Source organism: Shewanella sp. 10N.286.52.E4 (assembly GCF_041468785.1).
GTDB lineage: Bacteria > Pseudomonadota > Gammaproteobacteria > Enterobacterales > Shewanellaceae > Shewanella > Shewanella electrodiphila.
The window spans coordinates 57,672-109,921 of record NZ_JBFRJJ010000014.1; the positions used below are offsets into that span (position 1 = coordinate 57,672).

General features: G+C 40.0%; 43 protein-coding genes (1 of these 43 only partly in view). 29 read left to right on the forward strand and 14 right to left on the reverse strand.

Features of this window, described 5'->3' with window-relative positions; genetic code table 11:
* Positions 1–1,071 carry the 5' portion of an HD-GYP domain-containing protein gene (locus AB4153_RS07635; RefSeq protein ID WP_371996929.1) on the reverse strand. It extends 108 nt beyond the left edge of the window, so the window shows 1,071 of its 1,179 coding nt (coding positions 1–1,071); the start codon lies at positions 1,069–1,071; the stop codon falls past the left edge of the window.
* A gap of 348 nt (positions 1,072–1,419) precedes the next feature.
* On the opposite strand from AB4153_RS07635, the gene AB4153_RS07640 reads away from it, so the two are divergent.
* Both AB4153_RS07640 and AB4153_RS07645 read left to right on the forward strand, forming a co-directional pair.
* Positions 1,420–2,778, forward strand: a complete 1,359-nt coding sequence (locus AB4153_RS07640; RefSeq protein ID WP_371996931.1) for an isochorismate synthase MenF — start codon at positions 1,420–1,422, stop codon at positions 2,776–2,778.
* Positions 2,779–3,052: 274 nt separating this feature from the next.
* Entirely contained in the window at positions 3,053–3,736 is a 684-nt protein-coding gene (locus AB4153_RS07645; RefSeq protein ID WP_102527009.1) for a 7-cyano-7-deazaguanine/7-aminomethyl-7-deazaguanine transporter, read from the forward strand.
* Between the two features lie 11 nt (positions 3,737–3,747).
* Here AB4153_RS07645 and AB4153_RS07650 read toward each other — a convergent pair whose 3' ends face one another.
* Complete coding sequence (locus AB4153_RS07650) at positions 3,748–3,888, reverse strand: hypothetical protein (RefSeq protein WP_371996933.1); 141 nt, start codon at positions 3,886–3,888, stop codon at positions 3,748–3,750.
* A 64-nt stretch (positions 3,889–3,952) separates the two neighbouring features.
* On the opposite strand from AB4153_RS07650, the gene AB4153_RS07655 reads away from it, so the two are divergent.
* Complete coding sequence (locus AB4153_RS07655; RefSeq protein WP_371996935.1) at positions 3,953–4,408, forward strand: GNAT family N-acetyltransferase; 456 nt, start codon at positions 3,953–3,955, stop codon at positions 4,406–4,408.
* Positions 4,409–5,228: 820 nt separating this feature from the next.
* On the opposite strand, the gene AB4153_RS07660 is transcribed toward AB4153_RS07655, so the two are convergent.
* Together AB4153_RS07660 and AB4153_RS07665 are read right to left on the reverse strand one after the other, a co-directional pair.
* Positions 5,229–7,358 carry a cache domain-containing protein gene (locus tag AB4153_RS07660; RefSeq protein ID WP_371996937.1) on the reverse strand — a complete coding sequence of 710 codons (2,130 nt, stop codon included), beginning with the start codon at positions 7,356–7,358 and terminating at the stop codon, positions 5,229–5,231.
* Between the two features lie 3 nt (positions 7,359–7,361).
* Positions 7,362–8,744, reverse strand: a complete 1,383-nt coding sequence (locus AB4153_RS07665) for a sigma-54-dependent transcriptional regulator (protein ID WP_371996939.1) — start codon at positions 8,742–8,744, stop codon at positions 7,362–7,364.
* 301 nt (positions 8,745–9,045) lie between these two features.
* Between AB4153_RS07665 and AB4153_RS07670 the strand changes: the two genes are divergently transcribed.
* From AB4153_RS07670 to mutM, 8 genes are all read left to right on the forward strand, one after another.
* Positions 9,046–9,867, forward strand: a complete 822-nt coding sequence (locus AB4153_RS07670) for a substrate-binding domain-containing protein (protein ID WP_371996941.1) — start codon at positions 9,046–9,048, stop codon at positions 9,865–9,867.
* Positions 9,867–10,574, forward strand: coding sequence for an ABC transporter permease (locus AB4153_RS07675; protein ID WP_102527014.1), 708 nt, complete (start codon positions 9,867–9,869; stop codon positions 10,572–10,574). Before AB4153_RS07670 ends, AB4153_RS07675 begins: the two co-directional genes overlap by 1 nt.
* A complete protein-coding gene (locus AB4153_RS07680) occupies positions 10,571–11,281 on the forward strand; it encodes an ATP-binding cassette domain-containing protein (protein WP_229370601.1) in 711 nt (236 codons plus the stop codon). The genes AB4153_RS07675 and AB4153_RS07680 overlap by 4 nt, the downstream gene beginning before the upstream one ends.
* Positions 11,265–11,849, forward strand: a complete 585-nt coding sequence (gene mobA / locus AB4153_RS07685; protein ID WP_303516334.1) for a molybdenum cofactor guanylyltransferase MobA — start codon at positions 11,265–11,267, stop codon at positions 11,847–11,849. The genes AB4153_RS07680 and mobA overlap by 17 nt, the downstream gene beginning before the upstream one ends.
* A 39-nt stretch (positions 11,850–11,888) precedes the next feature.
* Positions 11,889–13,703, forward strand: a complete 1,815-nt coding sequence (locus AB4153_RS07690; protein ID WP_371996942.1) for a bifunctional molybdopterin-guanine dinucleotide biosynthesis adaptor protein MobB/molybdopterin molybdotransferase MoeA — start codon at positions 11,889–11,891, stop codon at positions 13,701–13,703.
* Between the two features lie 23 nt (positions 13,704–13,726).
* Positions 13,727–14,713: a GTP 3',8-cyclase MoaA gene (gene moaA / locus AB4153_RS07695; protein WP_102527018.1), complete on the forward strand. Its 987-nt coding sequence runs from the start codon at positions 13,727–13,729 to the stop codon at positions 14,711–14,713.
* 163 nt (positions 14,714–14,876) lie between these two features.
* Positions 14,877–15,332, forward strand: coding sequence for a hypothetical protein (locus AB4153_RS07700; RefSeq protein ID WP_371996943.1), 456 nt, complete (start codon positions 14,877–14,879; stop codon positions 15,330–15,332).
* 76 nt (positions 15,333–15,408) lie between these two features.
* Positions 15,409–16,224: a bifunctional DNA-formamidopyrimidine glycosylase/DNA-(apurinic or apyrimidinic site) lyase gene (gene mutM, locus AB4153_RS07705; RefSeq protein WP_303516328.1), complete on the forward strand. Its 816-nt coding sequence runs from the start codon at positions 15,409–15,411 to the stop codon at positions 16,222–16,224.
* A gap of 108 nt (positions 16,225–16,332) precedes the next feature.
* Here the strand turns inward: mutM and AB4153_RS07710 are convergent, their stop codons facing one another.
* The 3 genes from AB4153_RS07710 to AB4153_RS07720 all read right to left on the reverse strand — a co-directional run bounded on the left by AB4153_RS07710 (position 16,333) and on the right by AB4153_RS07720 (position 20,066).
* Positions 16,333–17,751 carry a capsule assembly Wzi family protein gene (locus AB4153_RS07710; protein WP_303516509.1) on the reverse strand — a complete coding sequence of 473 codons (1,419 nt, stop codon included), beginning with the start codon at positions 17,749–17,751 and terminating at the stop codon, positions 16,333–16,335.
* A gap of 169 nt (positions 17,752–17,920) precedes the next feature.
* On the reverse strand, positions 17,921–18,412 hold the full coding sequence (gene coaD / locus AB4153_RS07715; protein ID WP_303516325.1) for a pantetheine-phosphate adenylyltransferase: 492 nt from the start codon (positions 18,410–18,412) through the stop codon (positions 17,921–17,923).
* A 904-nt stretch (positions 18,413–19,316) separates the two neighbouring features.
* The gene (locus AB4153_RS07720) at positions 19,317–20,066 is read right to left on the reverse strand and encodes a glycosyltransferase family 25 protein (protein ID WP_303516323.1); all 750 of its coding nucleotides are present in this window, start codon (positions 20,064–20,066) and stop codon (positions 19,317–19,319) included.
* A 645-nt stretch (positions 20,067–20,711) separates the two neighbouring features.
* Between AB4153_RS07720 and AB4153_RS07725 the strand changes: the two genes are divergently transcribed.
* Positions 20,712–21,722, forward strand: a complete 1,011-nt coding sequence (locus tag AB4153_RS07725) for a glycosyltransferase family 9 protein (protein ID WP_303516321.1) — start codon at positions 20,712–20,714, stop codon at positions 21,720–21,722.
* Between the two features lie 46 nt (positions 21,723–21,768).
* On the opposite strand, the gene AB4153_RS07730 is transcribed toward AB4153_RS07725, so the two are convergent.
* Complete coding sequence (locus AB4153_RS07730; RefSeq protein ID WP_371996944.1) at positions 21,769–22,623, reverse strand: adenylyltransferase/cytidyltransferase family protein; 855 nt, start codon at positions 22,621–22,623, stop codon at positions 21,769–21,771.
* A 438-nt stretch (positions 22,624–23,061) separates the two neighbouring features.
* Here AB4153_RS07730 and AB4153_RS07735 point away from each other — a divergent pair, with 438 nt between their 5' ends.
* The 3 genes from AB4153_RS07735 (at position 23,062) to AB4153_RS07745 (ending at position 26,258) form a co-directional block, all read left to right on the forward strand.
* Positions 23,062–24,129: a CDP-glycerol glycerophosphotransferase family protein gene (locus AB4153_RS07735; protein ID WP_303516317.1), complete on the forward strand. Its 1,068-nt coding sequence runs from the start codon at positions 23,062–23,064 to the stop codon at positions 24,127–24,129.
* Positions 24,130–24,239: 110 nt separating this feature from the next.
* Positions 24,240–25,379, forward strand: coding sequence for a glycosyltransferase family 9 protein (locus AB4153_RS07740; protein ID WP_303516315.1), 1,140 nt, complete (start codon positions 24,240–24,242; stop codon positions 25,377–25,379).
* A 30-nt stretch (positions 25,380–25,409) separates the two neighbouring features.
* Entirely contained in the window at positions 25,410–26,258 is an 849-nt protein-coding gene (locus tag AB4153_RS07745; RefSeq protein WP_303516313.1) for a glycosyltransferase, read from the forward strand.
* A 20-nt stretch (positions 26,259–26,278) separates the two neighbouring features.
* Here AB4153_RS07745 and AB4153_RS07750 read toward each other — a convergent pair whose 3' ends face one another.
* Entirely contained in the window at positions 26,279–27,316 is a 1,038-nt protein-coding gene (locus tag AB4153_RS07750) for a glycosyltransferase family 9 protein (RefSeq protein WP_303516312.1), read from the reverse strand.
* Between the two features lie 92 nt (positions 27,317–27,408).
* On the opposite strand from AB4153_RS07750, the gene AB4153_RS07755 reads away from it, so the two are divergent.
* Positions 27,409–28,128 (forward strand): 3-deoxy-D-manno-octulosonic acid kinase, encoded by a 720-nt coding sequence (locus AB4153_RS07755; protein WP_371996945.1) that lies wholly within the window; start codon positions 27,409–27,411, stop codon positions 28,126–28,128.
* Positions 28,129–28,212: 84 nt separating this feature from the next.
* On the opposite strand, the gene waaA is transcribed toward AB4153_RS07755, so the two are convergent.
* Complete coding sequence (gene waaA / locus AB4153_RS07760; RefSeq protein ID WP_371996946.1) at positions 28,213–29,487, reverse strand: lipid IV(A) 3-deoxy-D-manno-octulosonic acid transferase; 1,275 nt, start codon at positions 29,485–29,487, stop codon at positions 28,213–28,215.
* A 323-nt stretch (positions 29,488–29,810) separates the two neighbouring features.
* Between waaA and AB4153_RS07765 the strand changes: the two genes are divergently transcribed.
* The 5 genes from AB4153_RS07765 to glpG all read left to right on the forward strand — a co-directional run bounded on the left by AB4153_RS07765 (position 29,811) and on the right by glpG (position 34,235).
* Positions 29,811–30,467 (forward strand): TetR/AcrR family transcriptional regulator, encoded by a 657-nt coding sequence (locus AB4153_RS07765; protein ID WP_102527029.1) that lies wholly within the window; start codon positions 29,811–29,813, stop codon positions 30,465–30,467.
* A 286-nt stretch (positions 30,468–30,753) separates the two neighbouring features.
* Positions 30,754–31,947 (forward strand): glycine C-acetyltransferase, encoded by a 1,194-nt coding sequence (locus AB4153_RS07770; RefSeq protein WP_371996947.1) that lies wholly within the window; start codon positions 30,754–30,756, stop codon positions 31,945–31,947.
* 10 nt (positions 31,948–31,957) lie between these two features.
* Positions 31,958–32,983: an L-threonine 3-dehydrogenase gene (gene tdh / locus AB4153_RS07775; protein ID WP_229370526.1), complete on the forward strand. Its 1,026-nt coding sequence runs from the start codon at positions 31,958–31,960 to the stop codon at positions 32,981–32,983.
* 107 nt (positions 32,984–33,090) lie between these two features.
* Positions 33,091–33,399, forward strand: a complete 309-nt coding sequence (gene glpE, locus AB4153_RS07780; RefSeq protein WP_102527032.1) for a thiosulfate sulfurtransferase GlpE — start codon at positions 33,091–33,093, stop codon at positions 33,397–33,399.
* Entirely contained in the window at positions 33,396–34,235 is an 840-nt protein-coding gene (gene glpG / locus AB4153_RS07785) for a rhomboid family intramembrane serine protease GlpG (protein ID WP_303516303.1), read from the forward strand. Before glpE ends, glpG begins: the two co-directional genes overlap by 4 nt.
* Before the next feature lie 259 nt (positions 34,236–34,494).
* Here the strand turns inward: glpG and elbB are convergent, their stop codons facing one another.
* Positions 34,495–35,148 (reverse strand): isoprenoid biosynthesis glyoxalase ElbB, encoded by a 654-nt coding sequence (elbB, locus tag AB4153_RS07790; RefSeq protein ID WP_371996948.1) that lies wholly within the window; start codon positions 35,146–35,148, stop codon positions 34,495–34,497.
* A 385-nt stretch (positions 35,149–35,533) separates the two neighbouring features.
* Between elbB and polA the strand changes: the two genes are divergently transcribed.
* Complete coding sequence (gene polA, locus AB4153_RS07795; protein ID WP_371996950.1) at positions 35,534–38,296, forward strand: DNA polymerase I; 2,763 nt, start codon at positions 35,534–35,536, stop codon at positions 38,294–38,296.
* Positions 38,297–38,922: 626 nt separating this feature from the next.
* Here the strand turns inward: polA and yihA are convergent.
* Positions 38,923–39,585, reverse strand: a complete 663-nt coding sequence (yihA, locus tag AB4153_RS07800; RefSeq protein WP_102527036.1) for a ribosome biogenesis GTP-binding protein YihA/YsxC — start codon at positions 39,583–39,585, stop codon at positions 38,923–38,925.
* 167 nt (positions 39,586–39,752) lie between these two features.
* Here yihA and AB4153_RS07805 point away from each other — a divergent pair, with 167 nt between their 5' ends.
* From AB4153_RS07805 to hemN, 5 genes are all read left to right on the forward strand, one after another.
* Entirely contained in the window at positions 39,753–40,373 is a 621-nt protein-coding gene (locus AB4153_RS07805; protein ID WP_102527037.1) for a cytochrome c, read from the forward strand.
* Positions 40,374–41,184: 811 nt separating this feature from the next.
* Positions 41,185–41,847 (forward strand): methyltransferase domain-containing protein, encoded by a 663-nt coding sequence (locus tag AB4153_RS07810; protein ID WP_371996952.1) that lies wholly within the window; start codon positions 41,185–41,187, stop codon positions 41,845–41,847.
* A gap of 56 nt (positions 41,848–41,903) precedes the next feature.
* Positions 41,904–42,458: a Der GTPase-activating protein YihI gene (gene yihI, locus AB4153_RS07815; RefSeq protein ID WP_248956764.1), complete on the forward strand. Its 555-nt coding sequence runs from the start codon at positions 41,904–41,906 to the stop codon at positions 42,456–42,458.
* A gap of 77 nt (positions 42,459–42,535) precedes the next feature.
* A complete protein-coding gene (locus AB4153_RS07820) occupies positions 42,536–42,997 on the forward strand; it encodes a DUF2489 domain-containing protein (protein WP_371996954.1) in 462 nt (153 codons plus the stop codon).
* A gap of 246 nt (positions 42,998–43,243) precedes the next feature.
* Positions 43,244–44,620 carry an oxygen-independent coproporphyrinogen III oxidase gene (hemN, locus tag AB4153_RS07825; protein ID WP_102527041.1) on the forward strand — a complete coding sequence of 459 codons (1,377 nt, stop codon included), beginning with the start codon at positions 43,244–43,246 and terminating at the stop codon, positions 44,618–44,620.
* A 97-nt stretch (positions 44,621–44,717) separates the two neighbouring features.
* On the opposite strand, the gene add is transcribed toward hemN, so the two are convergent.
* The gene (add, locus tag AB4153_RS07830; RefSeq protein ID WP_371996956.1) at positions 44,718–45,713 is read right to left on the reverse strand and encodes an adenosine deaminase; all 996 of its coding nucleotides are present in this window, start codon (positions 45,711–45,713) and stop codon (positions 44,718–44,720) included.
* A 237-nt stretch (positions 45,714–45,950) separates the two neighbouring features.
* Here add and AB4153_RS07835 point away from each other — a divergent pair, with 237 nt between their 5' ends.
* Together AB4153_RS07835 and AB4153_RS07840 are read left to right on the forward strand one after the other, a co-directional pair.
* The gene (locus tag AB4153_RS07835; protein ID WP_371996958.1) at positions 45,951–47,786 is read left to right on the forward strand and encodes a DUF885 family protein; all 1,836 of its coding nucleotides are present in this window, start codon (positions 45,951–45,953) and stop codon (positions 47,784–47,786) included.
* Between the two features lie 125 nt (positions 47,787–47,911).
* Entirely contained in the window at positions 47,912–48,895 is a 984-nt protein-coding gene (locus tag AB4153_RS07840) for an alpha/beta fold hydrolase (RefSeq protein ID WP_371996963.1), read from the forward strand.
* Between the two features lie 28 nt (positions 48,896–48,923).
* Here the strand turns inward: AB4153_RS07840 and AB4153_RS07845 are convergent, their stop codons facing one another.
* Complete coding sequence (locus AB4153_RS07845) at positions 48,924–51,425, reverse strand: EAL domain-containing protein (protein ID WP_371996959.1); 2,502 nt, start codon at positions 51,423–51,425, stop codon at positions 48,924–48,926.
* Between the last annotated feature and the right edge of the window lie 825 nt (positions 51,426–52,250).

Genomic DNA, 52,250 nt, shown 5'->3' on the forward strand with positions numbered 1-52,250 from the left:
ATGCTTTTGCGAATAAAAACACTTCACCACAGGGTTTAATGCATCACGTCCCTTTGATTCCCACACAATGCCGACTCTTTCATCAGATAATTGCACTAGTGAACCCACAGGGTAAACACCGACACAGCGGATGAACTCATAAACTAGTGTTTGATCAAGATGAAATGGGGTTAGCTTCATTAAGATTTTAAACGCAGCTGCAGGGCTCATTGCTTCTTTATAGCAACGAGTGGCTGTCAAGGCATCAAAGATATCAACAATACAGCTCATACGGCCATGTTGTGGTATTTCATCACCTTTAAGGCCATTGGGATAACCGTTACCATCTAGCTTTTCATGATGCATTAAGCAAACATCTTTACTCACTTGCGATAAACCAGTGGTTTCTTGCATGATATCTCTTGCGTACACCTGATGCATTTTGATTTCTTCAAACTCTTCATCAGTCAGTTTGCCTGGTTTGTGGAGGATCTTGTTATCCACTTGAACTTTACCAATATCATGCAAAATTCCTCCCACAGCCATTTCTTTCAATAATGCTTTATCGAGATTTAGATGCTTACCAAATGTCACCAGCAAAAATGCCACATTGACAGAATGCTCAAGTAAATAGGCATCTTTTGTTCTTAACGCTGAAACACACTTTAATGCATCGGCATCATCCATCACTGATTCAATCATTTTGTCTGCAATATCTTCAAAAGGCGCGACTTCAACCGCTTTACCTTCATAAGTTTCAGACAGCACTTTACGCACGAGGTTTTTCGCCTCAGAGAGGATTTTCTTCGCTTGAGTTTGCTTAGTTTCACGGGTAGCTACTGGTTTTCGTGCTAATTTAGCTGAATTCTTTTTCTTTAAGCCACAACTATCAGATGAACGCTCAACATCCACCCAAACAGCTTTGATACCTGCTTTATCCAGTTTCGCAATTGAGTCACGATGCTTAATTTGTCCCGCATTGCTAATGGCCACTTTGCTTTCTTTACGGTCAATCGCTACCACAAACATCCCTAAACCTAAGCGGCTTACTGGAATGCGAATGACATCTTTTGACTCATCAATCTGACTCATTAACGGGTAAATCTCCGAATACGGTAAAGAAGTAGTAGTGAATATTGCTAATACTTATGACTTAAAATGTTAAATATGTAAATTTAGTATCGTTATTTTATCCTGTCTCGACTAAATACTCCAAATAAAACGTACTAATCTTTAACAGTGTTCAAATTCAGGCAGTTAGCGGGATTGATTATCATTATCGCCCATTTTTATCGATTATATTAGCAATTAAGATCACAGCAATTGCGGCTTAAGATTGACAGTTTTTGAACCCTTCATTAACTTAAGGCATAATTTACATAAACCCATATTACTCTTCCTCATTTCATCAATTTGAGTTATCAACTATTGGAGTCTTTGTTGCCTAGCCACATTTTTTCTGAGCAATTTAGCCAGTTAATCGACAAGCTAAACGCTATGAAGTTGGCTCACGCCAAAGAACACATAGTGCAGATTTCTGTGGAAGCAAAGTCAATTCCATTACTGTCTTGGTTAGGTGCTCAAACACAGTATCCACGAATTTATTGGCATGGGCGTGATAAACAGGAAGAAGTTGCCGCTATTGGCGCCTGTAAAGACTTCAAACAAGAACAAGAAATTGATGATGAATTACTGTCATCGATTTACCAATCACAACGCGGTAAAAGCAGTAATCAAGATATTCGCTATTATGGCGGCGTCGCGTTTGATCGCACAGTAGAATGCTGGCCTGATTTTGGGCGCACACGCTTTGTGCTGCCACGTATCGAACTTCGACGTCATGGCAATATTGTCAAACTCTTGGTCAATCTTAATTTTGAAGATACAGATCAACAAACTGAATGCGATGCTGCAATAGAAGCAATAGAGCAATTAAAGCCAGCCAAACCGCTATCACCACCTAATAAACTACCATTGATGGGCCGTAGCGACTTACCTAATTATCAGCGTTGGAAAGAGCTGGTTGAACAGGTCACTCAACCAAAGTTCAATCAAACCACACCTAAAGTAGTGCTGTCTCGTCAAACTCAACTTGAAATTAATGATGTTGTCGACCCTTGGATGGTGCTGGCATGTTGGCAAGGCAGAAACCCAAATAGTTTCCAATTTGGCTTTCAGTTCAGCCCAGACAGAACCTTTATATCATGCTCGCCTGAGCGCTTATATTTGCGTAGACAAAAAGAATTGTTTACTGAAGCATTAGCTGGGACGACTGTGCGTGGGCTCAATCAGGAAGAAGATGAATTTTTAGCTAAACAGCTTTTAGAAGACTCAAAAAACAGCCATGAAAACCAATTGGTTAGACAAGAGATTGTTGATGTACTCACCCCTCTAAGCAATTATGTTGGTGCTGATGAATCAGCTAAAATCTTTAAACTCACCCATATTCAGCATTTACACCGCTCAATTCGCGCAGAGTTAAAAGCTGGCGTTAATGACTTTCAGTTACTTCAAGGCTTACACCCAACACCTGCGGTTGGCGGTTTACCAAAAGAATCGGCACTCAGTTTTATCCGCCAACGTGAAGGATATAATCGCGGTTGGTATGCCGGCGCTTGTGGTTATTTGAACAAATATGAAAGTGAATTTTCGGTTGCTATTCGCAGCGCCTTAATCGAACCGGGACGAATTAACTTGTTTGCAGGTGCTGGTATTGTTGCTGGTTCTGATCCACTTGCCGAATGGCAAGAGCTCGAAAATAAACTCACCACTATTTTATCCATATTGGTCGAGCTATAACGCTCTGCTAACTTAAGCCACTTTAACTTTAGCTACTTTAACTTTAGCTACTTAACTAGTGCTTAGGTTTAGCTGACTAAACACCAAAAAACACAATTGATAGTTGCATCTTAATTTTTGCTCTCTATAATGCGTCCTCCTTGGCGTAGCTGACGATTTTTAATCCAATTTGGATAAAGAGCAAAACGTTCGCGATAATCAATCAAATAACACTGCCAACCTCATTCAAATACGGGTTCCCTCACCCCGTCTAACCCAATAAAAAGGCTACAACATGTTAAAACTAACGCAGGCGCAATGTCGTCGAGCACTGATGTTTCTTGTCAGTTTTCATATCATTATTATTTGTGCCAGTAACTACTTGGTACAACTCCCTTTTCAGATATTTGGCTATCACACCACTTGGGGTGCTTTCAGCTTTCCGTTTGTATATTTAGCCACCGACTTAACGGTCAGAATATTTGGTCAAAAAGCAGCTCGAAGTATTATTTTTAAAGCTATGCTGCCAGCGCTTGTGATTTCCTATGTTATGGGGGTTATTTTCCATAATGGCGCTTTTCAAGGTACAGATTCATTAGCTCAATGGAACCAGTTTGTATTTCGTATCGCCTTCGCCAGCTTTGTCGCTTACTTAGTCGGTCAGTTAATGGATATCACTGTATTTGCCAAAATGCGTAAAGCAAAAGCATGGTGGATTGCCCCTGCGGCATCAACCTTATTTGGCAACCTCGTTGATACTATTGTCTTCTTCAGTGTGGCTTTCTATGCCTCTACAGATACCTTTATGGCTCAACACTGGCCTGAAATTGCCATGGTGGATTATGCATTTAAACTTATTGTCAGTTTAGGCTTGTTCCTGCCTGCTTACGGTGTATTGCTCAAAGTGCTCAGCGAAAAGCTGATTACTACCAGCGCAAACACGGAAGAGAATAACGGCGATAAACCAGCTATAACCTAGCTATATCGACACTATTTATCGCCTTCGTCTTGCTTAAGCTCAAAATGATTGGCGATAATTTGATCGATACTGCACTTTTTAATCACTACCACCACCCAACTGGTACGATGAGATATAATGCTTAGGTGTTTTTTACCGATTAAATTATCCATGCTAGATAGTTCAGAAAAGTTCTACTGTAAGCATGATAAGTTTATCGGCCTTGCGGAAGATTAAATGTTAAATATCCAAATCGAAGCTCATACAGAGCTGACAGCTGAGCTAGCTGAAAAAATTGCCTTATTAACCGCTCAAATTAGTGAATTAGATCGTGCTCAAACGATTGAATCTATTCAGCAAAGACTGAGTAACAAGACCAGCTTAATTTTACTGACTTATGTTGAAGGTGAGCTGGCTGGTTTTAAATTGGGGTACCAAATTGAAGCGCATTGCTTCTACAGTTGGTTAGGTGGTGTAGTGGCTGATTTCAGAAATATTGGTCTAGCAAAATCTATGCTTGAATACCAAGAGAAATGGGCTGCAGCACAGGGGTTTAGTCGTCTAGAAGTGAAAACCCGTAATCAATATAAAGCGATGCTGAATATGTTAGTGGCGAATCAATATCAGATCACACAGGTTGAAAGCCACAGCAATATTGCTAAAAATAAATTACATTTACAAAAGTCGCTTTAAATCATTAATTTAACGACTTTTATAAAATGAAAAATGAAGAGTGTTTTCAATTACGGTGCTTTTTTATAACAAAATTGAAAAATATTGAGCAATTAACTTGCAAACGCAAATGATAATGATTACTATTTGATTGCGTTCCAAAACTCAGTAATGTTAATAGCTTCATCTCCTATTAAACACGCTGAATTAGCACATCATTGCTCATACACTCTTTAAACGCCAGGCTCATCACCTGGCTTTTTTTCGCCTAAAATTTAGTGATTTAAAAACCTCTACTCGTGCCTTGTAGTCAGCTTTTAATTTCTGATTATTTCTTTTCTTATTATCGTTCAGTGAATAGCGCAGATTAAGCTCTTTCGTTAAACGCCCTCTCGTTATCTATTTCCCTTATCGGCTTTCCATTAATGAGCATGCAAACACCCACATTTGATCCCCTTGGATACGACATATATACAACTTATGTAACAGTTTGTTTTTGAATGGAAAAACTAAAAATAAGACTAAAAATCAATACAGCAGAGACTAAAAAGGTTGTAAAGAGAATGTAAAGTAGGTAATTAATTTGAATAAATGATTGCAAACGATAATGATAATGATTATTGTTTATGTGCGTTCCAAAGCTCAGTTAAGATAATAGCTTCATCTCCTATTACCCCTACTGAGTATGCAAGCACGACATTGCTCACACACTCTTTGTGGCCGGGTTCATCACCCGGCTTTTTTTTGCCTATAATTCGTGTTACGCCTTAGCTGTACCACATTTGTCACATCACACTTGCCACATAACATTTGTCGCATAAGATTAAATGACTCCCATAAATTAGCCATTCGTGTCATCTACCGCACCAAAATGTAAGCCATCATAAGGATTATCCGCTTGCTCTTCTTTGGCTTTATTATAAATACCAATAGAGAAAACAGTGCCCTTTCCTAATGTCGATTTAACTTCAATGGTGCCGCCAATGCGCTTAATAATACCGTAGCTCAACGATAGGCCTAAACCTGTTCCATCCTTGCGGGTGGTGTAAAATGGATCGAAGATTCGACTTAAGCGCTCTGGTGCAATCCCCACACCTTCATCTTCTACTTCTACTTTTACGCCCACCACGTTTCCATTTTCTCTCCAGTCATCAGCTCTAATCCAGATCTTGCCTTTACTCTCAATTGCATGAGCAGCATTGACCACTAAATTAATCAACACCTGAATAACCTGAGGGCGGTTAACTTGGACCTCTGCGGTTGTATTGACTTGCTGAATCAGTTCTACTTTTTGCTTTTCAATCGAATGTCGAACCAGAACTAACACTTCTTCAATCACTGACTGTACTTGATGCATCTCTAGTGGGGCATTAAATTCACCAGGACGGCTGTATTGCAACAAACTGCGAATAATCGTGCTTATCCTGCCAACCTGTTGGATCACTAACTCAATTTCTTCTTCGACCACATTTGCATTGGGGCCGAGTTCGTATTTCATCAACTCCATGTTACCCAAAATCACTGCCGTCGGATTATTAATCTCATGGGCAATACCAGCAGTTAACTCACCTAATGCTGTCAGCTTTTCATTGGTGACTAACTGTTGGCGAGTTTCATTGAGTAAGGCCACATTGCGTTGTAACTCTTCAGTTTTGTCTTGCAAGCTGCGAGTTCGTTCTTCTACTTTGACTTCAAGCTGCTCAGCAGCAGACTGTATCTGTAAGTTACGGCGCTGCAGTAAATCCAACATATGATCAAATTGTTCAGCAAGATTGGATAGCTCATTATCCCTATCTAATCCAAGCTCACCAATCCGCAAATCTCGGCCTGATTGCACCGCTTTTACCACATGGTGAATACGTTCGATTGGTTCAAGTAAGCTGTTTGCCCCTCGATACACCAGAAAGCCAGACACCAAGAGCACTAACATTAATATGGTGCCCAGTTCGATGATGTTTAAGATATAGGTGTGAATGAATGGCGCTTCAGAAAAGCCGGTGTAAATCATACCTATTCGTTTTCCACGAACATCTTCTAACGGTGAGTAACCAGAAATAAACCAATCATTCAATACGAAAGCACGATCAACCCATGGCGTGCCGTCAACCAACACCTTTTGACGAACTTCTTCGGATACTAATGTGCCTAACGCCCGTGATTGGAGATCTTTATTCGGAGAGAACATGTCCATAGGCACATTGGTACTAATCCGTGCGTTATCTAAAAAGATAGTCACGGTACCTATTGAGCGCTCAGGTAATGTACCTTTGTCGTAAACAAGATCCCGAATGTGGTCGACAATAACCGTATCTCGATTGAACAATGTTGCCCCATCCAGATACCAGCTTACTTGACCTGATTCATCAGCAATCGGCAGCAGTGTCCGGCTTAACATGCCCCGAGTTTCAGCAATCTTTGTAGGCTCTTCTGCACGCATAGTTGCAGACAATGGCACCCTTGCGAGTTTAGCTAAACTCGGATCTAACCTGTCTAATCGTTTAGCAGATAACACCATTAAACCTGATAAGGCTTTGTTTTCAACTCTAGGCAACATCTGACGTAAATCTGGATCGGCATTAGCTTCTTCGAGCCTGATTAATCGTAAGACATCTAACTGAAGAATATCTTTTTGCTGTTTGAGGTAACGATTGAGCGCGGCTAACTCACTTTGATTCCCTTTATCGACTTCTAGGAATGCATTTTGAAAATCCCAAGACTTACTAACATTAAGTAGTTGAATCTCTTGTTGCTTTTGAACCTGTTCTAAGGTGTTAGTTGCCACAGTTAAATCAGCTTTTACTTTCATAAACAGCTGCTTACCTGTGTAACTGATATTCCAGTAAATAGTGATGAAAACTAAACTGATCAAGGTAAGTAAAATCGGTAACAGAGTTAATATCAGGATGCGATAACGCACCTTGGCCTGCATTTGCTGCCAACTGACTCCAAAAAACTGACTAAAAACAGACACGATTTAGTCTTCCTTATCCGATTCGACTTCAAACCATTCTTTATATTTACGATCCAGTGTTTTACGCGAAACACCTAAATCTCTTGCTGCTGCAGACTTATTACCGCTATTAGCATCAACAACGCTCATGACATGTTGCTTTTCAACTTCCTTTAACGGCCAGCTCAACGGGTAGCCTGCTTGCGTTACCACTTCTGCTTGTTCATTTTTCTTCCAGTATTCTGCCGGTGGCTTACCCAATAAAATGCAGCGTTCAATCATATTACGCAGTTCACGGATATTACCTGGCCACTCATGTTGCTGCAGTACCTGCAAATCTTCATGACTCCATACGACTTCTTTAACTCCAAGCTCACGAGCAAGCTGCCAGGTAAAGTGATGGGTTAACTCAATCACATCTTCAGGGCGAGTACGCAGCGGTGGAATTAAAATATTTAAGACATTCAAACGATAGTACAAGTCACTACGGAAATTCCCTTCGGCAACTTCCTCAGACAAAGTACGGTTGGTTGCAGCTAATACCCTGACATCAATAGCGACTTCTTTCTCACTACCTACTGGTCTAATCGCTTTTTGCTCAAGTACTCGCAATAACGCAGTTTGCATTTTCATTGGCATCTCGCCAATTTCATCTAAAAAGATGGTGCCACCAGTCGCGAAATGAAATAACCCTTCTCGATTACCTTTTGCACCTGTAAATGCCCCTGCAGTATGCCCAAACAGTTCACTGCCTAATAGCTCTGGCGCTATGGCGCCGCAGTTGACTGGCACAAAAGGACCTGTACGACCACTCAGTTGATGTAATTGTCTTGCAACTAATTCTTTACCTGTACCTGATTCGCCTTCAATCAAAACGACTGCATTGGTTGGCGCTACGCGCTCAATAACCTGTTTAACTTCAACCATTGCATCACTGTTACCAATCATGGTGGTTGAATGGCCACTGGATAGCTCTCGGCGCAACATAAAGTTTTCACGCTTAAGTAAGCGTCTTTCAATACAGCGGTCCACCGATGTCATCATTTGCTCTAAATGAAATGGTTTCATGATGAAATCAGATGCGCCAGCTCGTAAGGCTTTAATCGCCACATCCATATCGGCATAGCCAGTCATAAAGATGATATCTGAGCGGCGTTCTTTTTCGTTTAAGGCTTCATGCCATTCTATGCCCGAACGATCAGGTAGACGGATATCGACAATCAGTAAGTCAAAATGGCCGCGGCTACGAAGCTTTTCAGCTTCTTCAATCGTTGAAGCCGTTTCGACTAACGCAAATTTCTTTGATAATGCCTTTCTAAGGAAGCTACGCATCCCTGGTTCATCATCAACAATCAAAACCGAAACTGCTGTCGGTAGTGGTTTTGAATTTGATTCATTATTGTTCATATGGCTTCTACTTTGGACATTTTGACTAGATTTAACATTATCGTACCATTAAAAATCTAGCTGTGGGTCAGTTTGCCCTACAGAATTAGACCCGTGGGACAATTTGTCTGTTAAACCTCAATTGAATGCGAGAGTTAGATCACACTTTTTAATTTTGTCGTGATCAACATTTTTCTGACTCACTCTGGCATAGTAATTGCCTTTGCATTTAACTGTTTTGGGCAACAACGCCCTCGTTTTCGAAATACATTAATTGGCACGGCTTGGTGTCAATGCAATTCAGTATTTTCAAGGAGCTAGAATGTTTAATTTTAAGTCAAGTTTAACCGCTTTAATCGGTATGGCATTACTGAGTAGCACAATGGTAAGTGATACCGTTGAAGCAAACGAAGTCATCAAATTAGCCACGACCACCAGCACGGATAACTCAGGACTTTTACGCGCTATTTTGCCGACTTTTGAAGCGGAATCTGGTTACAAAGTTCAAGTGATTGCAACGGGTACAGGTAAGGCATTAAAACTTGCACGTCAAGGAGACGTAGACGTAGTCATGACTCACGCTCCAGCAGCTGAGGCAAAATTTATTAATGAAGGTTACGGTACGACGCCTCGTGGCATCATGGAAAATGACTTTGTGGTTTTAGGCCCGAAGAACGATCCAGCGAAAATGGCAGGCAGTACAGACGTTGTTGAAGCCTTCAAAAAAGTCGCTAAAACTGAGAATACTTTCATTTCTCGTGGTGATAATTCTGGCACCAACATGAAAGAGCTCGCAATTTGGAATGAAGCTTCTGTAACACCTGACTTTTCAGGCTATACTTCTATTGGTCAGGGTATGGGTAAGACTCTACTGATGGCAAATGAAAAACAAGCATACACCCTTACCGATCGTGGTACGTTTGTTGCTTATAAATCTAAATTAGATTTAACGATTACTTTCGAAGGTGGCGACGCATTAGCCAATCCTTATCAGATCATGTTAATTAATGCAGACAAATATCCTGATTTAAATCATCAAGGAGCGAAAGCATTGAGCGATTGGTTTATTAGCCCTAAAGCTCAGCAGATGATTAATGACTTTAAAGTTCAGGGAGAACAATTGTTTAAGGCAACATATAAGTAATGAATGAAGGCTGGTTAGCCCTAATGCAGCAAGCTTTTAGCTTGCTGCTTTCTTTAGATCCAGACGTATGGTCTATCATAAGTGTTTCTTTTTCGGTTTCTTTTGCGGCATTAATCATCACATTAATACCGTCGATAGTGCTTGGTTTTTTCCTAGCCTCTTATCAATTCCCAGGACGCTGGTTTGTCACTAATATCGTCCAAACACTTCAATCTATTCCTACTGTTGTTATCGGTTTGCTGGCTTACCTGCTGCTTACCCGAAATGGACCTTTAGGGGATTTACGCTGGCTGTTCACGCAAGAAGGTATGATCCTCGGGCAAATGATGATTTGCGCGCCAGTCTTAATCGCTTTATCCCAAGCCGCGTTTAGCAGTATTGATAAACGTGCTTATGAAACATCTCGTACGTTAGGCGCTTCATGGCAACGCGCTATTTGGACTGTTTGTCGTGAATTACGCGTGCCATTATTATTGGCAGTGATTGCAGCCTTTAGCCGTATTCTTACCGAAGTGGGTTGTTCGATGATGGTCGGCGGTAACATTCTGCATCACACTCGAAATATTCCTACGGCCATTGCCCTTGAAACCAGTAAAGGTGATTTTGCTCAAGCGATTGCTTTAGGCCTTGTGCTGTTAATTTTAGCCATTGTGATTAACTTCGCTATCGGCTCTTTGCGTGGTAAAGCCATGCCTAGGAGTCAATAATGACTGCTAAGCTCACTGCACAAAATGTCAGTATCAACTTTAAAGAGCGTAAGTTGTTTGAGTTCGATAATTTATCATTCTGCGAAGGGGATGTTATCTATCTTCAAGGTGATAACGGCTCAGGTAAGTCGACGTTAATGAAACTGATTGCAGGTATTATTAAGCCCAATTCAGGTGACGTTATCGCTACCGGTTTTGCGCCTAAAAAGTGGTGGCAATCTAATTCATTACTTGGCAAAGCTGTTTATTTACATCAACATGCATACCTGTTTGACGGCTCGGTTGAATACAACTTGCGTTACGCCTTACCAAAAACTCGTTTTAGCCCTCAAGAGTTACAAGCAAGAGTCGCTCAAGCGATTGAAAGTGCACAACTTGGCTCATTACTAAAAAGTGATGCCACGGACTTATCTGGTGGTGAGAGACAGCGCCTCGCCATTGCAAGAGCATGGATAACTCAACCCAAGTTATTGATGCTTGATGAACCGATTTCTAACATGGATAAGCAGTCACAAAAACTAGTTTTAGCCATGATTAATATTTTAAAACAAGAAGGTACTGGGCTGCTGATCAGTAGCCATCAAACCTGTGGTTTAACAGCTTTATGCCAAAAGCATTGGCATATCTCAGAGCAAAAAGTTGTTGAAAGTAGCCATATACCTAGCTTTGAACAATCTCAGGAGTTTCACTATGTCAGTGCAAATTGATGCGGTGATTTTAGCTGGCGGTATGGCCCGAAGAATGGGCGGTATCGACAAAGGTTTGGTTGAGCTTAGCGGCAAACCAATGATTAGCCACACCATTGAGCGTGTTAAACCACAAGTTGATCGTATTATGATTAACGCTAACCGCAATCAAGAGCAATATGCCGCTCTGGGTTTTGATGTGCTCAGCGATAAAGAAACAGGCTATTTAGGTCCTTTAGCTGGTATGGTCACTGCAATGGACAACACTCAAGCAGAGTTATTGTTGGTTGTGCCTTGTGATAGTCCAATGTTACCAAAGGATTTATGTGAACGTATGTATGCATCGCTTGTAGAAGCCGATGCCGATATCGTAGTTGCCAGCGACGGTGAATATCAACAACCTGTGGTCATGTTGCTTAAGCCGCATTTGAAAACATCAATGCAGGCATTTCTAGATGCTGGCGACCGTAAAATTTTCCTTTGGTATGAACAACACAAATATGTGGTCACAAGCTTTGCTGACCAACCCAATGCATTTGTTAATGTGAATACACTTGAACAAAAACTTGTCATCGAAAATGGCAAATAATCTGTGGCAACACAGTGATAAGCCAACAATGAGGTCTTTATGAGTATACCGTTTACCAATCCGCTAAGTATTCCAGTTCTCGGATTTTGTGCCTATAGTGGCACCGGTAAAACCACCTTATTAAAACAGTTAATTCCAGAGCTTAACCGCCGTGGCGTTCGTTTAGCTGTGATTAAACATGCTCACCACAACTTCGATGTTGATATCCCAGGTAAAGACAGCTACGAAATGCGCAAAGCTGGCGCTAAGCAGATGCTAGTCGCTTCACATGTACGATGGGCACTCATGACAGAAGATGCCGTAGAAGGCGATCCTGAACTGCCGCATTTACTCGCGCAAATCGAAGCCGATAAAGTGGATATCGTCTTGGTTGAAGGGTTTAAAAAACTTGAGTTGCCGAAGATTGAATTACACCGAGCGGCACATGGAAAACCACTTATCCACACTCACGATGACAACATTGTTGCCATTGCCTGTTGTGATGAAACTGACACCCCAGCGGAACTAACGCGTTTAGACTTAAATAATGTCGGTCAAATTGCAGACTTTGTTATTGAATACCAAACCAATTGGCAAGCTCCAGCGCTTGAGTTACCTATTCCGACGACAGCAACAGCTGTCACTGATGAGCAAAAGTTCTTATCTGTTGCTCAAGGTTTAGAGCAGTTGATGACAATGGTTAAACCGCTGGCAGACAGCGAACAAGTCACCATTGATGATGCCGCGAACCGGGTTTTAGCAACAGATGCTATTTCACCTGTGAATGTGCCACAGCAAACTAACTCAGCAATGGACGGCTATGCTTTTGCTTATAGCCAAGATAACAGTCCTAGCAATCCTGTTTCGCCACTTAAATTAATGGGCGAAGTCCTCGCTGGGCATGAATATCCTGGCACATTAGCTGCTGGCGAAGCAGTACGTATCATGACTGGCGCAACAGTGCCTAATGGTGCTGATACTGTTGAAGCACGTGAATTAGTGATCGAACAAGATGGCCATGTGCAATTACAAGGCAAAGTTGAAGCCGGTCAACATGTTCGCTTAGCGGGCGAAGATATTGCTAAAGACGCATTAGCCTTAGCAAAAGGTCATCGTTTGCAAGCTGCCGAACAAGGTTTATTAGCGTCACTGGGTTTAGCTAAAGCTGATGTCGTGAAGCAACCTGTTATCGCAGTATTCTCAACTGGCGATGAAGTCAGCCAACCAGGTGAGCCACTCAAAGCTAACTGCATTTACGACTCAAACCGTTACACCATCAAATCTATGGCGCAAAAACTGGGCTGTAAGGTTATCGATTTAGGCATCATTGAAGATAGTGAAGATGCGTTAACGAGTGCTCTGCAACAGGCCAGTGTTGATGCTGATATCGTGATCAGTTCTGGCGGCGTTTCTGTTGGTAATGCTGATTACATCAAAACCGTATTAGCTAAAATCGGCGCGATTAACTTTTGGCGTATCAATATGCGTCCAGGGCGACCTCTTGCATTTGGGACGGTGAACGACAGCTTATTCTTTGGCTTACCAGGTAACCCAGTTGCGGTAATGGTGTCATTTTTACAGTTCGTGCAACCAGCTATTCGCAAATTAGCGGGCGAAACCGACTATACACCACAGTATTTGCCTGCAATTACCGATAGTATGTTGCGCAGTAGAACAGGACGAACAGAATTTGTTCGTGGCCAGTATCATTTAAGCAATGATGGACGATTACATGTAGCCACTACTGGGGCACAAGGTTCAGGGATGTTGAACTCGATGGTAAAAGCAAATTGTCTGATTGTTATCGGTGAAGCCGAAGACTCAGTCATGCCAGGCCAACAAGTCTACATTCAGCCGTTCGCTGAACTGTTATAACTAACCATAAGATGTGCTAATTCATGAGTTTAATCGTCGACAAGTTTAATCGAAAAGTAGAATACTTACGTTTATCGGTCACTGACCGTTGTGATTTTCGCTGTGTATATTGCATGAGTGAAGATCCAAGCTTTTTACCCAAAGACCACGTACTAAGTCTTGAAGAACTCGCATGGATAGCACAAGCTTTTACTGAGTTAGGCGTGAAGAAAATTCGCCTAACAGGTGGTGAGCCATTAGTCAGAACTGACTGTGACAAGTTAATTGATTTGCTAGGTAAATTACCTGGCTTAGATGACTTATCGATGACCACCAATGGCTCTCGATTAAGTAAGCTTGCTCAGCCTATGCATGATGCAGGTTTGAAACGTCTGAACATCAGTTTAGACACTTTAAATCCTGAGTTATTCACTGAAATGACCCGCAACGGTAAAGTTGATCGCGTTATTGCAGGTATTGATGCCGCAAAAGCGGCTGGATTTAAACACATCAAAATCAACGCTGTTATTTTACGCGGTAAGAACGATCATGAAGTGATCGATTTAATTGATTTTTGTCGTGAACGAGAACTCGATATTGCCTTCATTGAGGAAATGCCATTAGGTGTTATTGATGAGCGTAAACGCAGTCGTCACTGCTCAAGCGAAGAAGTTAGAGGCATTATTGAAGATACTTATCCACTGATACCTTCAAGTAAACGCACTGGTGGCCCAGCTCGCTACTTTAAGATGGCAGACAGTGATATTCACATTGGCTTTATTTCTCCACACAGCAATAACTTCTGTCACGAATGTAATCGTGTCCGTGTCACCGTAGAAGGTCGTTTGCTGTTATGTTTAGGTAATGAAAATTCTGTCGACCTTAAGGCTATCGTACGTGAATTCCCTGGTGATATTGGCAAGCTGAAAGAGGCTATCATGGACGGTATTCAGCATAAGCCTAAAGAGCATTATTTTGGCACAGATGATGATGTGCAAATCCTACGCTTTATGAATTCCACAGGCGGCTAACCGTTCTAGTCATTCATATTAAAGGTGATGTTATCGATACATCACCTTTTTTATTGCTTTAACTTCCCACGCAACTTGTCTTTTAAACCTCTCCTATGGGATAACTTTTTGCTATCGTGTTTTTGATATACACTGTGGCTAACAATCACTTACGCATTCACTTATGGCTTTATCTCGAAAGAAGTGGAATAACATTCTCATCATTGCCTGTGTATTTATGGTCGCAGTGTTAACCTTTATCGACTCCAAAACCAATAAAATGCCCGATGATGCTCATGCGCTTTTTGATGACAGTAATCAATTGACCCAATTACAGTTAAATGGTGTTTGGCTCAATAAATCGAATGGTATTTGGCGTTGTGCAGACAGTGTATTGAATTGCCAATCGCTAGCGACAGCCTGGGAAGCATTAATGGTTTCGCCAGTTCAAATGACGGCAGGTGAGATCCAATCATTGCCAGCCTACGTAACACTATCCATCGCAATAAATCACCAACAGCAAGCTCAGCATTGGCAGTATTACCCTCAAGCAGGTTATTTACAGTCAAGATCACAAAATTGGTACCAAATACCACCGAGTCTACGTAGCGAGCTAGAACCAGTGATTTCAAGCCAATAACTGATTTTCAATTCACGAGAAGCTCAACATCGTGAACCTCATAATACATAGCTAACAGACACTTAAACGGACTCATATGCCTGAATTACCAGAAGTTGAAGTAACCAAGCAGGGGATCTCACCGCACCTTGTCAACCAAACCGTGAGCGACCTCATTGTCAGAAATGCTTCCTTACGTTGGCCTGTGCCAGAGATATGTAAAAACATTATTGGCCAAACCATCAAACAAGTCCGCCGTCGCGCCAAATACTTGCTTATTGATACCGATGCTGGCGTCACCATCGTCCACTTAGGCATGTCTGGCAGCTTGCGGATATTACCCGCACACACTCCTGTAGAGAAACATGATCATATTGATCTGGTATTAGAAAACGGACGAGTGCTGCGATATAACGACCCGAGGAGGTTCGGAGCTTGGTTGTGGTATGAGCTACCAGAAGAGGCCCACCCATTACTGGCTAAACTTGGCCCAGAGCCCTTAAGTGATGCTTTTAACCCTCTGCAGTTACAAGCAGCATTAGCGAATAAGAAAAAAGCCATCAAGCTTTGCTTAATGGATAATCACATTGTCGTCGGTGCAGGAAACATATATGCAAACGAAGCGTTATTTGCTGCAGGTATTCACCCACAAGCCGCAGCGGGGAGTATTGATATTGAAAGGCTAACGATACTAGTCACTGAGGTGAAACAAATCCTCGCCCACGCTATCAAACAAGGTGGCACCACACTAAAAGACTTCACCAATGCTGATGGTAAGCCAGGATATTTTGCTCAAAAGCTTCATGTTTATGGGCGAGGCGGAGAAAGTTGTACTGAATGTGGTAATTTACTCAGTGAAATTAAACTTGGCCAACGCACCACAGTTTTTTGTGGGCTTTGCCAAACACACTAAGCCATATTTGGCAGGAGCCTCTACTGTCTGCAAAAGCTTACCTGATAAATTTTTGCGAACAGAAACAGTTATTAAAAGGCCTCAAATAGCATTTGAGGCTTTTTAATTTTAGAACTTATATTCGTATCGAGTGAATAATGTTCCATCGGTTTCACTGTCTTCAACTTCAAACTCAGACTGCGAAATAGTCCCACCTAAAGTCATCATGCCGCTTAAGAGTGGTAATCGATATGAAAACTCCAGCATCAGCAAGTCCTCTTTAGGCGGCTGAGGCGCCCAACCATGTGTCGGACTTTCGCCATCTTTATTGAGCTGGGCATACCTTAAAATTGAAGTAAACGCGTGGCTATTCTTAAACTGTCCCACCAAACCTAATGCATAAACCTGTGCATCACTGTCATAGGTGCTGCCAAATGCTCTGCCATGATAACGAGAGCCACTTTTATAAGTGCTATGTTCATAAAAACAGTTAAATTTAGTCGGGTCGTCACCACAAAAAACCATGGTATCTGTGTATTCGAAAAACAATTTATACTGTTGAGAATCAAAGCTAAAACGAGTGTCTACGCCGTACATTTTCCCGCAATCAACTATTTCCCAAGGCTGACCTTTTGAATCTTCACAGGTTCGCTCTAAAAATATACCAACCGGTACATCCCAAAATGTTTCTGAGTAACGAACATCAAAGCCTGCCATCTGGTTGCCGTAATTTGAACAACCGTCACCAGTATCGTTGCGGCAATCACGCTGTCCTGTGATTGACTTCCAAGCCGAGTCAAAATCACACTCTTGACCTTCACCACAAAATTGAGTGGTCCAAGAAAGACCTATTTCAAGCTGTCGCAACGGTTTAATAGAAGCGCGCAAGTTCCACAACAAAGCATGAGGAGCATAGCGTTCTTCCTCCATCATGCTAATACCACCAGTAAGCGTCCACGTACCTAGCCAAGATAACCAGGGCGTCTCAAATGCTTCTGCATTATTTCTGGCAAACATCAAAGACGGCATTGGGCGAGCATTGTTAGATTTGTGCAGCGCAGAATCAAACCCTGGCCCCCACCATTGCTCAATCGTGCCGGCAGTGACAATCCAGTTTCCAAGCACAACGGCCATATACGAGTCATCTAACCGAAATTCTTTATCATCTTCGGGATCGTAATTAGCAGATGCTGAGACCTTATAAGCAAACCGCTCTCCCAGATACTCATAAGATGCGCTTAACTCACCTTTCTCACGATATTCAGAACCAAAATGCTGAAAGCGAGCCTCATCAGTCGCCGCTGTAGCTGAAATACTGGTGTTACCTCGGTTCTCTACTGCATTTTGGTAATAAAAGTTAACCCGTGCAAATGCATCAATTAAAGCTGGCGACATTATTGAAGGTTCAGCTTTTTTTAAATCATTACCAATACCAGACCACATCAATGGAAAGGTGTTAATAGGCACAGTAATCACACCTGCATCTGCAAGTGCTTGAATGTCAGCTCGTAAATAAATATCTGAAGTATCGACCCATGGCGCAGCCATCACAGACGTGTTTAAGCAAAGCCCTAAGCCAAGCCCAGCTATGCCAAGCCCTAAAATACGTTTTCTAGGAAAGGAACATTTTTGAAATAACGACTGTGATAGTTTCATTTTTCGCTTAATCGGTGAAGGAAATGAGTAACGTAGTGAAAAATCCATTTCAATTTACGTGTTACGACTTAGTGAGTGCGATTTTTTGTAAAAGTGACTTCGCAACATCATGATGTACAAACTGACTGACATCTCCACCGTGCAAAGCCACCTCTTTCACTAAAGTTGATGAAATAAATGAATTTTCTTCCGCTGGGGTTAAAAATACACTTTCTAAATCAGGGCTTAATCGACGGTTCATATTCGCTAATTGAAATTCATATTCAAAATCTGACACTGCTCTTAATCCGCGCACTAGGACACTGGCATTCTGCTCTTTGGCAAAATCGACCAATAAGCCTGTAAAGCCAACCACTTCAACATTGTCTAAATGCGCTGTCACTAATTTAACCTGTTCAACACGCTCTTCGAGGGTAAACATGGGTTTTTTAGAAGGGTTTGATGCAATACCAATAATCACGTGACGGAAAAGTCTAGCAGCACGCTCAATCAAGTCTGCATGGCCATTAGTAACAGGATCAAAAGTGCCTGGATATATCGCTCGTCTATGCATGTAAAAGTCATTAATAAGAGTAATTATCGACAGTTTATCAGCATCAAATACACGCATCAAAGTTTGATTTAGAATCTAGATGCTTATTTCAAGTTTTAAACTTTTACTCTATTTATTTCTATTATCAAAATAATGAAATAAAACTCAAAAATATAAGAATAAAACCCAAATAATATGCCAGTAATGATCAATTAGCATCACAGGCCGAAGCCCTTTAGGAGTCTATAGAAAGTTATTTATTACAAACAATACGACCAAACGAAGTCATCATCGCTGATGGCGGCTCAAAAGAGGAAACTCTGGCACTGATAGCTTCATATCCAAAAAAGTCAGGTTTAAAACAAATACAATGCTGGCAGGAAATTTAGGTTTCAGAGTGGCTAAGAGCCCAAATAATGTAACCGAAGCAACAAGATCTGAATATATAACCTGTATAGAAAGTGATAGAGTTTTCATCCACAGTTATTGAAGAACATCTTAAAAATACAAAACCTCAAAAAGAGTGAGGCTCTCTTCTACATTCAGTAAATAGGCAATCTCAGAGATCAGCCAACTTACCAGAGGCTCAATATTAATAGATCCGCAAATTGGCTACAAACTCTGCTCTCCACTCAGTAGATTGCTAAGTAAAGTAAACAGAAAGGCAGTGAACGTTGTAAGTGGCAACTTTAGTTTTTGGCGTGAGTTCAATGGTTGTGTTTTTGTTGGGGAAGATAAAGAGTTTTGTACTCGCCTAATAAATCATGGAGTATCAAAGAAAATGCTTAAATACTCAACTAATTGCTACCACTTGTATCCCTTGAGGAATCAAGAACTATGGAGACGGTTACTCAGAAGCTATATATTAATGTAATTTCAAATAAACTAACGTACTACCAGAGTGGCATTAATAAAACCTAAGCAATTACAGAAGAGAAGATAGTTTAGGTATTTTATTTTTATTCCATCTCACATTTTTTTCAAAACAAATTTTTTGCCAGATACGCTTAAGTGGATGTTTTTGAACGGTATGACGATTACCTAAGTTGCAGATTTCACTTTCAAAATCAGCTTCCAAAACCGGGAATGGCCTAACCACGTAGCAAGTTAATGCTTTTTCGTACCAAAACTGTATATCTATATCAATCGGCCTAGTGATCGGTGTGGCGGTAGCTAGCAACTTTTTAGCACCAGAAATCGATACAAACTGTCCACGAGTAGATGAAGGCAACTTTAAGCAAGTCGATAATGAGAATTTCTCTGTCAACTTCATCGTATCAATAACCGATTTTTGCTTACGTCCATGGCATAGCTTAATGTAATCCCAAGAGGAAGATAGCTCACTAATACTGTTAATTAATGAAAGTAACTCTTCATGCAATACCGAATCATCTTCTAAAATTAACGCAAAATCTAATTCTTGCTCAACCATCATGTTCCAGCTATTAATATGGCTCAAGTAACAACCAATCTCACCCACATTTAGTACTTTATCGTATTTCGCTAAATTATCTGATTCGTTAAACACAGCTTGAACTTCGGCTTCACTCAAATCTTTACCGTAAACAGCAGGTACTCTCTCATACTCAATATTGAGTTGCTCGAGTTGCTGATGCATAAAAGCCATTCGTTCAGTGCTTTTATCAAGATTTATAACAAACACTTTAAACTGCATAATGTTTTTTGTACCTTCCCAAGGCCACTCTCTCTTTTCGCTACATCGATTAACTCAGTGGTTAACTGTTGCAGTTTCGTTTAAATTATAATCCATTCGTTTATGGCTTTGGTTGACAGTCATAAGCGCAATATCGACTTCAATAGACCTTCGATAATAAGAATAACAAAGGTTGAAATTAGTAAACTTATTAATATCAGTTACTTATTAATCATCACTCACATCTTTATCGGAAATTAACCATAACCCCCCACAATAACCCTTTGTTTTAAAATTGTTTTATATTCTTTATAACTTAGCTTAATTGTATACAATGTTTGTAAACTCGAAGCATTTGTTAGATCTAAACAAATTTTAAATACGACTCAAATAAAAGCACTGTGTGCACGTTAAAGGAGCCTATGATATATGAAAGAATCAAAATAAAAAGACCACAATGATAAAAGGTAGACTCCACTTCAACTCATAAATTAAAAAACATATTCGATATATCCGAAATCACGCCTTTACCTAGTGAGATAAAATAGAAGTTTAAAGCTAACAATATGTATTTGAAGCAGAGGTCATTAATATTATACTTACCGTATTAACCTACCAAATCTAAATGACTTTAATCATACACAACAACCTGCGCTAAAGGCTTAAATGAAAAAAATCCTTGTAATTCGACATGATAAAATTGGTGACTTCGTTTTAACCTGGCCAGCGTTATACCTGCTTAAAACAGCCTATCCAGAAGCTGAAATAGATGTATTTATAGCCCCAATAATGAAAGAGTTTGCTCTGCGTTGTCCTTATATTGACAACATCATCATTGATAATGGCGATGATGATGCAATTAGTACTGAAATTCATAAAAATAATTATGATGCAGCTATAGTAGCCTTATCAAGATATCGCATCTACAAAATTCTTAAGCCTTGTAATATACCTTATATGCTTGTTCCTAAAGTTGGTTGGTATCAATACTTCTACACCTATCGAGTCGATCACTCCTTCGATAGAGCAAAGCCAATGAGAAGGGCCAGCTGTAAGCTCGTTGATCACTTTTTAACAACTCATAATGTCAATATACCGGAACTTCCCAAAAAGCTTTGGAATATAGACTCAGAAAAAGACAAATGGCGTAAATATTATCATCAGCAAGGAAATGAAAAGCTTATTTTTGTTCATGCTGGTACGGGGGGCTCATCTGGGGCTGTGGCTGAAAATGATTTAGCCACGCTAGTTCAAGCAATAAACGCTAAAACCAAAGTGGATTGTCGTTTCATTTTAACGTTTGGAAAAAATGAGATTGTGATTGCAGAGCGCATAATGTCAACTTTATCAAACACTGAAATAAAGATTGAATTAGCAACACCCTTGGATAATCTTGCAGACTTTGCAGAATCGATTGTAGCAGCAGATATATTTATTGCCGGCTCTACAGGTCCAATTCATATAGCAGGGCTCCATAACGTTCCAACTGTAGGTTTTTATGCAGGTAGGCGCTCTGCACCACACATTAGATGGCAAACATTAACAGAAGAAAGTAAGCGTTTGCACTTTATGCCTCCAATTGGCAGAAAGACAGGTAGAGATATGTCGTTAATCAATTTCAAACAAGCCGCTGAAGATATTTCAAGCTTACTAGATAGACTTTACATTAAAAATTAATAGCATACATATAAAAAGAGCTACTTTAAAAGTAGCTCTTTTTACGTTATTTAGGCGTAATGTTAAGCTTTTGCTTTAACACTGTAGAGCTCACATTAGGTGTATAGTCAAAATATTCCATCTCGCAAGACACTTTCGGATACTTTCCCTTCCAATCAGAGCCAACAGAAATCGCATCTATTTGATACTGTTCCACAACAGCTTGCTTATCTTTATCGATTTGAGGAATAACCTCATCAACAAATCGATTTGATTCTAGAATCGAAATTCTTTCTTCAAAAGGGATAATTGGCGGGCGGCCTTTTGACTTAATAATCAACTCATCGGTAGAAACACCAACAATTAAATAATCACACAGAGCTTTGGTCTTTTTAAGAATATTCAAATGACCTTGATGGAAAATATCAAAACAACCTGATGTATACATTCTGCGATATTTTTTAGTTGAGCTAGTCAGTGTTGTAACATTAGCGGCAAAATCACTTTTTAACGTCTTCAATAGTTCAGCTTGATAAACGTCATCGAGTGCTAACGCATCACTTAAATTCGGAGGCTTTGGCCACTCTTTATCTTCAAAAAGTTGACCACAAAACTCTATAGGAAATTCATAGCGAGGAATTATATGAAAATGAACCGCGGGATCAACCATCATTAACATTAGGTAGTTGATTTTACTATAATCAAATCGCTTCTTGAGCACAGTTTCAATATCAGCAAAAATAATAGCCTGCTCAGCTGCTGCCTCAGTAGAAATATCAGAATACTGATGAACACTTTCTTTGCACACCAATACCATTGAACCTAATGTCGGTTGATCTGGTCTGAGTAACAAGTGCCAATGCTGATAGCTTTTTATTAAGCTTGCAGGGTAATCGAAAGTTCTCAGGGTAGATTGAGGCATAGTTAACGTATCTTGTAAAAATGAGAAGGTTATTTTAATTGAAATACAGTTAACCGTCTATAAAGACCCCATTAACTCACGCATTCAGCTAGCTTTTGTAATTTAATTATTTCAATCAAGCTTAAATGGTAAAAGCTTAATGTTTAAGTTTACTTTCTCCCATGTTTAGCGCCCAAACTAGACTTCGAGTAGATAAGATTAATTTACAGATAATTTTCTGATTATATGGTTTCAGTCGCTATGCCTATTCTTTCACTTTCACAAATATTGTTACATAATGAGTCTTTGTTAAAGAGATAACACTACAGATGCTAAGGCGTCATTGTGATCACATCCTCATTAATTATTTCTGTTTTAAAACAAAATAACAGAACAACATCTAACTTAAATGGCCACAGAGCCGTCCATTATTAAAATAATAATTTTAAAGAGAATGCTATGTTAATCGTGTTTGACACATTGAATGTATATTATTTACCTCAATACGTTCCAATCATCGAACAACTTAAGAAACGAAACCATCAGGTTAAGCTAGTTTGCTATAGCAATAAAAACGATCAACAAGCGTTCTCAAACACCATAGAAAATCTACATGTAGAATGTATCTGGGTTAAAGATAAGCATGAAGCAAAGCAGACTTACTTATCTCTCAAGCCTGAGTGGATCTTTTTTGGAAATGAATCAGACTTTCTAGATGAAGTTCATCAACATTCTAAAACAGCACAATTAGGCCATGGCGTTGGCCCTAAACCCAGCTATTACCATAAGTCAAAAACCCCAATGACAGTGCGTTTTATTGAAGGTGCACTGAGATTATCTAAGATTAAAGAATATTACCCAAAAGACAAATTTGTCCAAGTCGGTTTTTCAAAGTTAGACCCTATGTTCAATCAAACAGAACCAGGGTTTGATTTAGCCAAACTAGGTTTGGATCCTAATAAAAAAACCATTTTGTATGCGCCTACCTTTAATCCAAGTTCGTTAGAATGCTTTCCTGATAACTGGCCAACTGATTTCAAGGAATACAATATTCTCATTAAGCCACACTCTTTAACCCAGGTCAGAGAGCAATACAAAAAACAAAGAGATAAATTGGCGAAATGGTCAAAATACAGCAATGTCTATGTCGCCAAGGAGCAAGATATTTCTTTGCTGCCTTTCATGAAAAATGCCGACATTTTGTTAAGCGAAGCATCAAGTACCTTGTTTGAGTTCGCCGCATTAAATAAACCAGTGATCGTTTGTAACTTCTTCAAGTTGAAATGGTCATATCGCGGGATTTTCAAATTCCGATTCAATAACCGTTTTGGTAAGGATAATGTTTTATATTCAGAAATCGGCTTTCACGTAAATGATTACGCTTCATTACTTGATGCAATCCCTCAGCAATTGAGTCAACCAGAAGAGTTTAAAGAAAACCGTCTAAAATACACTTCAGACCATTTAGGCCCGACCGATGGCTTAGCATCAAGTAGAATTGTCGATTATTTAGAGCTTAACGCCTAAATTATTTATATTGAGTAATAATAAATTGAAGTGACAATAAATTTAGCTTCAATTTATCACTATTTCGATTATACGATTTTATTCATTTTACTTTCAGGTTATGCTTTATTATGACTTTTAAAGCATTAAACCTACTTATGCCCATCATCTCTTCTGAACAGTTATCAAATAGCAAACGCTTGCTATTTATATCACCTTTTGCATTAGGTGATTTTCTCTATTTTAAAACTTTTCTTATTGCTCTTAAGCATCAACACCCGCATATCGAAATTGATATCTGGTTAGATGACAATCGCTGCAATACCGATGCATGGCGGCTATCTAGAAGTAAGATTTTACAGCAGTGGATGCAAGCAGAAGGTACGTTTAATCAAAGCTACGGTTGCACAGACTCTACAATTGCAAGAGATAGCCAAATAGAACAAGCCAATCAAAGAAACTACGACATCATTGTTTGTCATTCTCCAGGCAGTAAAGCAAATCAATTTTCTGATATTGCCAGAAAAATATCGCCCAAAGCCTTTATCGTATCCAGTGTTTCCAAAGCTCCGTATAGAGGATTACTTAACTTCGTGTTATTTCGAAATAGCGATAAAGTGTATCAGCTCGATACGGACTCATTGCCGACGAATCATCACATTACAGATCGCTTTATGAAGGTAATGAATAGTATTTTTGATTTGCAACTTTCAAAAGAGCAAATGATGCCAAATTTAGTCGTCCCTGACCAAACGACAACGGACTCAAAAGAGTGGCTAGCAGACAAGTTTCCAACGACAAATGGTAAACTTTTCTTTTTGAACCACCTATCAACAAATACTAAAAAAGACTGGCAATTAACTCAGCTATTCTCTTTGATAAGTTCGCTCGAGCAAACTGACAACGGTCATCGATACATCATCAATGTGACACCAGAAAATTTCGAAGAAGTGAAAACTGCAGCTCACACATTTTCCCAAGAGAATAATATCCAGTTGGTAGTGTTTACTGTTGATAAGCATTTCTTTGAATTACCTTCATTGATTGCATTATCTGATTTTGTGATAACAGTCGATACCGCAATACTGCACTTTGCATTTGCAGCTAAGCGCCCACTTTTAGCCATGATGCGTCAGAAAAAACCTTATTGGGCACCACCTGAAAGCGCGACATCTCATGTTATGTACGCCACCGAAGGCAAAGGTCATGTTTCAGATATTAGTGTAGACACTGTATTTAATAAGTATTTGAACATGAGTTCGCATGCATAAAATTAATTCAAGAATAAAGGCTTTATAAAAATGAAAAGGGCAATATTTACTTTAGCCATTGGTGATAATCCAATGTATAAGGCAGCGATTACTAGCTTTGAAGAATATGGTAAGAAAGTTGGTGCTGATGTAATTGTATCTAAAGAACTTCATTATCATCTGCATGTAAATAACAAGAAGTATGACGCTAGCCCTGCTTGGTCTGAAAAATTATATATAGCAGAACTGTTAAAAACTTATGACCGTGTTCTTTATTTAGACGCAGACATATTAGTCAGTCCATTTGCTGAAAATATTTTTGAAGAGTGCCCTGAGCTAGACACTGTTTACATGTTCAATGAGGGGAAATACAAAGATCGCTCCCCTCACGCTCAACGCATTAATGAAGTACTCGGAGAGGCGCATTGGCCAGAAGAAAATGGCAAAATGGTGTACTTCAATTCAGGGATGATCTTATTATCCAAAGAAACAGGTCTGTTCGATAATGCTAGCGCTGATGAGATGCAAAAAATTTGCAATGAAGTGAAGTTTTATGATCAAACTTATATTAATTATCTTATTCGCAGAGACAAAATTAATTGCGTTAGCGTAGATAAACGCTTTAATCGCATGCCTCTTTTAGGACTAGAAGATTATCAATCAGCAAGCTTTATTCATTATGCAGGTCGAGGGTACAGAGAAAAAGTCCCTATGCGCGATTTAAAGTTCATTATTGATTATTGTGACATTTTTAAAGACCAACTATCAGACGCTCAAATATTAGACTACAAAAAGCAAGCATGGCATTGGTATATGTTGAAGCAACAACGTAAAACTAAATTACCTATTCCATTATTAAGTGCCGTATTTGGTCTCTTCCATCCACAGCACAAATATTAACAATAGCCCGCAATCGCGGGCTATTTTTTTATCACGTCATCAAATGCAGCGATAACATCTTCAATCTCAATCAAGGCCATTAACTCCTTCCCTTTAGCACGCTTTCCCCATGGAATAACTTGATTGGGAAACTGCTGCACAATCACTGAGTCATAAACACTAACCACATGCTCCTGTGACAAATAAGGGCCGGTTCTACCTGGGTTTGAATGCGCATATAAGCCAATGACAGGCGTCCCTTGTGTAACTGCCATATGCGCTGGACCTGTATCGGGCGCAATGACTACTGCTGCATTTTTCAATACTGATAATAGCTGTGTTAAAGAGGTTTTAGTCACCATATTCTCAATTGACTGAGTAGCAAAACCAGTAATAGCACTCGCTAGTTCAACTTCCAGTTGGCTCGGTCCACCACAAATTAGTACACGATATCCTTGTGATACAGCGTAATCTGCCACTGCAGCATATCTTTCTGGTAACCAGTTACGTTCGGCCTTGCTTGCAGCTGGGCATACAATTAACACTTTTTCGCCAGGCTTAATCACTTCATTCGCAAATGCACTATCCGCTTCAGTGACAGGGATATTCCAGCGTGGAGTTAAGTCATTAACGCCAATAGCTTTAGCAAACCCCATAAAACCATCTAACACATGAGGTGTTGCTAATGGCTCAACTGCGTGATTTGTCACTAACCATTGGCCTTCTTTAGCGCGAGCTTTATCGAAACCAACCCTAACCTTTGCAGAGATCATTAGCGATGCGATTGTTGCTCTGAGTGCGACTTGCATGTGCAATAACACATCAAATTTCTGAGCGGCTAAATCTTTACGTAACTTAGGGTAACTACGCCAGCCCTGCGACTTATCAAAAATGACAAACGTGACGCCTGGCAAATGCTTAAGCAGTTGATATTCAATCTTACCAATCACCCAAGTGATCTGCAGATGAGGATATTGCTTCTGAATCGCTTGCACCATCGCCACAGCATGGCACACGTCACCAATTGCCGACAAACGTAGTAAACATAAGGATTTCATAGATGCAAAGTCTGCTTTCATGAGTGCATTTAACCTGAGTAAGTACAAGAGTTCGATCTTAATGTAGAATACGCTTTATAGCCACCGACAAATCAAAGCTTTGTAATCCACTTATGCAAATAAAATCAACAAACAATGGTGTTATCGCTTGGTGCGATGAAATTGCTCAAACACTAACTCCTGACCATTTTCGTCCAGAATATTGGCAGCCCAATGATGCGATAATTGGCCAATCAAAAGGCCGTTATACAACTTGGTTTGTTGAATACCAAACTCAACAATGGGTTTTACGCCATTATTGGCGTGGCGGCTTAATAGAAAAATTCAGCAAAGATGCCTATATATTTACAGGTATGAAGCGTACTCGAGCAATTGCTGAATTAGCCATTTTAGAGACGCTTTTTCAAGAAGGGTTCCCAGTCCCAAGACCGATTGCTGCCAATGTTGAGCGTTTTGGTATTTGGTATCGAGCAGACTTATTTATTGAGCTAGTCAAAGGTGCTGATGACTTAGTCGCATTCTTGTCAAAATCCACATTAACGGATGAGCAATGGCAACAACTTGGGCAAACCATTGCAAAATTTCATGCTCGGGGTGTGTATCATGCCGATTTAAATGCTAAAAATATCTTATTTGCTGATGATCAGTTTTACCTTATCGACTTTGACCGAGGCGAACTAAAACCCCCTAATACAAAATGGCAGCAAGCAAATATAAGTCGTTTATTACGTTCATTTAATAAAGAAAAAGCTAAACTTGCCAGCCTTAACTTTAGTGACAATAATTGGCAAAGCCTACTCGCGGGCTATCAGCAAATGATCGATCTCTCTTAAGTAGGTCAATACTTCCTTAAAAGCGATGATTGTAATCATAGCTTTGGCTATTTAAGTATTATTGCCCGCTATTACGTGAATCATTCAGCTCAGTTGGTTTTCAATGACATTGATTTGCTTATCTAATGCTCCGCGATTTTGTGACACCACTTGCAAACTCGCTTTTGCAGCAAGTTCATAGCGCAGCGGATCTTCTAATAAGCCTAAAATATGTTTGGCTAAGCTATCCGCATCTGTGATCACTTCTAACCCACCAGCCTTGACTAATAATTGTGTAATTTCTGCAAAATCCCAATGGTGCGGGCCAACACTAACTGGTAACCCCATCGCAGCTGGCTCAAGCGGGTTATGACCGCCATTTTCAATGAGCGTACCACCAATAAATGCAAAGTCAGCGCAGCCGTAGAGCATCAGCAACTCTCCCATGGTATCGCCAAGTAATACTTGCACACCTTCAGTAACGGCTTGATTCATACTTCGTCTTGAAAGAGTTAGTCCTTGCTGTGTCGTCGTCACTGCTGCGACATTGAACTGCTCAGGGTGTCTTGGCGCCATAATCAATAAGGCGTTGGGGTATTTAGCTAACACTTGCTGATGTGCTTTGAGCATAATTTCAAACTCACCAGGATGTACACTACCTGCAACCCATACTGGCACGTCATTTCTTTGCCATTCAGAGCGTAATGCTTTCGCTTGTAGGTGCTTACTGTCGTCAATGTGTAAATCAAACTTCAAGCTGCCACAAACGGTATTTTTTTCAGGTTTCACGCCTAAAGACTCAAAGCGCTCGCATTCTCGTTGTGTTTGAACCGCGATGGCATCAAGTGACGCTAGCATCGGCTGGCTTAAGCCTGCTTGTTTTAAGTATTTAGCTGCCGATTTTGCCGATAAACGTGCATTTGCTAGAACAATCTTAGCTTGTTGCTGTTTAGCAAAATATACCAAGTTTGGCCAAAGCTCTGTTTCCATAATGATACATAGCTTAGGCTGCACTTGACGCAAAAAGCGTTTTACGCAAACACTGATATCAAAGGGTAAATAGCAATGTTGAACTCGCCCATTTAAATGGTCAGAAAATGCTTTTACTACTTCAGCTGAACCTGTCGGGCTAGTGGTAGTAATAATGAAGTTTAACTCTGGGTGAGCGGTCATAAGTTTTTTTATCAGTGGAATTGCCGCTAATGTTTCCCCCATAGACACACTATGGATCAACACATCGGCTTGAGATAATCGAGTTAGCCCAAATCGTTCGCCCCAACGTTTGCGATAATCAGGACTTTTAATACTACGAAAGCCCAAATACAACACCACAAGAGGTGAAAGAAGATACAGTAATACAGAATATAGGCCACGAGTCATGAAAGAGTGCTTAATCAATTTTGCTTGTCAGATAAACACAATGTTAACATAAACCTAAACCACATAAATATGTGATCATTCAACATAAACTCAACTCAGTGAGCTAGGTTGGATAAGCATAAAAAAGTCAGGCTCAGACTAGGCTATAGAGACTTGCAGAGATATTGTTGGATGGTGTTAAGCAACCCTCGATATGAAAGCTTGCCAGCATCTGAACTGACCAGATATTGATGTCGTTTGGTATAACATTCATAAGGATATGCGCTAAGCGTCGTATTGAGTCATCAAGACTCCTGTATTTAGCAATGATAATTGGAATCGATATGAAAACCCGCGATAAAATAGTTTTTGCCAGTCTTGAACTCTTTAACGAACATGGTGAACGTAATATCACCACCAATCATATTGCAGCGCACCTCAATATCAGCCCAGGTAATCTTTATTATCATTTTCGAAATAAAGAAGACATTATTAACTCAATTTTTGCCTTATACGAAAGTCACCTTGAGTCTGGTTTCAAGCCTTACGAAGACACAACGGTTGATATTGAGTTACTAATGGGTTACTTCGATGCCATGTTTTATACCCTGTGGCAATTTCGATTCATGTACGCCAACCTCGCCGATATCTTAAGCCGTGACGAAGCATTAAAAGCCCGCTACCTAACTGCGCAAGAACAAGTGCTGAGTCGCTCAAGCAATGTATTAAGAAAATTAATCAGTGATGGTTTCCTTGAAATTGAAGACGAAAAAGTCACAGCATTAGCTGACACGATTAAAATGATGGTGAGCTTTTGGATTAGCTACCAACTCACTCAATCAAGTACGTCAACCATCACTAAAGCAACCCTTTATGAAGGCTTACTGCGGGTATTGATGATATTCAAGGCGTATTCTACACCTGGCTCAGAGGCAACCTTTACCCGCCTTGAACAGCACTATTTAGATGTTGCTTCGCAAGAGCGTGACGCCGCTGCGTAAAGCCTGAAAATGCCACTTATCCACCAGCACATACAAACCGCCTTTTTACGACTAAAATAGAGTCATAAAAGGCGGCCTTCCATTTTGTTAACATATTAAGTCATTCATTAATCAGCACTTAGCTATAGCTTGTTACTGATTAGTATATCTAATGTGAAAACAGCTCTAGCCCTAATCATTTTTATGTTGCTATTCAGGTTAAAAAAAACACTGTAGAGCCACGAAAATTAAGGTTAGAATGCCGCTAAGCGATTTCCATATTAAAACTATATTTAGGAGAAATCAGGTGGCCTCTACCTCATTTTACGACCGTATAAATCAACAACTTGTCGATGTTAAAGCTGAAGGCTTATATAAGAGTGAACGTGTCATCACTTCCGCCCAACAAACATCCATTAACGTAAATAGTGAAGAAGTCATTAACTTCTGCGCCAACAACTATTTAGGTCTTGCGAATCACCCTGAATTAATTAATGCAGCTAAAAACGGTTTAAGCAGCCATGGATTCGGTATGGCGTCAGTTCGTTTCATCTGTGGTACCCAAAATATCCACAAGCAACTAGAAAATAGCCTCAGTGACTTTTTAGGCATGGAAGATACTATTTTGTATTCTTCTTGTTTTGATGCCAACGCTGGTCTGTTTGAAACCTTGCTTGGCCCTGAAGATGCGATTGTGTCTGATGCATTAAACCATGCATCTATTATTGATGGCGTGCGTTTATGTAAAGCCAAGCGCTTCCGCTATGCCAACAATGACATGAGCGATCTTGAAACACAGTTAAAAGCAGCAAAAGAAGCTGGAGCAAGAGATATTCTGATTGCTACAGATGGCGTGTTCTCAATGGACGGTGTCATTGCTAACTTACAAGGCGTTTGTGACTTAGCCGATAAATATGGCGCGCTTGTGATGGTTGATGATTCGCACGCTGTTGGTTTTGTCGGTGACAACGGCCGTGGTACCCATGAATTCTGCGAAGTAATGGATCGTGTAGACATTATTACCGGTACATTAGGTAAAGCATTAGGTGGTGCTTCGGGTGGTTTCACTTCTGGTAAAAAAGAAGTCATTGATTGGTTACGTCAACGCTCGCGCCCATACTTATTCTCTAATTCACTCGCTCCATCTATTGTCAGTGCATCAATTCATGTATTGGAAATGCTCAAAACAGGCCACGCATTACGTGAAGCCGTATGGGAAAATAGCCGTTACTTCCGTGAAGAAATGACTAAAGCTGGCTTTACTTTAGCAGGTGCAGATCATGCCATTATCCCTGTGATGATTGGTGATGCTAAATTAGCCGGTGACTTCTCAAACCGTCTGTTAGCTGAAAACATCTATGTTGTTGGCTTCTCATTCCCTGTAGTACCAAAAGGACAAGCCCGTATCCGTACGCAAATGTCTGCGGCGCATACCCGTCCTCAAATCGATAAAGCGATCGAAGCCTTTACCCGTATTGGTAAAGAGATGGGCATAATTTAAGGTCGATATGATGAAAGCATTAAGCAAATTAAAGCCTGAAGAAGGCATCTGGATGGTGGATGCACCTAAGCCAGAAATGGGTCATAACGACCTATTGATTAAAATCCGCAAAACCGCCATTTGTGGCACTGATGTTCATATCTACAACTGGGATGAATGGTCACAAAATACTATTCCTGTACCTATGGTTGTTGGCCACGAATATGTCGGTGAAGTGGTTGATATGGGCCAAGAGGTCCGCGGCTTTACTGTTGGCGACCGTGTTTCAGGTGAAGGCCATATTACTTGTGGTCATTGCCGTAACTGTCGTGGCGGCCGCACTCATTTATGCCGTAACACTTCTGGTGTCGGTGTAAACCGTGATGGCGCCTTTGCTGAATACTTGGTTATCCCTGCATTTAATGCATTCAAAATTCCTGATGATATCTCTGATGATTTAGCGTCTGTATTTGACCCATTTGGTAATGCAGTACACACAGCACTATCATTTGATGTTGTTGGTGAAGATGTATTAATTACTGGTGCTGGTCCTATCGGCATTATGGCGGCTGCAGTATGTAAGCACGTTGGCGCACGCCATGTGGTCATTACTGATGTGAATGAATATCGCCTCGATTTAGCCCGCAAAATGGGTGCGACTCGCGCAGTTAACGTTGCCAAAGAAGATCTTAAAGATGTCATGAATGATTTGGGCATGACAGAAGGCTTTGATGTTGGCCTAGAAATGTCTGGTGTGCCATCAGCGTTTCATTCAATGCTCGATACCATGAATCACGGCGGCAAAATTGCCATGCTGGGTATTCCTGGTGGTGAAATGGCTATTGATTGGAGTAAAGTTATCTTTAAAGGACTTATCCTTAAAGGTATTTATGGCCGAGAAATGTTTGAAACTTGGTACAAAATGGCCAGCCTTATTCAATCTGGTTTAGATTTATCGCCAATTATCACTCATCATTTCGCAATTGATGACTTCCAACAAGGCTTTGATGCTATGCGTTCGGGCCAATCAGGAAAAGTGATTTTAAACTGGGATTAATTCCCGATTATAAATTGCCGCAATAATAAAGGGGTTGTATCTATACAGCCCCTTATTAGATACTTCAGTTATCTTCTTAATCTCATTTCAAACAGCAGCGGTATAGCATGAGCACTTTCAAGCACCTTTCAATTAACGAACTTATCCATATGACAGCAGAATCTGATGATATCCAAATCGTCGATATTCGTGATGCGGCCAGTTATGCTGCTGGTCATATTGAGACTTCTATTCATCTCACCAATGAAAACATTGCCAACGTTATTGCTGATGCAGATATGGATAAACCGCTTGTCGTGGTGTGTTATCACGGTATTAGTAGTCAAGGCGCAGCTGGGTATCTTATCGAACAAGGCTTTGATGACGTTTATAGTCTTGATGGCGGTTTTACCGCTTGGAGTGAAGCGCACGCATGATTGAAATCGGCCAACTACCCCACGCAAGAGCAGCGCAAGCCTTTATCGACTACTTAAAAGGTCTAGATATTGAGTGCGTGCCTATCGTAAATGAGCATGGTGTAGCATTGGTCGTTTATCAACAAGATAAAGCTGAGCAAGCTCGCTATGAATTTGAACAGTTTAAACAAAATCCATATCAGAAAAAGTATTTAGAAGCCTCGTGGGATAATGGTTCCACTCAAACCAAACTAGATTACGGTTCCTCTTCCTTAGGGCTGATTCAACAGTTCATTACTGGAGCAGGACCACTCACTTTAGTTACCTTTTTTGTATGTGTTGCCGTTTTTGCTGCAATGAACCTTGGTTTTGCTAATCAAGTTTTCAGCCAATTATCATTTTTTAGTGCGGTGCCAAACAGCGACTTTAGCCAAGTATGGCGCGTATTCACCCCGAGCTTGATGCATTTCTCAGCGATGCATCTTCTCTTCAATTTACTCTGGTGGTGGTATTTAGGCGGTAAAATTGAAACCAAACTCGGCACTCGGCCATTGATGATTCTATTACTTGTAGCAGGCAGTCTGCCCAGCTTAGTCCAGTACATGATGACTGGACCAAACTTCGGTGGTTTATCAGGCGTAGTATACGCCGTGGTTGGTTACACCTGGATTATGGGCCAACGTGCACCAGAGTCTGGCATCGGCATTCCAAATAGCTACATGACATTTATGTTGATTTGGTTAGTACTTGGTTTTACCGATCTACTCGGCATGCCTATAGCGAACGGAGCTCATATTGGTGGCTTGCTTGTGGGATTAGCTCAAGGGGCATTTGATAGTCGTAAACGATCCAGATAACGACTAAATTATCGCTATCTTGAATACCACTAAAGCGCTGTTAAACAATAAAATAAGCAACCCAAAATATCAGCGCTCCAAAGGTTGCCCCTGAGATAAAAGCCATCGTCGTTGAGGAGTTTTGAATAGTTCGTTTCATATTGCTTCCTTGCTTATGAATAATTGAGTTAACCTGACTTCAGATAAATATTTATCAGTATTTATCTGAAGTTTGGTGCTTGAAGCGGTTTATGTTTATACCAAATTGCTACTAAGCTGACTATGTCATCTTTAAAACCTGATCCACTAACTTTTCTATTCCTATATTTGCTTCAACAATAGAATTCGCCAACATATAGGCCGGTGTTGAAACAACAAGATTATCCATATCAACCACAATATCTTCCACTGTTGCATCAACATGCTGCCCACCCATTTCGGTATAGGCTTGCGCAGTACCAGAATCATTACCAATGGTGCCTTTAACGCCACTTTTAAAAATAGCTGGCATCATCACTGGTGCAATACACATAAAACCCATCGGCTTTTTAGCTAAGGCAAATTCTTGAATAAAGGATTCAACCTCAGGATGCAATTTGCTAGCGCTACCAGCAACGGCAAAATCACATAGGTTTTTAGCTGCCCCAAAACCACCAGGTACAATAAGTGCGTCAAATTCGCTAATATTAAGCTCGGTAATATTACTCACTTCACCACGAGCTAATCGGGCAGATTCCTGAAGTACATTGCGCGTTTCTTCAGCGCTAACCTCCCCATTGAAATGATTTACGACGTGCATTTGTTCAATATCAGGTGCAAAACATTGATAGTTCACACCTGCTTTAGATAAAGCCAATAACGTTAATACCGATTCATGGATTTCTGCGCCATCATAAACACCGCACCCACTGAGTAGTACTGCAATATTTTTCATTTCTGATCCTTTGAATATCGATTAATTTAACTTTTTTTAAACAAATCTATTGATCTGATTAAAAAACATGCTAACTTAGTTTCTCGAATTTGTTTCACGGTTTAAAAACTGTACCAAATAATCGAGTAAATCAATAAGAATATTAAAAAAGTCCACATATTCGGAATATTTTTTAAAACTACAATTTAACTCACAAAAATATTAAAAAACGTAAAAAATCATAAAGTTAAGAGTTTTATTCCCAGTCGTAATTAAAACCACCTTAGATGATAAATTAATTCACTCACAGACTTATCCACAGGCTGAGGGTTAATTTTCCGTGGCCGAAAATCCTTGTATGTGGCATTCTAAGGCCATCTCAGAATACTGAACATGAAAATAGACTATGCCAACAATCCCCAATAACCCACTCGTCCTTGTGGATGGTTCTTCTTATCTTTATCGCGCATTTTATGCACCACCACATTTGACTAATTCTAAAGGCGAAGCAACTGGTGCTGTTTACGGTGTAGTCAACATGCTTCGTAGCTTAATGAGCCGATATAACCCAAGTCATATTGCAGTTATATTCGATGCAAAGGGCAAAACATTTCGTAATGACATGTATAGCGAATATAAAGCTCAGCGCCCACCAATGCCTGACGACTTACGCAGTCAAATTGAACCTTTGCATGCCATCATTCACGCCTTAGGTTTGCCATTAATCTGTATTCCAGGCGTTGAAGCTGATGATGTCATTGGTACTATTGCGCTTAAGGCCAGTAAAGAAGGTCGAGCAACCTTGATTAGTACGGGTGATAAAGATATGGCTCAACTTGTTGATGAGCATGTCACCTTAATTAACACCATGACAGATACCATAATGGGACCAGCTGAAGTCACTGAAAAATTTGGTGTCGGACCAGAACTCATTATTGACCTGCTTGCCATGATGGGTGATAAAGCCGATAACATTCCGGGCTTACCTGGCGTTGGTGAAAAAACGGCATTAGCAATGCTAACGGGTGTAGGCGGAGTCGATAAGCTTATCGCAAATCCTGAAAGCGTATTAGATGTGACTTTCCGTGGTTCTAAAACCATGCCTAAAAAGATTGAAGACAATAAAGAGATGCTGCAACTCTCATACGATCTCGCCACAATCAAAACAGATGTGGAATGGGATGATGACTGGGCACCATTAGAAATTAAGCCACAAAACCGTGATGAGCTGGTTAAATTATTTGGTGAAATGGAGTTCAAACGTTGGTTAGCCGAAGTATTAGATAATAAATCAGGCTTTTCAGCTGCTAATTCAAGCATAACAACTGAAGACACTCCACCAGCCGCTCCAGCAATTGAAACAGAATACGAAACGATTCTTACTGAAGCCGACTTAGCTAAATGGGTTGCTAGATTATCTAAAGCGGACTTAATTGCTGTAGACACTGAAACCACCAGCCTAAATTATATGGAAGCGAAGCTCGTCGGTATCTCTTTCGCTGTCGAAATCGGAAAAGCCGCATACCTGCCATTAACCCATGATTATTTAGATGCACCAGAACAACTCCCTGTTGAATACGCTCTAGAACAATTAAGACCTATATTAGAAAGTGATAGCATCAAAAAAGTGGGTCAAAACCTTAAGTATGACATCAGCATCTTTGCTAATGCAGGCGTTTCACTTAAAGGTGTCCGTTTTGATACGATGCTCGAATCATACGTATTTAACTCAGTAGCATCTCGTCATGATATGGATGGTTTGGCACTTAAATATTTAGGCCACAAAAATATCAGTTTTGAAGAAATCGCAGGTAAAGGGGCTAAGCAACTCACCTTTAATCAAATCGATTTAGACACGGCCAGCCCTTATGCTGCTGAAGATGCTGACATCACCCTTCGATTACATGAACACCTATGGCCGAGAGTAGCAAAAGAACCTTCTCTTACATCTGTATTCAATGAGCTTGAATTACCGCTTATCCAAGTCTTGTCAGATATCGAACGCCAAGGTGTGTTAATTGATAGCATGTTACTAAGTCAGCAAAGTGATGAATTGGCACAGAAGATTGATGAGCTTGAAACCAAAGCCTATGACATTGCTGGCGAGAAGTTTAACTTAAGCTCTCCTAAGCAGTTACAAGCTTTGTTTTTTGAAAAACTCGGATACCCGATCATCAAAAAAACCCCAAAAGGTGCGCCGTCAACTGCTGAGGATGTACTCATTGAGCTTGCATTAGACTACCCACTACCAAAGCTGATTTTACAGCACAGAAGCCTGTCTAAACTTAAAAGCACTTATACTGATAAGCTACCGTTAATGGTGAACTCAGAAACGGGTCGTGTGCATACCAGTTATCACCAAGCGAATGCGGCCACGGGGCGTTTATCATCAAGCGAGCCAAATTTGCAAAACATCCCAATTCGAACTGAAGAAGGTCGCCGCATTAGACAAGCCTTTATCGCCCCTGAAGGTCGTAAAGTGTTAGCTGCCGATTATTCTCAAATCGAGCTGCGCATTATGGCGCACCTTTCACAAGACGAAGGGTTATTAACCGCCTTTGCCGAGAATAAAGATATTCATAAAGCCACAGCAGCTGAGGTATTTGGTGTTCACTTTGAAGAAGTGACCACCGAGCAAAGACGCCGTGCCAAAGCGGTTAACTTTGGTTTGATTTACGGTATGTCAGCCTTTGGTTTAGCAAAGCAATTAGATATTCCGCGTAAGGAAGCACAAACTTATATCGATACTTATTTTGCCCGTTACCCTGGTGTCCTTAAATATATGGAAGACACCCGTGCATTAGCGGCTGAAGTCGGTTACGTAGAAACACACTATGGCAGACGTTTATACCTTCCTGATATTAAGGATAGAAATGCTATGCGCCGCCAAGCTGCTGAACGAGCAGCGATTAACGCACCAATGCAAGGTACGGCTGCAGACATCATCAAAAAAGCCATGATTAATATTGATCAATGGATCAAGAATGACACCCATGGTGAAATCACTATGATGATGCAGGTTCACGATGAATTGGTTTTTGAAGTCGAAGAAGCGCAAGCTGAGTCACTTAAAGCAAAAGTGTGCGAATTGATGGCACAAGCGGCCACTTTAGATGTCACCCTATTAGCAGAAGCAGGTCTTGGTGATAACTGGGATGAAGCTCATTAATATGCCCATTTGATCCTGCCTTTAAGCAGGAAAATAAGCTGTTTCACTTTAAGAAATAAACAATCCCGTAGTTTTGCAACTATGGGATTGTTGTTTTTAGGCCTAAAAAACACCAACAAGGTGAAAAATACACCTTCAAATGTGGCAAACTTCACATTATTGTTCATTTTTACAAAATACAGTTTTTCATTTTAAGGCTAATGAAGTATTATTCTCTGCGTAGGGTACAGAGGTTAAGATGTTCCATCTTTCAGACCTTTTATTTCACTAGAAATAGTGACAAGCCGAATTATGGCGCTCCAGCATCTTAATATGCTGGAGCTTTTTTTTGCCTAAAAATTAATTTAGAGTAAATACTTTAAAAAAGATTAAAAAACGATTATCATATTGTTATTGAGCGTCATCGATGAGTAGGTGACACTTGAGTCTTGTTGAATTTAGCTTCTCCCCAAAAGAGCTAATTTTTTATAACCGGTGACAATATGTCGTCGGTTTTTTTTTGTTTAAACGCTACACTCTCCCACTAAAACCTCTAATGCACAAAGCTTGAGCACAAAAAAACCGCTAAGTTTATTTATATAAACTCAACGGTTTTTGTTAATAAAAGACTGCAGGCCTATCGTTTCTTATTCCGAATCTTGTTCAGCTTGCTTCTCAGCTTCAGTTAGCCAACTTGGGTTGCACCACTCATTAAGAATGCCCAACACTTTTGGTTTACCGGTTCCTTTTAAGGATGAAAACGGCTCTACTTTGACCCAGTCACCAAACTCAGCCAACTCTTTACGCACAGCGTTAACCGTTTTCATTTTAACGTTTTGTGCGAGCTTATCTGATTTAGTCAGCAAGGCTAATACTGGTATTTCACTTAACACTGCCCATTCAATCATTTGCAGATCTAAATCTTTGAGGGGATGACGAATATCCATTAACACAACTACACCGCTTAAACAGGTGCGTTCTTGCAAATATTCACCAAGGGCTTTTTGCCATTTGTTCTTTAATGCCAATGGCACTTTTGCAAAACCATAACCTGGTAAATCGACGAGTCGACGGTTTTCATCTAATTCAAATACATTGATAAGTTGAGTACGACCAGGGGTTTTACTGGTTCTTGCCAAGCCTTTTTGCTCGGTCAAAGCGTTGAGAGCACTAGACTTACCCGCATTGGATCGCCCAGCAAACGCAATTTCTACACCGGTATCACCAGGAAGATACTGATCAAGATGCGCAATGTCTGGCGCACTAATTAAAAACTTGGTTTTTCGAAAATCTATACGCGTTTCTGACACGATTTGCTCCAATAAATTTGGGGTAATACCTTAATTATGTAAGATTTGCTTACTTTTCCACATTTTCGTGTAAAATATTAGCCTGATCACAGTTTGTAGATTTTACCACGCTTGCGGGTCTTCCTAGTAAGCTCAGGACAATAAATTAAACAAGAAGTTGGAACGCCATGAAAAAGTTAGCTCTTGCGCTGTCTGTATTTGCCGCTATATCAACGCCTGCAATCGCTGAAGGTGATGTGGAAGCGGGTAAAACTAAATCAGTTATGTGTTCTGCCTGTCACGGTGTTGACGGTAACAGCATTGCCCCTATTTGGCCTAAATTGGCCGGACAGCACGCATCTTATCTAGAAAAACAATTACATGATTTCCAAGCGGCAGCTAAAAGCGGCGGCAAAGAAGGTCGTAATGATCCTACCATGACTGGTATGTCAATAGCGTTATCTGAACAAGATATTAAAGATGTTTCTGCATATTATGCAAGTCAAACACAATCAGTTGCTGATGTAGCCAATGTACCAGCTGAAGGTGAAGCCCTTTATAAAGGCGGCGACATGGCTCGCGGTATCACTTCATGTATGGCATGTCATGGACCAGATGGCAAAGGCGGCGAACTTGCCGGCTTCCCAGCGATTGGTGGCCAGCATGCTGATTACATCAAAATTCAGTTAACTAAGTTCCGTGATACAAATCGTAACAACGACCTGAATGGCATGATGCAAGATGTTTCTAAAAAGTTATCTGACAGTGATATTGAAGTATTATCTCAATATATTTCAAGTCTTAAGTAATTTTTTCTTCATATTTAAATGAAGCTAAAAGGGTGATTATTCACCCTTTTTCACAACCCTAAGTTGACGTTTACGTAAACTTAATAACATTCATGCTTGACAGAGATCACGTATTTAGGGTTAAATAGCCCCGTACCGAGATGAACCCAGCTGTAAGAACAAAAATATTAATTCCATCTTACAGATTTCGGATACGTTTACATTTAAGATATAAGAATAAAATTAATAAATAACAATAATATAAATAAGACCACTCGCTAATAATAATAAGAGTCGTGATTTCAGCTTGAAATCCAGGTCATATAGAATTTGTAAGGAACAGACCAATTGGTCGACTCGCTTAAATAGCACTCCCTTACGCAACAGAGATAAAACCCCATAAGGACACTACTTTAAGGATTAAAGTAGCGGCATAGGAAGCTAATTGCTTAGGATGCACTTGCGGAGGCTTGTTATCACTGGAAGGTACTTTTAAACATGGATTGTTTACTAATGTCATTGAAGACAACTAGGAAATTGATGAGTCATTGAAGACCATCTACGGAAGCTGTGGTCAGGACGGCAACAGGATTAAGAAAAAGGGTCATTGATGACCGATAACAATAAAAAATGCACGGAAAGCTCTAAAAATAAGATGGATATTGACCGGGATAGTCGCATAGCAAGTATGGATACTTGGAATAAAAATTTGGTGTGATAAACACTATTTTGCAAGGTGGCAGTTTACTGCCACCTTTTTTTATTTCTTCTTTTCAAAAAATCTGTTATTGATTGATAATCTTCGCCTTTGTTTGGATCATACCTGACTTCAATGATTAAATGCCCGTTGTGCAGTCATACTGCTGAGTTTTTTATCCAAGATAAAAAAAGAGCCTTCTACAGCTGTCCTCAATGCCAACTGGTTTTCGCAAACCCTCAATCACATTTAATGCCAGCAGCACAGTTACAGCGCTATGGCCGTGCGAATAAATCCGCTAAGCAAAAACAACTGGTGCAATTTATCCAACCTTTACTTGGTCAAATTAGTGCACAGCAAGAAGGTCGATTAACAGGACTTAATTTTGGCCGAGTCTTAGATCAAGCAAGTCTTGATATAATCGAACTCGCTGGCCATCGTCTTAACCAATACGACCCTTTTATCAAATCCGATCAACAAATCTTTAATCAGCAATATGACTTTATTTGTTGCTATCGGGTACTGGAACATTTTCAGCAACCACTCAAAGAGTGGTCATTGATCAATAATTTATTAAAAAATGGCGGCTGGTTAGCAATCAGCACTTCATTACTCACTGACTTAGCTCATTTTTCTAAGTGGCACTTTAAAAACAATCCCACTCACGTAAGCTTTTACCAGCAACAAACTTTTGAGTATTTAGCACAAAACAGCGAATTTAAGCTATTATTTGCAGCAAAAGAGCTCGTATTGATGCAAAAAACATCAAAGTCTGATATAAAGCGCATCCTGATTTAGTGCAAGGTGGATGATTATCTATCTAGCCAACTTTTTACAACCACATGAGATCACTGATGGCTCGTAGTAAAAAATCGCGCAAGGGCGGCGAAAACGGCCCTACACAAGCACCAAGAGTCAAAAAGGCTGATCGTAAAGTCACTGGCAGCAGAAAGAAAGATAACGGTCATAAGTCTGGCAGTCGTCACAACGAGGCCTTGATTGAGCAACAATCACCGCATGTAACGACCAGTAAAAGTAATGACCCTCGTCATGGCAGCAAGAAACCTGTGCCATTGATGGTTAAAGCAGTAGAGACAACGGCGCCAGTTGCTAAAGTTAAGCAGCCTAAACTAACTGATGAGCAGAAATTATTGAAACTTGAGGATGACCCAAGATTCAATAATTTATTAGACTTATTAGAAGAAGGTAAAGACCTTTCTGCTGATGACCAAAAATGGTTAGATAGCCAGCTTGCTAAAATGGAAGCATTAATGGAAAAACTTGGCATCTCTGATGCTGAAGAACTTCCGGCTCAAACAGCAAGTACTAGCAAAAAACCTGCTTCTGATGATGATTTATACGAGCGCTTCGAAAGTGGTGCTGATGTATTAAAAGACTACCAGTCTTAAATCATTAATAAATGGCATACTCATTGGGTATGCCATTTTTCTATCTGTTATTTATCTACCTAGATTAAGGATTAATTGTGTCTAGCCTTGTTATTGCCCTCGCCATCATCGTTATTGTACTGTTAGCGTCTTATGCCAGTTATTTGCTATTAAAGGTCAAGAAGCAACAGCAAGACGCTGTTGAAGCTAAGCAGCAACGCTTAGATGAAGCAAAAGCGAAAAAGCAGCAAGTATTAGATGACATAAAATACATCGCTGCAGCAATGCTAGAGGAGCGATGTGAACCTTCTGAAGGAGTCATGCGCATTGCTAAGCTATTTGAAGCTTTATCAATGTCTGAACAGATGGCAGTAGAGTTCCCACATATCTTTGAGCATTATGACTGCATTAAAGCGCATCCAATAAAAGAAGCCCGCAAGTCACTCGAGAAACAACAACGAATGAAGTTAGATTTAGCGCGTATGAAATCAGAAGCTAAGCTAGAACAAGGGTTAACTGAGGATGCACAGAAAATTACCCAGTTCCATTTCATTCACTAAGACACAGTAATCAGCATTTAAGGTGGTCTTGATTATTATCAACACGTTAATAACCAGGCCATTTGCTGCCCTAACCTTTCTTTCTAAGCTGTGAGCCATCCCACAATTTCACAAAACTTCACAGATTTCAGACTAAATACCGTCTTTCTAGCAACATCAAATTTCAAATTTACAACGTAGTTCAAGGTTTTTTGTCTAAGATCGCTGCATACTTCGTCTATTGCTAATTTACTCGGAGAACGTGCCTTGAAGCAGCCCACACAAATAAGTTGGGATCAGTCAATGATCGAAAAATATAACTACAGTGGTCCACGCTATACGTCGTACCCTACGGCGCTAGAGTTTGACGATAGTTTCACTGAGCAAAACCTACTCTCTGCAATTGAAACCAGTAAAAGCGACAAGCTGTCTTTATATATTCACATTCCTTTCTGCGCCAAGCTTTGTTATTACTGTGGATGTAATAAAGTCATTACTCGTCATGCTCATAAAGCTGATCAGTACATCGAATACCTTGCGAGCGAAATTGTAAAACGTGCTCCTCTATTCAAAAACTACACAGTGACTCAAATGCATTGGGGTGGCGGTACACCGACATTCTTAAACCCAGAACAAATTCTCACCTTATCTTCATTAATCAAAAATCACTTTAACTTTGCTGATGAAGGTGAATTCTCGATTGAGGTTGATCCGCGTGAAATCGAGCTAACCATGCTTGATACCTTAAAAGAAGCTGGTTTTAACCGTATTTCGATTGGTGTTCAGGACTTTAATAAGAAAGTACAAGTTGCTGTAAACCGTGAGCAAGATGAACAATTCATTTTTGACTTAATGGCAAAAGCAAAAGACATGGGCTTTGTATCGACCAATGCCGATTTAATTTACGGTTTACCACATCAAACGCCAGAAACGTTTGCTGAAACCATTAAACGTGTGATTGAGCTTTCTCCAGACCGCTTATCAATCTTTAACTACGCGCATTTACCATCGCGTTTTGCCGCTCAGCGTAAAATTAAAGATGAAGATATGGCTTCGCCACAGCAAAAGCTTGATATGTTGCATCAAACAATTGAGTCGCTTACTGGTGCAGGTTACCAATTCATTGGTATGGACCATTTTGCAAAGCCAGATGATGAGCTATCAAAGTTACAAAATGCGGGTAAATTACACCGTAACTTCCAGGGTTATACCACCCAGGAAGAGTGTGACTTACTAGGTTTAGGTGTCTCTTCAATCAGCCAAATTGGCGATTGCTACGCACAAAACCAAAAAGACATCCGTCCTTACTATGAGTCAATTGATGAAGCAGGTCATGCCTTATGGAAAGGTTGTAGCTTAAATCGTGATGATGAAATTCGTCGTGTGGTGATTAAGCAAATGATTTGTCATTTCGATTTAGATCTGACTAAGATTGAGCAACAATTTGATATTAACTTTGAAGAATACTTTGCAGAAGATTTAAAACTTCTACAAACTTTCATCGATGACAAACTTGTTGATATTACTGATCGCAAACTAACGATTAGCCCTACTGGTCGTTTGTTAATTCGTAATATTTGTATGTGCTTTGACGTGTATTACCGTCAAAAGGCACGTCAACAACAGTTCTCTCGTGTGATTTAATAATTGTTGAATATTAAATTCACGACAATAAAAAACCGCTGAATTTCAGCGGTTTTTTTGTTTTATGCATTGCTTAAAAATGGTGTTATTAGACCATTTATAATTTTGAAGCGTATAAAGCTTTGCGCTCACTATTAGACAAAAATGCCATCTCAACACCATTGCGCTGCACTTGGCTAATCTGATCATTTGACAGGTGAAGTTCAGATTTAGCGATACGATACTCATGTTGAATATCAATGTTGCTCACACCAGGATCATCAGTATTTAAACCAATTAATACACCAGCATCTAGAAACTGATTAAATGGATGTGAAGCGTAATCAGCAACTGTAGAGGTATGTAAGTTACTGGTTGGGCATGATTCAATTCCAATAGAGTGCTTAACGAGATATTCCATCATTTTAGGATCATGTATCGCATTAACACCGTGACCAATACGTGTTGCACCTAACTCTTGAATCGCTTGCCACATACTCTCACTTCCAGCGGCTTCACCAGCATGAGCGGTAATTTGTAAGCCAGCATCACGTACTCGCTTAAAGTGATCATTAAACAAGTCGCCAGGGAAACCTAGTTCGTCACCCGCCAAATCCATGCCAACCAAAGCACCTCTGTGTGCTAAAAGCCCTTCAAGCTCTAATCGACATTTCTCCTGCCCAAATGAACGCGACATAATCCCGATAAGGTTAACCTTAACAGCATGTTCTTTCATGCCAGCTTTAACCCCATCAATAACGGCTTCTACGACGCCTTCAATCGGTAAGTTATGGTTCATTGCCATGTAATACGGGCTAAAACGTAACTCAGCATAATCCAAACCTGAAATAGCTGCATCTGCTACGTTTTCATAGGCAACACGCTTAACTGCATCCAAGTCTGCCAATACAGCGACCATCCAATCTAGCTTTTTTAAAAAAGCGACTAAGCTGTTTTCCTTGCCCTGAATTTGCACAAAAGGTGCAAGTGCTTCTAACGAGTCTGCTGGCAGCTTAATTCCATGCTGATGTCCGAGTTCCCAAATGGTTTTGACTCTAACATTGCCATCTAAATGACGGTGTAAATCAACTAATGGAATGGATGTATTGATCATTATTAACCCCTATTAATTTTCTGAGCTAAATGTGTTTTTTGTTTTATGAACATCTAGCACTGCGAAGTTTAACATGCCCCAACAAAAAGGTGACGTTTTTATCGCCTAAACGGCATAATCAGTAACAATTATTTCCGCTGATTCCGCTAGCGTGGTTTATGCGGAATTGGTATGTTGTTAGCTAGTCATTTAACTTGTAATTTATTCTTGTAAATTATTGTCGATAAAGGAATTCACATGCGTAAGCTCATTTTGCCTGCGATTATCATGCTCGCTATTACTGGCTGTAAAATGACCACAGGGTCAAAAGCTCAATATTATCTTGGCGACACTAAAAAAGCAGAAACTACCGTCGATAAACCGCAAGAAGTAAAAGCGGCAACTGTTGAGGATATGAGTCTAAAGACAATTATAGATAATGCATGGCAAGTTAACGTAGATTATTCACCTCAATTGGCCTACTCATTAGGCGATGAATCAAAAGCTGCGCTGCTTGCAGATTTATCTCCTGAAATCTTAGCTGAAAAAAACTTACGTCAAAAAGCATTATTGTCGTCTTTAAAACAGTTGGACAAAGACAAACTATCTAAAACAGATAAAATTAACGCTCAGCTTTTGCAATATCAATTGCAAAACAGTGTCGATATGTACACTTACAAAGATCATTACTTACCAATAACGGCTGAAAGTGGTTTTCATGCCTATGTCGCCTCAATGGCAAATGCTCGACTGAATACAGCAGAGGATTATCAGAACTACTTAGATAAAATGACCGCATTGCCGAAATACTTTGCTCAACAGACATTTTGGTTAAAACAAGGGCTGAGTAGTGGTATCACCCCTGCAAAAGTGACGCTAAATGGATTTGAAGACAGTATCAGTGCTTATATTGTAAGTGTTGAAGACAGTGGCTATTACAAACCTTTTGCCGACTTTCCAGACCACTTTACGGAAGCTCAAAAAGTCGACTTTGAAACCAAAGGTAAGCAAGTTATTTCACAACAAGTGCTACCCCTTTATCAACAGTTTTATGACTTTATGACCGAAGAGTATATCCCTAACGCGCGCACTTCTATTGCCGCAAAAGATATGCCTAATGGTGACGCCTTCTACCAAAACAGAGTGGAATACTACACCACGCTTAATATGACTGCGGATGAGGTTCATCAACTTGGTTTAAAAGAGGTCGCTAGAATTCGAGCAGAAATGGAGCAAGTGATTGCTGATGTAGAATTTAAAGGAACCTTCCCTGAATTTTTACATTTCTTACGCACAGATCCTCAGTTTTACCCTAAAACTGCAGAAGAGCTGCTTAAGGAAGCGGCTTATATTGCTAAAAAAGCAGACGCTATTTTGCCTCAATATTTTGCTACGCTTCCGAGAACACCTTACGGGATCAAACCCGTTCCTGCTGAAATAGCCCCGAAATACACCACCGGACGTTATTCTGGTTCAAATCGAGATGATGAAGCAGGCTTTTACTGGGTAAATACTTATGCACTAGATAAACGCCCACTTTATGAAATGGAAGCACTCACCTTACATGAAGCTGTACCTGGCCATCATTTACAAATTTCTCTCAATAAAGAGTTAACCGACCTACCCAACTTTAGACGCTATAGCTATATTTCAGCTTTCGGTGAAGGATGGGGGTTATATTCAGAGTATTTAGGGTTAGAAGCGGGCTTCTACCAAGATCCTTACAGTAATTTCGGCCGATTAACTTACGAAATGTGGCGTGCTGCTAGATTGGTTGTCGATACAGGCATGCATACTCAGGGCTGGAGTCGAGATAAAGCCATTGAGTTCATGGCCAGCAATACTGCATTATCAATGCACAATGTCACCACTGAAATCGATCGCTATATTTCATGGCCTGGACAGGCACTATCATACAAGATTGGTGAGCTAACGATTAAGCGATTACGCACTAAAGCAGAATCAGAACTTGGTGAAGATTTTGATATTCGCCTATTTCACGATGCTTTATTAGAAAATGGCTCTGTCACGATGGATATTCTCGAACAAAAAGTAGATGAGTTTATTCAAGAACAAAAATCTGCTCAATCATAAACTAATCGTTTAAAAATGTTGGCTGAATGTGTTTTCAGCCAACATTTTCAATTCAAATATCTTTGTATTACGCTTTAGCTAAAACTGCACAAATTAGTTTGCTACACTGCTCTCATCTTCGATATATGATTTCAATTTGGTCGTTACTAATAAAGGTGAGTATTGTGTTTTTTTCGTCAGAACATCAACTAAACAATAATGAGCAACAGCAATTCTGGCAAACCGTCACTCAATCAACATTAACCAAAGACAGTATCTCCTTAGCATACGCTTACATTCAACACCCTGATAACGATAAAGCCATTGTCATCAGTAGCGGACGTGTAGAAAGTTATCTTAAATATAAAGAGTTAATGTTTGATCTCTATCAGCAGGGATACAGCCTTTACATTTTAGACCATCGGGGCCAAGGGTTATCATCAAGAACAACAATCAACCCTCATCAAGGGCATATTGATAAGTTTCAAACCTACATTAATGACCTAAATGACTTTATTGAACAGATAGTCAAACCCAACGACCATAACGATTTATATCTTGTTGGGCACTCAATGGGCGGAACCATTGGCACTCTCTATATGGAGCAATATCCAGCGACATTTAATGCTGCGGTATTTTCAGCCCCAATGTACGGTATAAAGCTGCCATTTAACAAAGCTTTCATTCGCTCACTCGCCGCTTTGTTGGATACCTCTAGTGACAAGCAGCCAAATAAACAACCGAATTATGTTTTAGGCGGCACCGATTATCAGCCGGTAGTGTTTGAAAAAAATCATCTTACCAATAGCCCTAATCGATATCAGATGATCTTAGATGTGTTTCAACAAGATCCTGAAATACAACTGGGTTCACCAACCAATCGTTGGCTAATAGAAGCGATGGATGCTGCGGACAGAGCAATAAAAGCAGCAGCACTTAGCATTAAGCCTATTCTGGTTTTACAGGCTATGGACGATGCTATTGTAGATAATGCGGCGCAAAATAGAGCTGAGAATAAGTACTGTCAAATTCGCAGAATTAACAATTGTCAGCATGAAGTGTTTATTGAAGCAGATGATGCTCGCAATCAAGCTTTACGAGCATTAGTGACCTTCCTTGATCAGTATTGATACAGAGTCACTCCTTAATGGCTAATCTTTAATTGAAAGGCACCTTCCACACCACACTTAATGTTAATTCAGACTCAAGTAGGTGCTTTATATCTTGTTGTGATAACGGACGGCTAATCACATAGCCTTGAAATAGATTACTCTTCAGCTGACTTAAGGCCGTCAGTTGTTGACGATCTTCTATTTGCTTAACGACGACTGGGTAATTAAGTTGGTTCGTGAGATTTATCAGCGAAGTAAAAATATTTCTAGACTCTTCAGACACTGCAATATCAACAATGTAGTTTGCGGCAAATTTAACTTGAGAAAAGTGTAATCCGTGCAAACGATGTAATGGACACAAACCCGAACCAAAATCATCTAGTGCAATGCGAATACCTACACGTTGTAAGGTTAAAATTTTATTCTTAGCGGTTTCTGCGTTTATAGAAAAGATATCTTCAGACAATTCCAATTGGATTAATTTAGGCTCGATACCATGCTGCTTTATCCTTTCCTGGATCACTTGAACAAACATGTCCTGATGGAAGTGTCTTGAGGAGATATTAATAGAAAAACATGGACATGTAATTGCTGTCCTTTGCAAGCTTTGAATAAACAGACACACTTCATCAAGCATCCACAGTTCTAATTCAAAAATTGAATTAGATAACTCAGCGACGGGGATAAACTGCTTCGGACTAATAAAGCCAAACTCAGGATGATACCACCGCATCAAGACTTCAACACTTTCTGTATTACCTTCGATATCAACAACAGGTTGATATACCAAAGACACCTGCTTCTGTTTAATCGCTTTCTTTAATTCTTGTTGTAACTTTTGTGGCTCATGATGGCTGCCATCAAGTTGCAAGCTATGCAATACACAGGTATTGGTTTGGCTTTCAATCGCTTTACCAAGGGCTTTATCTGCTCTAGATAATAGCTGAGTAGGCTCTAAGGACTCTTTACCATCAAATACCACCATACCGACTTTGGTGAACACTGATACTGTTTGACCAGATAAGGTAAAGCTTCTACCAACAACTTGACGAACTTCGCTTGCTAACGATAACGCCCGTTTATTGGCATGCTCTAAATTGCTGCCTAAGTTTTTTGCTGCAATAACAAATTCATCATCGCCTAAACGGCTCAGTAAGCAACTGCCTGAAAAAGCCCCTGCTAATCTAGCTGAAATTTGCATTAGTAATCTGTCACCAAGCTGCTCGCCTACAGCCTCGTTGACTAATTTAATATTACTCATATTAATAAGTAACATGGTGCAATATTGATCTGACTTACGTGCATATGCCTGTAAATCAAACAGTTCATTTGCAAGTGCCTCTCGATCGATAATATCCGATACACCCACATGGCTTTGTCTTTCTACTGTAATCTTCTGGTTTTTAAGTTCTAAGGTAACATCAGTAATTGAACCAATCATTCTTATTGGCTTACCTTGCTCCCCCCATTGAATGACTTGTCCTCTATCGAGCACCCAAATAAACTCGCCAGCCTTATTCATCAATTGATGAACGCTTTCATAATGTGTCGTTTTTCCTGACAAGCAATTCTCTATCGCTCTAAGCACGGTATTCTTTTCGTCAGGGTGTAAACGTGTTTCCCATGAGTCGTAACAATTGGTTATTTCTTCGGGTTTATAGCCTAATATTTCTTTCCAGAGATCAGACATAAACACATCTTTAGTTTCAGTATTCCAGTCCCATATGCCGGTATTATTGGCACCAACCGAATATAACCAACGCTGCTCTGAATTAGAAACTTTAAGATTGTTATCAAGCAGGTGCTTTTCAACTTTAAGTAGTGACTCACCTAAGTTATAGACCTCTTCGACTAAGCAATTAATTCTGGTTTTATCTGATTTAGATTGAAGAACGTTATTAGCGCGTTTTGTAAGTAGTTTAATAGGGCGAACTAACAACCAATATAAAGCCCAACAAAAGAAGATCACTAATAATCCACCAACCCCCCAAATATAAATAAATCTTTTTTGTAGTTGATCTGATGCGTCTGCAATTAACGAAGAAATATCATATTCAAGGTAAATAACATCAACTGCGCTGGAGTAGCTGTATTTTGCATCAGTATTAACAGGGTAATAAGCTTGAATAGAGAGGCGATTATAGTTGATATTAAAATAGGCGGTTTCAGCAGCAACAACTTGTTGATGCCGCTCATCAGAGTATCCTTCAATAACGTTTTTGGCATCACTCTCTCGCCAAATCACATGATTAGCAAACTTAATCCGACTTGATGCATCCAATATGACATAAACCATCATATTGCTATCTGTGGAGATTAGAGAAACCTCTTGTTCTATCCTAGAAATATCTTGTATCGCTAATGCAGACTCAACCACATGGATCATTCGAAACAAGTCCTTTTGGATTTGTTTCGACTCATTGTTAGCAAGCTCTGCACGTAACTCTTCTTTTTCATAATAAAACTCGCCACTGACTAATAATAAGTACAATGAGCATAAGAAAAATGGCACTAAAAAAGATAGTGAAAAAGAAGGTCGTTTTGGCAAAATCACACCACTAATTATTAATAAGAATATGTCGCTTTGGTAACATACTAAAGACGACTTGAATCAACAACCATAAAAGCCTTTTCTGGTTAACTTAGTTCATTTGTCTGATAAATAAAGACTAATATCTCTCTGTTACTCCACGCATCTAGAATGGTTTAAACAGGACAAATATCCCAAAGATTAAATAGTCACTTTGTTTAAAACTGACAAAAATAAATTCATAGCAATAGAGAATGACCTCTAATAATTCTTTAACCCCAAGTTACAACCACTATAGAGTCAATTGTTCCAATAAAGGTTATCTACTCTCAATAAAGAAAGGTCAGGCGCTTGGTTTGTTAGTGTTATTAAACCACATGAGCATTTATCCACACTATCGATTCGCCTAACCTGCTAACAAGTAGACTCAAACTCTAGACACAAACTCCTGACACAAAAAGATCACGACCTAAGCAACGGGCTCACTGCTCTCAAATAAGAGTCACTAATTTTAAAGATATAGGGCGCTTGGCAATGACCTACTTTTTACTATCCTTGTAAGGGCAGATGGGCATATCGACCACACTATCTGTTTCCATAAGCGGCTAAATAGTTCGCTCAAATTCCAGACACAAAAAAGCCCATTACGTGAGTAACGAGCTATCTACTCTCAATTAAGAGGCACTAATTTTAAAGATATGGGGCGCTTGGCGATGAACTATTTTTACTATCCTTGTAAGGGTACATGGGCATATCGACCACACTATCTGTTTCCTTAAGCGGCTAGATAGTTCGCTCAAATTACAGACACAAAAAAGCCCGCTACGTAAGTAACGGGCTATC

Bases quoted from the DNA above. Each gene is read 5' to 3' on its own strand.
- elbB (WP_371996948.1), bottom strand. From the start codon at position 35,148: ATGAAAAATATTGCAGTACTACTCAGTGGGTGCGGTGTTTATGATGGC.
- AB4153_RS07735 (WP_303516317.1), top strand. From the start codon at position 23,062: ATGTTAATCGTGTTTGACACATTGAATGTATATTATTTACCTCAATAC.
- AB4153_RS07655 (WP_371996935.1), top strand. From the start codon at position 3,953: ATGTTAAATATCCAAATCGAAGCTCATACAGAGCTGACAGCTGAGCTA.
- AB4153_RS07700 (WP_371996943.1), top strand. From the start codon at position 14,877: ATGGCTTTATCTCGAAAGAAGTGGAATAACATTCTCATCATTGCCTGT.
- AB4153_RS07840 (WP_371996963.1), top strand. From the start codon at position 47,912: ATGATTTCAATTTGGTCGTTACTAATAAAGGTGAGTATTGTGTTTTTT.
- mutM (WP_303516328.1), top strand. From the start codon at position 15,409: ATGCCTGAATTACCAGAAGTTGAAGTAACCAAGCAGGGGATCTCACCG.
- AB4153_RS07730 (WP_371996944.1), bottom strand. From the start codon at position 22,623: ATGCCTCAATCTACCCTGAGAACTTTCGATTACCCTGCAAGCTTAATA.
- glpG (WP_303516303.1), top strand. From the start codon at position 33,396: ATGATTGAAATCGGCCAACTACCCCACGCAAGAGCAGCGCAAGCCTTT.
- AB4153_RS07675 (WP_102527014.1), top strand. From the start codon at position 9,867: ATGAATGAAGGCTGGTTAGCCCTAATGCAGCAAGCTTTTAGCTTGCTG.
- mobA (WP_303516334.1), top strand. From the start codon at position 11,265: ATGTCAGTGCAAATTGATGCGGTGATTTTAGCTGGCGGTATGGCCCGA.
- AB4153_RS07745 (WP_303516313.1), top strand. From the start codon at position 25,410: ATGAAAAGGGCAATATTTACTTTAGCCATTGGTGATAATCCAATGTAT.
- waaA (WP_371996946.1), bottom strand. From the start codon at position 29,487: ATGACTCGTGGCCTATATTCTGTATTACTGTATCTTCTTTCACCTCTT.
- AB4153_RS07650 (WP_371996933.1), bottom strand. From the start codon at position 3,888: ATGGATAATTTAATCGGTAAAAAACACCTAAGCATTATATCTCATCGT.
- AB4153_RS07755 (WP_371996945.1), top strand. From the start codon at position 27,409: ATGCAAATAAAATCAACAAACAATGGTGTTATCGCTTGGTGCGATGAA.
- AB4153_RS07810 (WP_371996952.1), top strand. From the start codon at position 41,185: ATGATTAAATGCCCGTTGTGCAGTCATACTGCTGAGTTTTTTATCCAA.
- AB4153_RS07710 (WP_303516509.1), bottom strand. From the start codon at position 17,751: ATGGCTGCGCCATGGGTCGATACTTCAGATATTTATTTACGAGCTGAC.
- glpE (WP_102527032.1), top strand. From the start codon at position 33,091: ATGAGCACTTTCAAGCACCTTTCAATTAACGAACTTATCCATATGACA.
- coaD (WP_303516325.1), bottom strand. From the start codon at position 18,412: ATGCATAGACGAGCGATATATCCAGGCACTTTTGATCCTGTTACTAAT.
- AB4153_RS07725 (WP_303516321.1), top strand. From the start codon at position 20,712: ATGAAAAAAATCCTTGTAATTCGACATGATAAAATTGGTGACTTCGTT.
- AB4153_RS07835 (WP_371996958.1), top strand. From the start codon at position 45,951: ATGCGTAAGCTCATTTTGCCTGCGATTATCATGCTCGCTATTACTGGC.
- AB4153_RS07740 (WP_303516315.1), top strand. From the start codon at position 24,240: ATGACTTTTAAAGCATTAAACCTACTTATGCCCATCATCTCTTCTGAA.
- AB4153_RS07805 (WP_102527037.1), top strand. From the start codon at position 39,753: ATGAAAAAGTTAGCTCTTGCGCTGTCTGTATTTGCCGCTATATCAACG.
- add (WP_371996956.1), bottom strand. From the start codon at position 45,713: ATGATCAATACATCCATTCCATTAGTTGATTTACACCGTCATTTAGAT.
- AB4153_RS07765 (WP_102527029.1), top strand. From the start codon at position 29,811: ATGAAAACCCGCGATAAAATAGTTTTTGCCAGTCTTGAACTCTTTAAC.
- moaA (WP_102527018.1), top strand. From the start codon at position 13,727: ATGAGTTTAATCGTCGACAAGTTTAATCGAAAAGTAGAATACTTACGT.
- AB4153_RS07720 (WP_303516323.1), bottom strand. From the start codon at position 20,066: ATGCAGTTTAAAGTGTTTGTTATAAATCTTGATAAAAGCACTGAACGA.
- AB4153_RS07645 (WP_102527009.1), top strand. From the start codon at position 3,053: ATGTTAAAACTAACGCAGGCGCAATGTCGTCGAGCACTGATGTTTCTT.
- yihI (WP_248956764.1), top strand. From the start codon at position 41,904: ATGGCTCGTAGTAAAAAATCGCGCAAGGGCGGCGAAAACGGCCCTACA.
- AB4153_RS07665 (WP_371996939.1), bottom strand. From the start codon at position 8,744: ATGAACAATAATGAATCAAATTCAAAACCACTACCGACAGCAGTTTCG.
- AB4153_RS07670 (WP_371996941.1), top strand. From the start codon at position 9,046: ATGTTTAATTTTAAGTCAAGTTTAACCGCTTTAATCGGTATGGCATTA.
- AB4153_RS07750 (WP_303516312.1), bottom strand. From the start codon at position 27,316: ATGAAAGCAGACTTTGCATCTATGAAATCCTTATGTTTACTACGTTTG.
- polA (WP_371996950.1), top strand. From the start codon at position 35,534: ATGCCAACAATCCCCAATAACCCACTCGTCCTTGTGGATGGTTCTTCT.
- tdh (WP_229370526.1), top strand. From the start codon at position 31,958: ATGAAAGCATTAAGCAAATTAAAGCCTGAAGAAGGCATCTGGATGGTG.
- AB4153_RS07690 (WP_371996942.1), top strand. From the start codon at position 11,889: ATGAGTATACCGTTTACCAATCCGCTAAGTATTCCAGTTCTCGGATTT.